The organism is Streptomyces inhibens (genome assembly GCF_003389455.1).
In the GTDB taxonomy this organism is placed as follows: domain Bacteria; phylum Actinomycetota; class Actinomycetes; order Streptomycetales; family Streptomycetaceae; genus Streptomyces; species Streptomyces inhibens.
This window is the reverse complement of record NZ_QUAC01000485.1, coordinates 1-57,671: the sequence shown is the minus strand read 5'-3', so window position 1 is coordinate 57,671 and position 57,671 is coordinate 1. Positions and strand designations below refer to the sequence as shown.

At 70.1% G+C, this 57,671-nt stretch carries 45 protein-coding genes and 4 pseudogenes (1 of these 49 running past the window's edge); 24 read left to right on the top strand and 25 right to left on the bottom strand.

Annotated elements, in window-relative coordinates; genetic code table 11:
* The 4 genes from DY245_RS43460 to DY245_RS47385 form a co-directional block, all read left to right on the top strand.
* A protein-coding gene (locus DY245_RS43460) for a S9 family peptidase (RefSeq protein ID WP_128512634.1) crosses the window boundary here: on the top strand, positions 1-211 show its 3' portion. The gene continues 1,640 nt to the left of window position 1, outside the view; 211 of the gene's 1,851 nt are visible here — the last part of the coding sequence; the start codon falls outside the window, past its left edge; the stop codon is at positions 209-211.
* A gap of 259 nt (positions 212-470) precedes the next feature.
* Complete coding sequence (locus DY245_RS43455; protein ID WP_128512633.1) at positions 471-2,405, top strand: RiPP maturation radical SAM C-methyltransferase; 1,935 nt, start codon at positions 471-473, stop codon at positions 2,403-2,405.
* A gap of 49 nt (positions 2,406-2,454) precedes the next feature.
* Entirely contained in the window at positions 2,455-3,129 is a 675-nt protein-coding gene (locus DY245_RS43450) for a DUF5825 family protein (protein ID WP_128512632.1), read from the top strand.
* A gap of 274 nt (positions 3,130-3,403) precedes the next feature.
* Entirely contained in the window at positions 3,404-4,969 is a 1,566-nt protein-coding gene (locus DY245_RS47385; protein WP_425329530.1) for a serine/threonine-protein kinase, read from the top strand.
* Between the two features lie 41 nt (positions 4,970-5,010).
* Here the strand turns inward: DY245_RS47385 and DY245_RS43440 are convergent, their stop codons facing one another.
* On the bottom strand, positions 5,011-5,565 hold the full coding sequence (locus DY245_RS43440; protein WP_128512631.1) for a GNAT family N-acetyltransferase: 555 nt from the start codon (positions 5,563-5,565) through the stop codon (positions 5,011-5,013).
* A gap of 450 nt (positions 5,566-6,015) precedes the next feature.
* Here DY245_RS43440 and DY245_RS43435 point away from each other — a divergent pair, with 450 nt between their 5' ends.
* Positions 6,016-7,344 (top strand): HEAT repeat domain-containing protein, encoded by a 1,329-nt coding sequence (locus DY245_RS43435; RefSeq protein WP_244943643.1) that lies wholly within the window; start codon positions 6,016-6,018, stop codon positions 7,342-7,344.
* Positions 7,345-7,461: 117 nt separating this feature from the next.
* On the opposite strand, the gene DY245_RS43430 is transcribed toward DY245_RS43435, so the two are convergent.
* The 5 genes and pseudogenes from DY245_RS43430 to DY245_RS43410 all read right to left on the bottom strand — a co-directional run bounded on the left by DY245_RS43430 (position 7,462) and on the right by DY245_RS43410 (position 12,661).
* Entirely contained in the window at positions 7,462-8,064 is a 603-nt protein-coding gene (locus DY245_RS43430) for an isochorismatase family protein (RefSeq protein ID WP_128512629.1), read from the bottom strand.
* A gap of 82 nt (positions 8,065-8,146) precedes the next feature.
* Positions 8,147-9,130, bottom strand: a complete 984-nt coding sequence (locus DY245_RS43425; protein WP_128512628.1) for a GlxA family transcriptional regulator — start codon at positions 9,128-9,130, stop codon at positions 8,147-8,149.
* A 165-nt stretch (positions 9,131-9,295) separates the two neighbouring features.
* Positions 9,296-10,036: a transposase gene (locus tag DY245_RS48075; protein WP_342354262.1), complete on the bottom strand. Its 741-nt coding sequence runs from the start codon at positions 10,034-10,036 to the stop codon at positions 9,296-9,298.
* Positions 10,037-10,255: 219 nt separating this feature from the next.
* Positions 10,256-12,415: pseudogene (locus DY245_RS43415) on the bottom strand (protein kinase domain-containing protein); the annotation flags it as partial.
* A gap of 21 nt (positions 12,416-12,436) precedes the next feature.
* The gene (locus tag DY245_RS43410) at positions 12,437-12,661 is read right to left on the bottom strand and encodes a hypothetical protein (protein WP_128512626.1); all 225 of its coding nucleotides are present in this window, start codon (positions 12,659-12,661) and stop codon (positions 12,437-12,439) included.
* A 658-nt stretch (positions 12,662-13,319) separates the two neighbouring features.
* Here DY245_RS43410 and DY245_RS43405 point away from each other — a divergent pair.
* From DY245_RS43405 to DY245_RS45595, 6 genes and pseudogenes are all read left to right on the top strand, one after another.
* Positions 13,320-14,033 carry an iron-containing redox enzyme family protein gene (locus DY245_RS43405; protein WP_220378015.1) on the top strand — a complete coding sequence of 238 codons (714 nt, stop codon included), beginning with the start codon at positions 13,320-13,322 and terminating at the stop codon, positions 14,031-14,033.
* A gap of 19 nt (positions 14,034-14,052) precedes the next feature.
* Entirely contained in the window at positions 14,053-15,348 is a 1,296-nt protein-coding gene (locus DY245_RS43400; protein ID WP_128512625.1) for a pyridoxal phosphate-dependent aminotransferase, read from the top strand.
* Between the two features lie 13 nt (positions 15,349-15,361).
* Positions 15,362-15,742 carry an FAD/NAD(P)-binding protein gene (locus DY245_RS48595; protein ID WP_181924117.1) on the top strand — a complete coding sequence of 127 codons (381 nt, stop codon included), beginning with the start codon at positions 15,362-15,364 and terminating at the stop codon, positions 15,740-15,742.
* A gap of 402 nt (positions 15,743-16,144) precedes the next feature.
* Positions 16,145-16,594 (top strand): annotated as a pseudogene (locus DY245_RS43385) (IS6 family transposase); the annotation flags it as partial.
* A gap of 156 nt (positions 16,595-16,750) precedes the next feature.
* Complete coding sequence (gene yczE, locus DY245_RS43380) at positions 16,751-17,533, top strand: membrane protein YczE (RefSeq protein ID WP_244943641.1); 783 nt, start codon at positions 16,751-16,753, stop codon at positions 17,531-17,533.
* A 152-nt stretch (positions 17,534-17,685) separates the two neighbouring features.
* Positions 17,686-18,468, top strand: a complete 783-nt coding sequence (locus DY245_RS45595) for a phosphotransferase (protein WP_220378014.1) — start codon at positions 17,686-17,688, stop codon at positions 18,466-18,468.
* A 263-nt stretch (positions 18,469-18,731) separates the two neighbouring features.
* On the opposite strand, the gene DY245_RS43370 is transcribed toward DY245_RS45595, so the two are convergent.
* Positions 18,732-19,034: a winged helix-turn-helix domain-containing protein gene (locus tag DY245_RS43370; protein WP_128512623.1), complete on the bottom strand. Its 303-nt coding sequence runs from the start codon at positions 19,032-19,034 to the stop codon at positions 18,732-18,734.
* Entirely contained in the window at positions 19,034-19,486 is a 453-nt protein-coding gene (locus DY245_RS43365; RefSeq protein WP_128512622.1) for a hypothetical protein, read from the bottom strand. The genes DY245_RS43370 and DY245_RS43365 overlap by 1 nt, the downstream gene beginning before the upstream one ends.
* 493 nt (positions 19,487-19,979) lie before the next feature.
* Between DY245_RS43365 and DY245_RS43360 the strand changes: the two genes are divergently transcribed.
* The gene (locus DY245_RS43360) at positions 19,980-20,420 is read left to right on the top strand and encodes an NUDIX hydrolase (protein WP_128512621.1); all 441 of its coding nucleotides are present in this window, start codon (positions 19,980-19,982) and stop codon (positions 20,418-20,420) included.
* Between the two features lie 114 nt (positions 20,421-20,534).
* Here DY245_RS43360 and DY245_RS43355 read toward each other — a convergent pair whose 3' ends face one another.
* From DY245_RS43355 to DY245_RS43340, 4 genes are all read right to left on the bottom strand, one after another.
* Positions 20,535-21,131: a hypothetical protein gene (locus tag DY245_RS43355; RefSeq protein ID WP_128512620.1), complete on the bottom strand. Its 597-nt coding sequence runs from the start codon at positions 21,129-21,131 to the stop codon at positions 20,535-20,537.
* 438 nt (positions 21,132-21,569) lie between these two features.
* Positions 21,570-21,749 (bottom strand): hypothetical protein, encoded by a 180-nt coding sequence (locus DY245_RS43350; RefSeq protein WP_128512619.1) that lies wholly within the window; start codon positions 21,747-21,749, stop codon positions 21,570-21,572.
* Positions 21,750-21,776: 27 nt separating this feature from the next.
* Positions 21,777-24,035 carry a M48 family metalloprotease gene (locus DY245_RS43345; protein ID WP_128512618.1) on the bottom strand — a complete coding sequence of 753 codons (2,259 nt, stop codon included), beginning with the start codon at positions 24,033-24,035 and terminating at the stop codon, positions 21,777-21,779.
* Positions 24,032-24,577, bottom strand: coding sequence for a hypothetical protein (locus tag DY245_RS43340; protein ID WP_128512617.1), 546 nt, complete (start codon positions 24,575-24,577; stop codon positions 24,032-24,034). Before DY245_RS43340 ends, DY245_RS43345 begins: the two co-directional genes overlap by 4 nt.
* Positions 24,578-24,905: 328 nt before the next feature.
* Here DY245_RS43340 and DY245_RS45590 point away from each other — a divergent pair, with 328 nt between their 5' ends.
* Together DY245_RS45590 and DY245_RS45585 are read left to right on the top strand one after the other, a co-directional pair.
* On the top strand, positions 24,906-25,187 hold the full coding sequence (locus DY245_RS45590) for a condensation domain-containing protein (RefSeq protein WP_425329532.1): 282 nt from the start codon (positions 24,906-24,908) through the stop codon (positions 25,185-25,187).
* Positions 25,184-25,456 carry a hypothetical protein gene (locus DY245_RS45585; protein ID WP_220378012.1) on the top strand — a complete coding sequence of 91 codons (273 nt, stop codon included), beginning with the start codon at positions 25,184-25,186 and terminating at the stop codon, positions 25,454-25,456. Before DY245_RS45590 ends, DY245_RS45585 begins: the two co-directional genes overlap by 4 nt.
* Positions 25,457-25,537: 81 nt before the next feature.
* Here the strand turns inward: DY245_RS45585 and DY245_RS43330 are convergent, their stop codons facing one another.
* Positions 25,538-26,884 (bottom strand): MATE family efflux transporter, encoded by a 1,347-nt coding sequence (locus DY245_RS43330; protein ID WP_244943640.1) that lies wholly within the window; start codon positions 26,882-26,884, stop codon positions 25,538-25,540.
* A 485-nt stretch (positions 26,885-27,369) separates the two neighbouring features.
* On the opposite strand from DY245_RS43330, the gene DY245_RS43325 reads away from it, so the two are divergent.
* The 3 genes from DY245_RS43325 (at position 27,370) to DY245_RS43315 (ending at position 30,008) form a co-directional block, all read left to right on the top strand.
* Positions 27,370-27,597, top strand: coding sequence for a phosphopantetheine-binding protein (locus tag DY245_RS43325; protein ID WP_128512616.1), 228 nt, complete (start codon positions 27,370-27,372; stop codon positions 27,595-27,597).
* Between the two features lie 300 nt (positions 27,598-27,897).
* Entirely contained in the window at positions 27,898-28,275 is a 378-nt protein-coding gene (locus DY245_RS43320) for a VOC family protein (protein ID WP_128512615.1), read from the top strand.
* 266 nt (positions 28,276-28,541) lie between these two features.
* Positions 28,542-30,008, top strand: a complete 1,467-nt coding sequence (locus DY245_RS43315; protein ID WP_244943639.1) for a hypothetical protein — start codon at positions 28,542-28,544, stop codon at positions 30,006-30,008.
* Positions 30,009-30,211: 203 nt separating this feature from the next.
* Here the strand turns inward: DY245_RS43315 and DY245_RS43310 are convergent, their stop codons facing one another.
* Positions 30,212-30,652, bottom strand: coding sequence for a hypothetical protein (locus DY245_RS43310; RefSeq protein WP_128512614.1), 441 nt, complete (start codon positions 30,650-30,652; stop codon positions 30,212-30,214).
* Positions 30,653-30,898: 246 nt separating this feature from the next.
* Between DY245_RS43310 and DY245_RS43305 the strand changes: the two genes are divergently transcribed.
* The 3 genes from DY245_RS43305 (at position 30,899) to DY245_RS43295 (ending at position 33,918) form a co-directional block, all read left to right on the top strand.
* Positions 30,899-32,152, top strand: a complete 1,254-nt coding sequence (locus tag DY245_RS43305; protein WP_128512613.1) for a sensor histidine kinase — start codon at positions 30,899-30,901, stop codon at positions 32,150-32,152.
* Complete coding sequence (locus tag DY245_RS43300; protein ID WP_128512612.1) at positions 32,137-32,784, top strand: response regulator transcription factor; 648 nt, start codon at positions 32,137-32,139, stop codon at positions 32,782-32,784. The genes DY245_RS43305 and DY245_RS43300 overlap by 16 nt, the downstream gene beginning before the upstream one ends.
* A gap of 183 nt (positions 32,785-32,967) precedes the next feature.
* Positions 32,968-33,918: an SDR family NAD(P)-dependent oxidoreductase gene (locus tag DY245_RS43295; RefSeq protein ID WP_128512611.1), complete on the top strand. Its 951-nt coding sequence runs from the start codon at positions 32,968-32,970 to the stop codon at positions 33,916-33,918.
* Between the two features lie 254 nt (positions 33,919-34,172).
* On the opposite strand, the gene DY245_RS43290 is transcribed toward DY245_RS43295, so the two are convergent.
* From DY245_RS43290 to DY245_RS43265, 6 genes are all read right to left on the bottom strand, one after another.
* On the bottom strand, positions 34,173-37,046 hold the full coding sequence (locus DY245_RS43290) for a condensation domain-containing protein (protein ID WP_128512610.1): 2,874 nt from the start codon (positions 37,044-37,046) through the stop codon (positions 34,173-34,175).
* Entirely contained in the window at positions 37,036-38,910 is a 1,875-nt protein-coding gene (locus DY245_RS43285) for a non-ribosomal peptide synthetase (protein ID WP_244943638.1), read from the bottom strand. The genes DY245_RS43290 and DY245_RS43285 overlap by 11 nt, the downstream gene beginning before the upstream one ends.
* 49 nt (positions 38,911-38,959) lie before the next feature.
* On the bottom strand, positions 38,960-40,897 hold the full coding sequence (locus DY245_RS43280) for an amino acid adenylation domain-containing protein (RefSeq protein WP_128512608.1): 1,938 nt from the start codon (positions 40,895-40,897) through the stop codon (positions 38,960-38,962).
* Complete coding sequence (locus DY245_RS43275; RefSeq protein ID WP_128512607.1) at positions 40,897-44,091, bottom strand: non-ribosomal peptide synthetase; 3,195 nt, start codon at positions 44,089-44,091, stop codon at positions 40,897-40,899. Before DY245_RS43275 ends, DY245_RS43280 begins: the two co-directional genes overlap by 1 nt.
* A 135-nt stretch (positions 44,092-44,226) precedes the next feature.
* The gene (locus DY245_RS43270) at positions 44,227-45,531 is read right to left on the bottom strand and encodes a condensation domain-containing protein (RefSeq protein WP_128512606.1); all 1,305 of its coding nucleotides are present in this window, start codon (positions 45,529-45,531) and stop codon (positions 44,227-44,229) included.
* Positions 45,532-45,656: 125 nt separating this feature from the next.
* On the bottom strand, positions 45,657-47,006 hold the full coding sequence (locus DY245_RS43265; RefSeq protein ID WP_128512605.1) for an MFS transporter: 1,350 nt from the start codon (positions 47,004-47,006) through the stop codon (positions 45,657-45,659).
* A gap of 549 nt (positions 47,007-47,555) precedes the next feature.
* Here DY245_RS43265 and DY245_RS43260 point away from each other — a divergent pair.
* The gene (locus DY245_RS43260) at positions 47,556-48,461 is read left to right on the top strand and encodes a hypothetical protein (protein ID WP_128512604.1); all 906 of its coding nucleotides are present in this window, start codon (positions 47,556-47,558) and stop codon (positions 48,459-48,461) included.
* 395 nt (positions 48,462-48,856) lie between these two features.
* Here the strand turns inward: DY245_RS43260 and DY245_RS43255 are convergent, their stop codons facing one another.
* From DY245_RS43255 to DY245_RS43245, 3 genes and pseudogenes are all read right to left on the bottom strand, one after another.
* The gene (locus DY245_RS43255) at positions 48,857-50,041 is read right to left on the bottom strand and encodes a serine hydrolase domain-containing protein (RefSeq protein ID WP_128512603.1); all 1,185 of its coding nucleotides are present in this window, start codon (positions 50,039-50,041) and stop codon (positions 48,857-48,859) included.
* A 740-nt stretch (positions 50,042-50,781) separates the two neighbouring features.
* Positions 50,782-51,063, bottom strand: coding sequence for a hypothetical protein (locus DY245_RS43250; RefSeq protein ID WP_128512602.1), 282 nt, complete (start codon positions 51,061-51,063; stop codon positions 50,782-50,784).
* Positions 51,064-51,300: 237 nt separating this feature from the next.
* Positions 51,301-52,680 (bottom strand): annotated as a pseudogene (locus DY245_RS43245) (IS1380 family transposase).
* A gap of 152 nt (positions 52,681-52,832) precedes the next feature.
* Here DY245_RS43245 and DY245_RS43240 point away from each other — a divergent pair.
* Entirely contained in the window at positions 52,833-53,612 is a 780-nt protein-coding gene (locus DY245_RS43240) for a class I SAM-dependent methyltransferase (RefSeq protein ID WP_128512601.1), read from the top strand.
* Between the two features lie 188 nt (positions 53,613-53,800).
* On the opposite strand, the pseudogene DY245_RS43235 reads toward DY245_RS43240, so the two are convergent.
* Together DY245_RS43235 and DY245_RS43230 are read right to left on the bottom strand one after the other, a co-directional pair.
* Positions 53,801-55,099 (bottom strand): annotated as a pseudogene (locus tag DY245_RS43235) (IS701 family transposase).
* Between the two features lie 154 nt (positions 55,100-55,253).
* Complete coding sequence (locus tag DY245_RS43230; protein ID WP_128512643.1) at positions 55,254-55,628, bottom strand: cupin domain-containing protein; 375 nt, start codon at positions 55,626-55,628, stop codon at positions 55,254-55,256.
* Positions 55,629-55,696: 68 nt separating this feature from the next.
* Here DY245_RS43230 and DY245_RS43225 point away from each other — a divergent pair, with 68 nt between their 5' ends.
* On the top strand, positions 55,697-56,137 hold the full coding sequence (locus DY245_RS43225) for a MarR family winged helix-turn-helix transcriptional regulator (RefSeq protein ID WP_128512600.1): 441 nt from the start codon (positions 55,697-55,699) through the stop codon (positions 56,135-56,137).
* Between the two features lie 494 nt (positions 56,138-56,631).
* Positions 56,632-57,551 (top strand): IS5 family transposase gene (locus tag DY245_RS43220; RefSeq protein WP_425329531.1). Its coding sequence is split into 2 segments (ribosomal slippage): positions 56,632-56,943 and positions 56,946-57,551, totalling 918 coding nucleotides; the frame shifts between segments, so codons are not numbered across the junction.
* Positions 57,552-57,671: the final 120 nt, after the last annotated feature.

Sequence of the window (57,671 nt, the reverse complement as noted above, 5' to 3'; positions counted from 1 at the left end):
CCTGCGGCAGGCCGGTGCGGCACATGAGTCGATGTGGCTGGAGACCGGCCACGACGGATACACCGGCGCCCACCACGTGGCCGTTCTGCACCGCGCCATGGGCTTTCTGGACCAGCATCTGCGCCGCGCCCCCGCGGCCCACCGAACCCCCCGTCCCCCGGTGGACGGGGTCTCCGGAGGCACCGGCCCGGCCGGTACCCCCGGATCGTGAGAACCGTTCCGCAACCGGCAGAAGAGGAGAAGCAGCCATGCAGAAGGACATCATCCACAACGACCCGCTCGCGGGTGACGAGGAGAACCGCAGGCCGGGCATCGGCATCACGGTGACCGTCCCGTTCCGCAACGCGGAGGACACCGAGGAGGACTGACCCTCCCCGGCCGGCCCGGTGCACACCGGGCCGGCCGGACCCGCGCACGTCACCGGCCGGCCGTCGGCCACTCCCACCCCACCCGCCGTACGAGGAGCCGCCATGCGCGTCCTGCTGGTCAATATGCCCTGGTCCCCGATCGACCTTCCGTCCCTCGCACTCGGCATCCTGAGGCGAAGCGTCGACGAGCGCACCTCCGGCCAGGCCGATGTCCTGCACGCGAACCTGGAGTTCACCGACTGGATCACCCGGCGGACCGCATTCACCGCGGACGACTACCAGTTCTACGCGCTCTCCTCGTACTTCATGGGATGCGGCGACTGGGTGTTCTCCTCCGCCCTGTACGACGATCCCGAGTGGCGCGTACCGGAGTTCAGCGCCTCGATGCGCGGCAAGCTGCGGGACGAACGGCTGCGGATGTCCAAGGAACTGCACCGCGTGGTGCCGGAGTTCGTCCAGGAGATCGCCGAGCGGATCGTCGCGGCCGGTCCCGACGTCGTCGGCTTCACCTCCACCTTTCAGCAGAACACCGCCGCGCTCGCCGCCGTCAAGTACGTCAAACGCCTCGCCCCGCACATCAGAACCGTCATGGGCGGGGCCAACTGCGACGCCGAACAGGGCGCCGCCACCCACCGCAACTTCCCGTTCCTGGACTTCGTGGTCCGGGGAGAGGGAGAGGCCGCCTTCCCTCAGCTGCTCACCGCCCTTGAGGAGGGCGGCGACCTGTCCGCCGTCCCCGGGCTCTGCCACCGGGGCCCCGACGGGACCAGCACCGCCAACCCGATGAGCACCAGCCCGCTGCCGCCGGCGACCATCCTGCCGCCCGACTACAGCGGGTACTTCGAGCGACTGGCGTCCTCCGTCGCCCGCAACTGGGTGGAGCCCAAGCTCGTCGTCGAGGGAGCCCGCGGCTGCTGGTGGGGGGAGAAGCACCACTGCACCTTCTGCGGTCTCAACGGCTCCTTCATGCAGTTCCGCAGCAAGAGCCCCGAGACCTTCTACGAAGAGATCATGGAGCTGGCTCGCCGGCACCGGGTGCTGGACATGTACCTCGTCGACAACATCCTCGACATGGGCTACCTCACCACCGTCCTGCCCCGCATCATCGACAGCGGCTATGACCTGCGGATGCACATCGAGATCAAGGCGAACATGCGCCGGGCCCAGCTGCGCACCCTCGCCGAGGCCGGAATGATCTACGTCCAGCCGGGCATCGAGAGCCTCAACAGCCGGGTGCTCGACCTGATGGACAAGGGCGTGAGCGGCTGCCAGAACGTCCGCATGCTCCGGGACGGAGCCGAGACCGGACTCTCCGTCTCCTGGAACTACCTCCACGGCTTCCCCGGCGAGAGCACCGCCGACTACGAGCCCGTCATCGCCCAGATACCGGCCCTGGAACACCTCGACCCGCCGGTCGACCTGTCCGCCCGTATCGCCATCGAACGCTTCAGCCCGTACTTCAACCGGCCCGAGCTCGGCTTCACCGGTCTGCGCCCCGAGGAGCACTACCGCTTCACCTACGACCTGCCCGAGTCCGAACTCCTCGACATGGCCTACGTCTTCGAGGCACCCGAACGCGGCATCACCGAGCCCACCGTCACCTCGCTCAACGACGCCCTCGGCGCCTGGAAGAAGCACCACGCGGACAGCAGGCTCACCCATGCGGACCTCGGCGACCGCATTGTGCTCGTCAGCCGCCGGCACGCCTTCGACTGGGGCGCCATGGAACTCACCGCGCCCACCGAGATCGCGGCCTTCCGGCTTCTCGACCAGCCGCACGCCCCCGCCGCGCTGACCCGCAAGCTCGCCGCCCGTCTTCCCGAGCACACCGTCGACGAGGCCGCCGTCCACGCGCTCCTCCAGCACTGGGTGACGCTCGGGCTGGTCTTCACCGACGGCGGCCAGTACGTCCATCTGGCACCGGCCGCCGTCAACGAGGACCTGCTGCGGCTCGACTTCATGCGCCACACCCACGCCGCGGCAGCCCCGCAGGAGCAGCCGGACAACGCCGCCCGAGCACTCGTCGCCCACGCCTGAACCACCGCCCGGCCCACAGCAGGACATCCATGCCCCGCAGGAGAGAGCCATGACCAGCACCGCCGCCCCCGCTCCCCGAGCACTGACCCTCAACGCCTGGCGGGACTACGACGAGGACGCCTGCGCCCTGCCGGGCATGGGCCTGGGCGCGGTCGACCTGACCGCCCCGCCGGACGATCAGGCCTCCCAGCTGTGGGAACTCGGGGCACGCCGGGTGGAGTTCACCGGGGAGATCGACCTGACCGCGGTCGACGACCCCGCCGGCGCCGCCCATGCCGTCCGGCGGCTGTGCCTGATCCGCGATCTGACGGCCCGTGCCGTGCTGGTGCAGTGGCATCTGCGGCTGCCCCCGGAGCCCGACGACGGCTGGCGCGACCTCAGCCACCTCCAGCCGCCCCGGACCCTCACCGGCCCCGCCGACCCCGTGGCCGCGCTCACCCAGTGGCGCAACGAGCACTATCTCTGCAAGTGCCTGTGGCGCCAGGGCCCCGGCTTCGTCCAGATCCGCGACCGCCGCTGGGGCGAACTGCGCCGCTTCACCGCAGAGGAGCCCGAATACCAGGAGGCGATCACCCAACTCTCCTACGGGGCACCGCTCCGGGCCGTGCCCAAGGCCATCGCCGCCGACTTCCTGGAGGAGCGCCTGGTCTCCCGCACCGGACCGCTGTTGTGGTGGCTCCCGTACCGGGTGAACCGGTGGATCCAAGAGGCGATGGCCATCTGAGGTCCGCGGGGGAGCGGTCTGAGCGGCGGGCACAGGAGGCGAGGCTGCCACCGAGAAGCCGGCCCGTGCCTGCGGCACGGTCTCGGTCGCCGGTCGGGCCTTCACTCCTTCCGCTGACGGCCGTCATATTGCAGGCTTGGTGCGGCAGGAATTGAGCAAGTCCTTCCGTCGTGGGCGCGCTGCGCGCCCACGTGTATCTGGCATGTATCCGTCGGACGGATCGTGGGATGCTGCCGGTGTCCGATGTCGGCCCTGAGGCAGCACGGGGGTACGGATGGCTGTCCGGTTCGCTCCGCTCGACGACGACGATCCGACCAGCGTGGCCGGATACGACTTACGCGCGCGGCTCGGCGCGGGCGGCATGGGGCGCGTGTATCTCGCCTTCAGCCCCGGCGGTCGCGCCCTTGCGGTGAAGGTCGTACGGCCCGACTACGCCCAGGACGAGGAGTTCCGGCGCCGCTTCCGCAAGGAGATCGAGGCCGCCCAGCTAGTCCAGGGCCTCTACACCGCACCGGTCGTGGACGCCGACAGCGAGGCGAAGCTGCCCTGGCTGGCCACCGCTTATGTGCCGGGCCCCTCCTTGCACCAGGCCGTCACCGAGTACGGCCCGCTTCCGCTGCTCACGGTGTTCCGGCTGCTGGCGGGTGTCGCCGAGGGCCTCACCGCGATCCACTCCTGCGATCTGATCCACCGCGACCTCAAGCCGGCCAACATCCTCCTCGCCGAGGACGGCCCCCGCGTCATCGACTTCGGCATCGCCCACGCCGCCGACGCCACCACGATCACCAGTACCCATGTCCGCGTCGGGACGCCCGCGTTCATGGCCCCCGAGCAGATCCGCGGGCGCTCCGCCACCCCGGCCACGGACGTCTTCGCGCTCGGCAACCTCGCCGTGTTCGCCGCCACCGGACGCACCGCCTTCGGCGAGGGCAACCCGGACGCCCTGTTCTACCGGATCCTCAACGAAGCCCCGGAGCTGGACGATTGTCCGCCCACGCTGCGCGCCGTCGTCAAGCGGTGCCTCGCCAGGGACCCCGAGAAGCGACCCGCCGTCAGCAAGATCATGGAGTACGCCAGGAAGCAGACAGCCGGTGAGACGCTGGCCCTCGCCGGTTCCTGGCTCCCCGAGGCCGTGGCGAGGTCCCTGGCCGGGTACGACACCAAACCGTATGTGCCCCCCAAGACCAAGAAGGCCCCCAAGGGCGACACGGCCACCACCACCGCCAAGACCGAGAAGAGCGGCAAGTCTGGGAACACGGCCGGCGCCAAGCCCCCTGCCGGTGGCGGGGGGAGTTCGTCCAGCGGCGCGCTCGCCGTGATCGCGTTCCTCGCCCTGGTGGCGTTCCTCGTCATCGGCCCGGACAAAGTGGTCGACACGATCGGCGATCAGCTCAAGGGCTCGCCGTCACCGTCACCGACCTACTCGCTGCCGTCCTACTCGTCTTCGCCGGGCTCGGCTGCGACGGGAACCGGCCTGACCGGCGGCAGCGATACCTCGGCCCCGGAACCGACGGAGAAGGAGACCCCCGACGGCTGTGCGCGGGGCAATCAGGCCTTACGGAGCAACCTCGACACGTACGACAAGGCGAACGCCGCCTCCTTGAGCTCGCTGGCCTCCAACCTCGACGCAGCGGCGAACGACGCGGGCGACTCGGAAGTGGCCTCCGCGATCCGTGACCTCGCCAACGACGCGCGGGCGCTGAGTGACGCCGCGTCACAGTTCCAGGCCGCGCTCGACTGCAACGACACAGCACAGGCCGAGGTCTACAAGAATGCGTTCAGCTCCGCGCGACAGGAGTGGCAGGACGACGCCGAGACGTTCAAGTCCGTGTGCTCCTAGGCAGCCGCCTCGCCGGCACCCGAGCCCGGGCCGAAGAACCGTCAGGGGCTTGGTGAGGGGCGGGTCTGCAGGCGCCAGATCACGTCAATGCCCGTCTCACTCGGGGCCACAGGCCCTTCCGGCACCTGTACGCGCTCAATTTCGGTGAAACCCAAGCGCCGGGCGACGGCTCCGCTGGCGGGGTTGGCCTCGTCGTGATGGATCTCGATGCGATCGATGCCAGGCATCCGGCGTCCCGCATCTACCAGGGCAGCGGCAGCCATGGTGGCCAACCCCTTCCCCGTCCACGCGTGGTGGAGCCAATAGCCGATGTCCAGCCCGCCCGGACCGATGCGGCGCATCAGACTGCAGCTGCCGATCACCACACCGCCCGAGGTGATCGCGTAGGAGTACGCCTGCCCCGAGCCCCACTCCTCCTCGCATCGCGTCAGAAACTCTGCGCCCTGCTTCCAGTCATGGCTGGCCGCAAAGGGCATCCAGGGGAGCAAGTGATCACGTGAGTCGGTGATCAACCGGTCCAGGATCTCGATGTCTTGCACACGCCAACGGCGCAGCTCGACCTGGTCCGAGCGAAGGATTTCAGCGGGCCGTTCCATGGCCAAGATCCTGACGGAGCCACGTCAGATCGACAACGCAATTACCAGTGCTCCAAGATCCGGCCCCTCTGCCTCCGCCATCGCGTGGCCACCGATGCCGGCCGAGCTTACGGTCGTCGGTTGTCGCAGCCCGATCACCGCGCGAACGAAGGCGCGCACGGCTCATCGCCGAGGTCGGCAACCACGGCGTGGGCGGGGTCTCCGAGCAGGCTGCGGCGGAGGAGACGTTGATAATGGAGCCGCCGCCTGCCGCGACGAGGACGGGCAGGCTTTCGCGGATCACGGCTGGTGCGGTTCTCAGGTGAGTTGACCTTCGTGGAAGCGGGGGCTCTCGCTGCTGGCGGAAGTGCCGGGAGCTCGCGGGGCGGGATCTGCTCGACGGGCCGGCGATGTCATTCATAAAAAAGGGGGCACGGGAACATGGGCGAAGGCGCACTCAAGAGTCAGCTCGTGTCGGCGGTTCGGACGGGGGACGCCGAGGCGGTACGGACCCTGCTGGAACGGGGCGCGGATCCGGACGCGGTGGACGCGAACGGGCTGCCGGTGTTGTGCGTGGCCGTGGCGGCGTACGACGAGCCGGTCGCCGAAGCGTTGATGGAGGGCGGCGCGGACCCCGACCGGGTGCTGCCGGACGGGACCACACCGCTGTGGCGCGCCGTCGAGGGCGGCTCCCCGGCGGTCTTCTCCAGGGTGCTGGGCAACGAGCCCCGGCTGCGGCTTCCGGAACCCGCCCGCGAACGGCTTCTCGCCCTGGCCCGGAGCTGGTACGAGACGGGCGTGGTCGAGGAGTTGCGGCGCAGGACCGGCGCGTCGGGTCCCGCCGTGACGGCCCGGGTCCTGGACGACGAGTACGACTACGTCGATCAGGTCTCGCTGGGTGGACTCGTCGTACGGGCCGGGCACGGCGCCATCCTGACCTCGCTGGAGTGGGCCTTCCGCATCCTGACACCCGTCGACGAACTGATCGCCCGCGCTGTCGGTCAGCCGGACGAGGACCATGTGAACTGGTCGACGGTCTGCTGGATTCTCACCCGGCGTCGCAGCTTTGAGACCTGGTCGGCCGTGGTGGCCCATCGCCACCACCCTGACCCGGCGCACCGCCGGTTCGTGACGGATTACGTGCGGACCAGGGGGCTCCTTCGTACCGGCCCCGACTCCTACGAGAAGAAGGAGAGCGCATACCTGGCCGCCTGGGCGGCCGAAGAAACGGACAGCGAGGTGCTCGCGAAGGTGCTCGACGCCTTCACCGAGTACGAGCATCCCGGCCAGGAAGCCATCGGGCTCCGCTACGCCACCCATCCCGACCCCCGCGTACGCCGCGAAGTGCCCTACGCCCTCTCGACGGATGCCGCCCCCTTCACCCCCGCGGCCAGGAACGCGTTGCTCACCCTCACACGCGATCCGGACGCCGAGGTGCGGATCAGAGCGTGCACGGTGGGTATGCGGGACGACGATCTCCTCCCGGAGATCACCCGGGCGCTGCTCCTCCTGGTCCGGGACCCGGATGCCGCCGGTGTGCGAGGTGCGACCACGGCGGCACTGACCGGCTCCCGGGACCGTACGCCCGCGGTCGCCGACGCCTTGGCGGCGTTGCTCGACGACGACGATCAACTCGTACGCCTGGAGGCCGCCTACGGTCTCGCCCTGCACGACGATCCGCGCACCGACGAGGCGATCGAGCGGGTGGGGCCTCTCGGTGCTGCTTTCGAACACGACCACCGGGCCAGCGCGCTCTGGCAGTGGAGGTGGCGGAAGAAGGGCTCGACAGCGGGACAATGACAGCCCACCTGGGGGCCGGCCTCACAACCGAAGCAAGATCCCCTGAGATGGGCGTCCTGATCGGTGACTATGAGCCTCACCGGCCGCCTTCTTTGGGGCTCGGCCAGTTCGGCCGGGTCAGATGGTGAGGTGTTCGACGGTGGGGGCCACGGTGCCGAAGAGGTCGGCGATGGTGGTCAGGCTTGCTGTCTGGAGGGTGGTGGCGGGCACGGTGCTGCCGTCGGGTGCTGCCAGGGAGCGGGTGGCGGTCGCTTCGGCGACGACGGTGGGCCGGTAGCCGAGGTTGAAGGCGCCCTGGGCGGTGAAGGTGACGCACATGTGGGTCATGAAACCGGCCAGGACCAGGTCCGGGCCGGCGTCGAGGTCGCGCAGGGTCTTTTCCAGGTCGGTTCCGTGGAAGGCGTTGGGGAACTGCTTGACCACGACCGGCTCGCCGTCAGCAGGGGCCACTTCGGCACTGATGGCACCGATCTCGGCACGGATGTCGTAGGGGGTGCCTTCGCCACCGCCGTTGACGATGTGGATGACCGGCGTGCCGGACGAGCGGGCGGCGGCGAGCAGACGGGCCGCGGCGGCCAGGGCGGGCTCGGGGCCGTCGAGGGCCATGACACCGGTGCGGTAGGTGTTCTGGAAATCGATCATGATCAGAGTGGTCTCGCTGAGCCGGGGCAGCGTGTTGTCGAGGCCGATGACGTCACGCAGCGGCATGGAGGCAGTCATGGAAACAGGCACCTTTCGGGCGTTGGAAAATGGGCACGGGAAAGCCACCGCGGGCGCGGGGACTCGTACGCCGGGGGAGCTCTCAGACAGTGGTGCGGAAGCGGCGGCGGTAGGCGGCCGGGGTGGTACTGATCTGTTTGCGGAAGGCGCGGTGCAGCGTTTCCACCGAGCCCATCCCGACGGTTGCGGCGATCTGCTCCAGTGGCCGGTCGGTGGCCTCCAGCAGGCGGCGGGCCGCTTCGACCCGGGCTGCTTCCACATAGGCGGCCGGGCCGGTGCCCGTCTCCTGGCGGAAGACCCGGGCGAAATGGCGCTCGCTCAGGCACATGCGACCGGCCAGCGCTGTCGCCGACAGATCGTCGTCGAGGTGCTCGGTGATGAACACACGCAGCTCGTCGATGTCCCTGCGGGCCGCCGGGGGCCGGCTCAGCGGCACGCTGAACTGACTCTGGCCGCCCTGCCGCTTGAGGTACACCACAAGCTGCCGGGCCACGGCCAGGGCCAGTTCCTCGCCGTGGTCCTCGGCCACCAGGGCGAGCGTCAGGTCCATGCAGGTACTGATGCCCGCGCCGGTCCACACCCGGCCGGAGCGGATGAAGATCGGGTCGGCATCGACCCTCACCTGAGGGTGCTCGGCCGCGAGCTGTGCCGCGGTCGACCAGTGTGTGGTCGCCCGCCGCCCGTCGAGCAGCCCGGCCGCTGCGAGCAGGTGCGCGCCCACGCATACCGACGCGATCCGCCGGGCGTGCGGCGCCGTGGCCTTCACCCACTCCACCACGGTGTTGTCGACCCGAGCCACCGGGCCGTCCGGCTTCAGGTCCACCGCGCCGGGCACCAGCAGGGTGTCCACAGCGGCTCCCACCTCGGCGAAGGCCAGGTCCGCCAGCAGGCGCACTCCGGCCGACGTGACGACCGGGCCGGCCTCGGGTCCGGCCAGGCGGACCTCGTAGCCGGCCCGGCCCCCGGTCACCCGGTTGGCCAGGGCGAAAACCTCGGCCGGGCCGGTGACGTCGAGCAGGTCGACATCCGGGAAGACCGCGATGACGACACGGTGAGGGATGGGCATGCATCCATCGTTACTGCCCCACCCCGTGACGGCAATGACGGCTATCTGTCACATCCGGCCACCGGGCGGGACGGCGGTGGTTCATGAACCGGCCGAACGTCCGCTCGGCGATCCATCGTCGTGGGGAGGTCGCTCGTCGTGGGAAGTTCGCCGCCGGTGCCGGCTTCAGCGGTCGCCAGCGCTGCGGCGTGACAAGCGGCGGTTCGCGAGGACGGGCTTCGTGGCGGGAACGTTCGTGGTGGCGGTGGTCGTCGCGGCCCGGGGGATGTAACTCAGGCTGAGACGGCGACCGGCGCGGGCCGGATGTCGTGCGAACAGGTCCGCAGGCGCGGGTCTATGAGTCAGCTCGGCCACAGGGTGAACAGCGCGACCATGAGCCCGATCAGCAGCGCCCAGCCGAGCACCCCGATTTTCCGGCGCTGCGGGTTGCGTCCCTGGCGCCATTCGCTGACCTCGTGCGGAGTGCCTCCCATAGCCGACCAGCATACGACCTGGATCACGGCCGCCTGGTACGTCGGCCAGTACGTCGTCGAGACCAAGGACGCCCAGTGGCAATACCGCCGGGTCAACCCCGATGCCCCGCCCGGCACTTGGCACGCCAGGAACTGCTACTGGACCGGCAGCGTGTTCGTCAGCCAGCGGCTTCGCCACGACGGTCACGCCGAACATCCCGTCGAGATGCTGCGTGACGTCATCGCCCGCGAGAGTCTGCGCGAGGTGGTGGACCGCTTCCCTGATCCCGTCCCGCCAGGTGCGGTCATTGACGGGACGACCTGGCCTGAGCTTCCACAAGATCCCGTTGACGACCTGTCGCCGGTCACGGACAGGACGACCCATCCGCGACCGCGGCAACAGCGGCTCGATCACAGCCCATGCCTGGTCAGTCAGTTGATGACGACGCACCACGGACAGGCAACGGGACCAACGACTTTGCGAACACGCCCTGGGGTGTGCCTGCGTCCGGGGCCAACGGGCCTGCTCGGAAACGGCGTTGTGCGCGATACAGGGACCTGTCGAGACGGGGGGCCACCCCCGGGACGGTGCTCTGCTCGGGTGTGTGTCGTTCCAGGCCTGGCCACGCCAACGCCCCGCGAAGCCCGGCCCGCCGAGCTGAGCACGGCCGCCCTACCGGCCCCCGTTGACGACCGCCCGCGTCACCGCGCCGTCCTCGACGTACCACTTCTTGAGGATCTTCGCGTACTCGCCGTTCATGATGAGGCGGTCGAGGGCTTCCCGCACGGCGTCGCGCAGGGCCGTGTGGGTCTTGGCGACGGCTATGCCATAGAGAAGGGGGTCGAACTGTTCGCCGCCGAGTTCGAGGACGCCGCCGCCTGAGTGGGCGGCGGCGGTGTGGGCCGCGACCGGGAAGTCGTCGAGGCAGGCCGTGGACCGGCCCTTGGCGACGTCGTCGTAGACCTCGGCCGGTGAGTCGAACTCCCTGATCTTCAACTTCTTGGGGGCCTTCCGGCTCAGCTCGTCCAGGTAGTCACGGGCGAGCGTGCCGCGCTGGACGGCGACCGTCTTGCCGGACAGGTCCCCGGGGGTCTTGATGCCCTCCGGGTTGCCCTTGCGGACGACGAGCGCGAGCCCGGCCCTGAAATAGTCGATCAGGTCGACGCCGCTGCCGGTCTTCGTGCCGTTCACGCGTCCCTCCTGACGGTCCTTGGTGTCGGCCATCGCCGACATGACCAGGTCGAAGCGGCCCGCGTTCAGGCCGGCGAGGAGGGCGTCGAAGGTGGCGTTCTTGAACTCGAAGCGCACGCCGAGCTCACGGCCGAGGGCGTTCGCGAGGTCGACGTCGACACCGGCGGGCTCGCCGTCCCTGACGAACTCCATGGGCGTGTAGGCGATGTCCGAGCCGACGGTGACGGTGCCCTTGTCGCGTATCTCCTTCGGCAACCGGCCGGACGGTGTCCCGGCGGCCGTAGGGTTCCTGCTGGGCTGGGAGCTGCCGGACGAGTTCTTGGCGCCGCCGGGGTTGTCCCCGGCGCTCGTTCCGCCACTGCCGCCGTCCCTGCCGTCCGGCCACAGCGTCCAGGCCAGCGCCCCGCCGCCGGCTGCGACCCCGACGGCGGACAGCGCGGCGAGCACACGGCGTCGGCTCGGCCCCGGGGACGCGGTCTGCCTGGGGGTGTGCGGCGAGTGGGCCGGGGGGATGTCGTGCGGTCCCACTGGCGGGGTGGGGCCGTACTGGCCCTGGGGCGGAGTAGCGGGCAGCGGGGGCGTGGGGGTGTGCGCGGGCCACGGCAGTGGGGGCGGCGGTGCGCCGTCCGCCGTCGTGCTGGTCGGCAGCTGGTCGAAGGCGACGTCGGCGGGCCTCTCGGCCGGGGGCCGCAGCGTGAACGTGCCCGGGGACCTGGGGTCGCCGAGCTGCGCGGACAGATGGCGCAGCTGTACGGCGACGGGCTCCGGCAGCCAGTCGCCGTACGGGCCTGGTGCGCCCACCCGCGCCATGAGGGCGGGCAGAGCGGGCCGCCGCTCCGGCTCCTTTGCCAGACAGGCCGCCGCCAACTTCTGGAGGCTGTCCGGGAGTTCGTCGAGCTGCGGCTCCTCGTGCACGGTGCGGTACATGAGGACCTGCGGCTCGGCGTTCCCGTACGGACCGCCGCCCGTCGCCGCGAACACGATCACCCCGCCGAGCGCGAACACGTCCGCCGCGCCCGTGACCTTGGGGCCCGTCATGACGAGTTGCTCGGGCGCCATGAACCCCGGGGTGCCGAGGGCGGTACCAGTCATCGTCAGGGCGGTGTCCGCGGCGGAGTGCGCAATGCCGAAGTCGATGACGCGTGGGCCCTCGGCGGTGAGCAGGATGTTCGACGGCTTGAGGTCGCGGTGCACCAGGCCGTGCGCGTGCACCGCCGTCAGGGCGTGCAGCAGGCCGGCCGTCAGCAGCCGCACCGTGTGCTCGGGCAGCGGCCCGCAGTCGTGCACCGCATCGGTCAGCGAGACACCCGGCACGTAGTCGGTCGCCATCCAGGGCATGTCGTCGTGCGGCGCGGCGTCGACCACCGGCGCCACGAACGGCCCGCCCACCCGCTGGGCGGCGGCCACCTCACGGGCGAAACGCGTCCGGAAGCCCCGGTCGTCGGCGAGTTCGGCGCGCGCGGTCTTCACCGCTACCGTCCGCCCGTCCGTCGCGCGGCCGAGATAGACCCGCCCCATGCCGCCGCCACCGAGCAACCCGATGATCCGGAACGGGCCGACCTGCTGCGGATCGCCCTTCGCCAGCGGTCGCACCAATACCCCCACCTGTGCCAGCAGTTGTGTACGACAGTATTCCGCACGCGCCCGAGCGCTCCGACCAGGTTATAAGGCTGCGTCGCCGCGCGGTGCGGTGAGCGCCACGTCCGCGGCGCACGCGACGATCTCGCCCGGGAGGTCGTACATGGTGCGCGCGTCGTGCGGCAGGACATCCCGGTACTGGTCCCGGTCCGCATCGTCCAGGAAGCAGAATCGCTCCAGCTCGGGCCGCGTCGGCTCCTCGGCGAATCTTCCGTACGCCTCGGCCTGCTCATCAGTTGGAAATTCCACTGGGGCATGCAGCGGACGTAACCATCCGCCGCGAGTCATCGCGGCTCTTTCCCTCGATGCCCGCACGAAACATTCCGCCTGTGCTGTGGCGGATCACCCTTGGGCATCCATGATCGATCTCACCGATACCGGCTGCTCCGATGGTCCCCATGGCCGATATGGCCGGTTGCGACCTGTTCCTGGTAACGGTCCCTACGCCACCGTGGATTGCGACCGAGCTGGAGTGGTCATCGTGGCTTGCCTGGAGGGTGGATCTTCCTGCAGGGCTCCGTCCGCCTTCATCGGGAGAGATGCCTTTGCATGTCTATGGTCCTGTCCGAGCTGCGTCTCGACTCTTCGTGACGTGGTGTAGCAAATGGGAGGGAGTGATGTTTTCTTCATCCGCAGGGTATGGACAGCTTCCCTCGGATCCGAACGGTTCTCATGTCAGAGGGTGCATCTGCGGGGGACATCTCGCACTTCGCCGGCATAGCCGCCGCCACGACGGCTTCTGGCGGTGATCACTCCGACCGACGGCGTCGGTAAGGCATTCATCCAGTGGATCGTGCGTCAATCCGAAGATTTCATTGGCCACGATTCAAAACCTGCATGCAATGGGGGTAGAAGCAAGATGGCGACAAGCACGGGAATCGCACTTCACGATCAAGTCACCTCACTCATGGACGAGTTGGAGCGACACGACGTCTACAACAATGATTACTTCAAGTTCCTCGAGAACTCGCCATGGAATAGCCGGACCTACGACTTTCACCGGGCAAATTTCTTCCATCGAACCGAGGGTACGGTCAAAGGCATCGCCCACGTGTGCGCGCAGGCGGCAGCCAGCGACGATCGTGACACGCTGGTCCTGTTTTCCTACATCCTCAACGAGGAGACCGGGAACGGCGAGGCTGCTCATTGCCACGAGGTGCTGATGGAGAACGCCCACAACCTGTACGGCCAGGTCGAGTTCGGCCTGCCGCCGCTGCTCGTGAGGGAGGCACGGAACAGCAATCTGGTCATCCCCGAGACGTTCGCGTACCGCGAGCGCACCCTGGAGCTGCTGGGCGCCGGCTACCACCGCATGCTGGGCGTCGCGATGGCCCTGGAGTCCCACGCCGACAAGATGTTGCAGGTCTGCCGTACGGCGTTCCGCAACAGCAGCAACGAGCTGCCCGAATCTGAGTTCGTTGACAATGTCGAGGTCTACTTCAACGTCCACGTCGGCCAGGAGGGCGTCGAGGAACGCCACGCCGCCGATGCAAGAAAGTGCGTCCTGAACAACTGCCATACCGATGCGGACGTTGCCGAGATCGCCTATGGCGCCACAGAGACCCTGAACATTCAACTGGAGATGTGGAACGCGATGTACAAGGCCACGTCCACGAGTTGAATTCCGCAGCGGGAGAGAGGTGGCTCGTACCACCGTGCAGAATAATCGTGGCATTTCCAATGCCGTCCTGAGCATTCCGGAATCGGCGACTCACGGAACCGCGGCGAAGCTCGCCGCACTCAATCACGGACTCGCCGAGGACGATCAGATCATTGACCTCAGCATCGGTGCACTGGATACACCAACCGATTCCCGGATCGACCGAGGCGTGGTCGAGTTCGTTCAGACGCAATCCGGCACGATCCATGCGTTCGCTCCCGTCAAAGGATTTCCGTTCCTGCTGGAGTCCGTTGCGGCGCGTGTGGCTCGCCTACACGGAATTAAGTACGATCCGAACAGTGAAATCTTGGTCACGCCGGGCGGTGTGAAGGGTTCGATTTCGGTAACCTTCCATGCGTTGCTGAATCCAGGCGACGAGGTCGTGATTCCCGTGCCCAACTGGCCGCACTACTCGGACATGGTGCGGCTGCACGAAGCGACTCCGAAGACCGTCCTGGTCACGGCGCGCGATGGCTTGACGGCGCCGGCCCTAGAGGGAGCGATCTCGGAGCGAACCAAGATCATCGTCCTTGGCGACTGCATCAACCCGACCGGCAAGGTCTACTCGACCGAGGAGCTGTCGGCGCTGGCCGAGATTGTCGCCCGATGCAACGTGCGGCGCGAGGCCCGCGGAGAGAGCCCGATCTACGTCTTGTTCGATTCTCCCTACGAGGCCCATATCTTGGGGGCCCGCGCCAAGACGTTTGCCGCCATCGAAGTTCCGCTCACCGACGGCAGCCACTGCTCCATGCGGCCGTGGACGGTGGCAGTGACCGGACCAGGCAAGACCTACGGCATGCACGGCGATCGGATCGGCTATCTCTGCGGTCCGCCGGACATCGTGGACGCGTCCGCGCGGGCGCAGGTCAACCTCACATCGTTCGCGTCCACCTATGGCCAGATCGCCACGCACATCGCGCTGCAGCCGGAGATGGACGAGGTGGCGACCTCCAGGGCGAAGGCCGCGCGCATCAACCTCGAAGCCATGCTGCGAGAGCTCGATGCAGTCCCCTCGTTGCGGATCAGCCCTCCCCAGGGAGGCTACTTCCTGTTCGTCGACTTATCGGGCTACGCCGACGCCTACCAGAGGCAGGGCTACGGCACCGCCGATCAGTTCCTGCTGGCCGAAGCAAAGGTCGCCACGATCTGCGGTAGCCGCTTCGCGGAGGGCGAGCCCCTGAACCATTTCGTGCGGATCAACTGCGGCCGGACGGGATCGCTCTTGAGCAAAGCCGGCACACGCATCAGGCGCGCCCTCACTCGTTTGGGGCCCTGACTTGAATGCCATCGTGATCGGAACCGTCAAATACTCCATCATCGGTACCGGCTTCGCAGGCACATGCGCGCTGTGGCATCTGGTTCAGCGACTCACCGATGCACGCCGACTGCCCTCGCTCTCGCTCTCGACCTCGACCTCGGCCATCACGATCACCACGGTGGAGCAGGGGCCGGTGAACGGGCCGGGATATCCGTACGCAAAAGACAACGCCCAGCTCGCACATCGGTGCAACAACGAGGCGAGCACCAGGGGAATCAACGAGGCGAGCACCATGAGAATCCATGGCAATGATTTCATCGATTGGATGGTTGAGAGTAAACCGTGGCCCCCTGATGGACCCGCAAATCCGCCAACACCACGGCCGCGCACTACCGCGTCCCTGCGAAGATGAAACGCGCCGGGATCGAGACCGTCCGCGGCCTCGCCACCGGCCGGCATGCGACCGCCGCGCCGATCACTCCGCCGCCTCCTACGAGGTTCGATCGGTGGCGGCGCCGTTCGGGATCTGCGTCGAACCTTCCGACGTGAAAACAGGCGGCAAAGCCTGCCACATCCGCTTCCAGTGCGCCGGATGCGGCCACTACCGCTGGGACCCCTCCTACCGCCCCGACCCCTCCTCCCTCCCCGCGATCGAGGACCACATCCGCGCGCTCAAAGCCGACCGCGGGAAGGCCAACGCGCCGGCGCCGCCGAGTCGGCGTTGTCAACTTGGCTGATGGGTTGTCCGTGGGATGAATCACCGGGTTGGTCGTGGGGCGTCAGGAGGGCTGTCGGGGAGGCCGGAGCGCCGTAGTACAAGGGGTTCCGCTACCCGGCGGAGGTCATCTCCCAGTGCGTGTGGCTGTATCACCGTTTCCCGCTCAGCCACCGCGAGATCGAGGAGCTCTTGCTCGCCCGCGGCGTGGTCGTCTCCCACGAGGCCATCCGGCAGTGGTGTGCGAAGTTCGGGCCGGAGTACGCGCGTGGCCTGCGGCAACGCCAACCCCGGGCCGGCGACAAGTGGCCTCTGGACGAGGTCTACGTCAAGATCAGCGGCGAGTGGCGGTACCTGTGTCGGGCAGTCAACCAGGACGGCAGCGTCCTCGACTTCCTCGTCCAGTCCCGGCGCGACGCGAAGGCCGCCAAGCGGTTCCTGGCCAAGCTGCTGAAGAAGCAGCGTCGGGTACCCAGGGTGCTGGTCACCGACAAGCTCGCCAGCTACGGCGTCGCCCACCGGGAGCTGATGCGGTCGGTGGAGCACCGGCAGTCGAACACCGGTGGCACTGGAACGCCCGCCGCAGCCTGAACACAGCACCACCACCCGACCCGACTAGAGCCCGGCACACCCTCACCCAGGCAAGCGCCCAGACGAGTTGACAACGCCACTTTGATGTATGCAAACACACCGGAGGCGACTGGCATGGAGCAGGAGATCACGGACCGCCACAAGCGCAAACTCCGGCGCCGTCACGAGGAACGCGCCGCGGCTCCGCTGACGCCCAGTACACGCCCGTCCCTGCCGCCTCTCACCTACATCCCCCTCGGTGAGCATCCGCTGAGACGCTTTCCCCAACTGCTCATCGGCCTCGCCCTGTACGGATTCAGCCTCTCAGCCATGGTCCGGGCCTCTCTGGGCGTCAACCCATGGAGCGTCCTGTACGAGGGTCTGGAGCGCCACACCTCCCTGAGCTTCGGCACGATCAGTGCCCTTCTCGGTGTTCTCGTGCTCCTGCTCTGGATCCCCCTCAAGCAGAGGCCGACGTTGGGCACCGTCGCCAACATCATCGTCGTGGCGTACTCATCCGACCTGGGCCTCTTCCTCATCCCCCAGCACCTCGGCTTCTCGGCCCGGGTCGGCCTGCTCGTCGGGTGTGTCTTTCTGAATGGATTGTCCGTTGCCGTCTACGTCGGCGCGCGCTTCGGACCTGGCCCCCGGGACGGGTTGATGACCGGCGCGTCCGCTGCAACCGGGCGTTCCATCCGGCTCATCCGCACCCTGATCGAGATCACTGTGCTCGGCGTGGGCTGGCTACTTGGTGGGAGCGTGGGCGTCGGCACGGTGCTGTACGCACTTACGGTCGGCCCGATCACCCAGTTCTTCTTGCCCTGGTTCGCCTACAGGAGAACCGCCGAACACGCCGTGGAAGCAGCAGGGCCATCCGAGGAGGCGAATCCGACTGCACCGTGCGGTGGCTTGCCGTAGTTGTTCGAGTACGACGTGATAGCCGGCATCGAGGACGTATCGGGCGGGCCGTGCCGATGAGGTCGATATGCGCGCCCGTGAGGGCGCTGGTGACGAACCCGACAGGATTCCTTCTCATGAGCTCTGGCCGATGGGGCACCCACGCAATCGAGATGACCGCTGACCGTGTGATCAAGCGGTTCCCGAGGAAGGACGGCGGTCGCGCCGAGCGGGAGTGGCGGGCTTTGTCCTTGCCGGCCACGTATGCTCCGGGGCTGGCTCCGGAGCCCCGGGAAGCCGACCTCGCAGCTGTTGAGCCGGTTGTGGTGATGTCTCGGCTTGCCGGAGCCACCTTGCGTGGTGCTGCTGTTGAGGGCAAGAAGATCGAAGCCTTGGCCGAGGCGGTGACCACTCTGTATGAGGCCGTGCCGTCCGATGTCGTATGCAAGATCCCGCTCAGGCCCGGGCATCAAGGCGAGCTCATCGGCCACCTCGATGAGTGGGCCGTGACGGTTCGCCCCCAAGCCGGCGGCCCGGTGAGGCAGGCCATGGACGCCGGGTTGGACTGGCTGGCCCGGTCGGGGCTGGGAGCCGACGCTCGGGGGGAGGTTTCACCCGTCTTCGGTCCGGGTGACGGCAATCTCGCGAACTACCTGTGGGACGGCTTGCGGGTCCAGGTCGTCGACTTCGAGGACTCGGGCCGCAGCGATCGTGCCTTCGAGCTCGCGGAAATCACCGAGCACGTGGGCAGTTGGGTGGAACACCCCTTTGACGTCTCAGCCTTCCTGGAGCAATTCGAGCTTTCCCCCACGGAGACCGCGCGCCTGCGGGAGAGCCGCCGGCTGCTTGCTCTGGTCTGGCTGTTCCTGCTGGCGAGCGAGGCAACGGAGCATCCCAGGAACCCTCCCGGCACGGCGGAACGGCAAGCTGACCGGGTGCTGGAGCTATTGGCGTGATGATGAGACTCGCGGCCAGCGGGCGGCTCCGTCGGATCAGCAACCAGCCTTCGCGGACGGGCCTGTTCCAGCTGTCGGCGTGGGCATCGCGAGTGAGCCGACGCGTCACCGTCACTCCCGTGCACGGTCTCGTACGAACGGCAGGTGCAGCTGCAGACGTCGTAGAGGAAGGGGCAGGCACCCGAGCAGCCTGACTCTTGTCTCGATCGGCTGCGGCTCACGGCATACGGGCACGAGCGCACGAGCAGTCGGTCAGGTTCGGTTCACTTCAGTGGCGCGCGTGCGGCCGCGACGATCTTCTCCAGTGCCGCGGCGTGCCGCTGGAATGCCTGCCGTCCATGCGAGGTGAGGCGGACGTGGGTGTGCCGTCCCTTGCGGTCCCGTGTTTTGCGTACGGAGACGTATCCGGCTTCTGCCAGTGCGGAGACCTGCTTGGACAGGGCCGAGTCGCTGGTATTGACCGTGTCCCGTACGAAGCCGAACTCCACCCAGTCGGCCGGGGCCAGCAGCGCGACGACCGAAAGCCGGGCCGGAACGTGCAAGAACTCATCGAAGTCGGGGTCCATCAGCGGTGGCCATCCCTGCGCGCGATCGCTTTGACGACTGGGCGGATCATGTTCCCGGCCACCAGACTCGCCAGGGCCACGACAGCGGCCGCGAGGGTGGACGGGGCCGGCAGGCCGAGCAAGCGGGCGGCAATCAGTACGGCTGAGAAGACCACCCAGAAGGCGACCCCCAACCACACGTAGAACACCGCTTCCACGCCGGCGACTTTCCTGCGGACGGGCGCACGGCGCTGCTGTATGACCAGCCCTACCGCCCCCAGGCCGCTCCCCAACAGAGCGGCGGCGATATTCCAAGGCCTGGGCAGGTCGAAGGAAGCAAACATGGCGAACAGCGCCAGCGCCGCAAGGAGCGAGTGGGAGCGGGATGAGACGTGACGGATGTACTCGTCGCAGGCCTGGTTCTGACGGTGACGTATGTCGTCGAGTGCGGCCTGGGCATCGTAGTCGGCCATGAATTCCCCCTGATCGTCCGAGTACTTGCGCGTGGGGAAAGTACCACCCTTCTTTCCTCATGGGAAAGCAGGTAAGCAGGTGGGGAAGAGGGATCATCGGCGGTGACTACAGGACCCGCATCCGAACAGGCCGCCGACCTGTGCCGCATCCCGTGATTGAGTGCGGGCTCGACCTACCGGCTCACCCCGGCCGCGCACCACAGCCATCGGTCTGGACGTTTCGAGGTTTGCGCAGTCCGGGCCGGGCCTATCTCGGGTGCCCGAAGTGCGGCGCCGTTCGTCGAGGAGAGGTTCAGAAGATCAACGTGCCCCTTGTCTCGATCAGCTGCGGCTCACGATGCTCACCGGGGTGCCGCGGCGGGCGTCGGGGTCGTCGATATCCGCGGCGGCCAGACCAGCTCCTGCATGGCGCCGTGAGCGAGGAACTCTTCGAACTCCGGCGCCGGTTGGCAAAGGTGACACTGTCTGTGTTGGTGGCTTTGGAGGGGACCTCATGACCGATCAGACCGTCGATCAGACCGCCGATCAGACCGCCGATCAGCCGGGCATCAGCGCGGGGATCATCGTGGAGGGTGACCGTGTGCTGATGGTGCGCCGCCGGGCGCGAGAAGGCGAGTTGATGTGGCAGTTCCCCGCGGGTGCCATCGAAGCCGGGGAGACTGCCGAACAGGCCGCGGTCCGGGAGGCTCGGGAAGAGGCCGGGCTGACTGTGGAGGTGCTGAAGCTCCTTGGCGGGCGCGTGCATCCGAAGACCGGCCGACTGATGTCGTACACAGCCTGCAGCGTGGTCTCGGGTGAGGCGCGCGTCGCCGACGAGGAGGAGATCGCCGAGGTCGCGTGGGTGGCACTGACGGAGATCCCCGCCTATGTGCCCTACGGCTTGTTCGAGCCGGTGCAGGAGTACCTCGACAGCGAACTGACAGCGGCTGAGTAGCAGCAGCGAGAGCCCCGACCCGACTTGGAGCGGGGCCCTTTCGCTTCTGAGCGACCGGTGTTGGCGCCTGCCCCAGACCGGCCTGCTGCTGTCGGTCGAGGCTTGCGGTGTTTGTCAGTGACCGAAGGGCGGTTCGAAGCAGCCCGACTCCATGTATGGCCCGTTGACCTGCACCTGGTAGTTGGTCTTCTGTACGAATGCGGTGACACAGGCGTCGCTGTGGACGTGAAGTCCGATCCGGGCGCCTTCGGGTGTGACGTAGTGGTCGCCTTCGTAGCGGGGTTCCATGCTCCGCACGTCGAGTTTCCCGCCGGGCTGCTCGCCCTTGGGGCCGGTCCGCTGTTCCTTGTACCCGAGTGCGAGCATCGCCGAGCGGACGCTCTTGGGATCCCACTTTCCCTGTTTCCAGAGGCGTTTGAGTACGGGTTCGATGCGGTCGGCTTCCCTTTGGGCGTCCTTCGCGTTGGCGGGGGACATTTCGCGGGGGCGACGGTTGGCGTTGTTCTCGTTGTAGTGCGGGGCTCCGTCATGGGCTCCGGGTTCCACGTAAGGGGAGGCACCGGATCCGGAGGGGCTGGGGCTGGAGCTGGGGGATGCGCTCGGCGCGCTGGCCGCGACGCGCTGCTGGCCGCAGGCAGTCAGGGGTATCGCGGCGCTCAGGAGGAGTGCGGCGGCGAAGTGTCTTCGCCGCCGAAGCGTTGAGATGAGCATGCAGATCACTCTGCCATGACGGCACCATCTGCGCGCCGAGCGTCATTCACCGTGATCAGATGCCTGCTCGCTCGTGGCGCGGATTCGTCACACCCAGAGGTGGGGCCTATTCGCTTCGGGTGCCTTCCCAGCGTCGGCTGCTTCGTGCCCTGTCCGCGTTGCAAGGAGTCCAGCCAAGTTCTGCACCTGCCGGAGTTTGTGGCGTTTCTGCCGCGAGGGTCGTCCTTGCGGGGTAAGTACGCGCGCGCAGCCGGCCGAGTACACCGTTCAGTGGCTGTTGCCGGTGGGCACGGCCGCGGCGGGCTGGTGGCTCTGGTGAGCGGAGCGGTAGTCGCGGGGATGCTGCTGTTGGCCGGCGGGATCGCCGGCCCGGTTCCTGCGGGAGGTAGCGCTGGCGGTCCGACCGCGGTCACGGGACAAGGGACAAGCCTCCTCGGATCAGGCGGGCCTGCCGTCGGATATTGCCTTCCTGGGCTTGGGCCTGACCGGCAGGCCGTCGTCCGCTGCTGCGTTCTCGGCTTCGGCGAGGGCCCGGTGGAGCGAGGCGACCGACGGGGACTTGCCCGCGTAGGACCTGCCCAGCGACGAGCTCCCAGCAGCCCGCCATACCAGCCCCATGACCAGCAACTTCAATGAGAAACGGGCTCAGTGGCGTCTGCCGTCGCGCAGGGCGGCCCAGGCCGGGATGAGAAGCAAGGCCAGGGCGGCGGTCCAGGCCGCGATGTACAGTTCCGGGCTCAGCGTGGGCGCCAGATCGGGCGCCACTCGGCAGGCCACGTGATCGGTGCCCCACCGCAGGCAGGCGAAGTGATTGCGTGCGGTGAAGGCGGCCGTCGGCAGCAGCAGCCCCGCGCCGAGCGTGCCGAGAATTCCGTGCAGAGCGCGCAGTTCGCCGTCAGCGTGGCGCCACGCGACGACGAAGCCGACGGCGAGCTGCAGCAACGCCGCGAGCGCCACCGGATAGAAGGTGAAGACCCCACCGACCCATTCGATCGGCCAGGGGAAGGCTATGGCACAGAACAGATGCCACAGCCACAGGCCGAGCCCGGCGGCGGCGCTGAACACCACGCCCTGTGCCAGCGCCCGCAATGGGCGCAGCTGTGGCGGAGCGAGGAGCGCCGCCGAGCTCTCGGCCGACACGGGCTGGAGCAGGAACCGGTCGGGTCCTGCGGTGGGCGCCTCGGCGCGGGCGCGCCCGGAGAGCCGTACGCCGAACCGTGCGGCGAGTGGGAGCCCGACGGTGACCACCACCAGAGCGATGACCCACAGGGGCGGCGTGATCACGACGGTCGTCGAGAACACGAACCCCAGGTAGTCCAGCGGCGTCGGCAGCAGGTTCAGCGGGCGCGGCAGCTGTAGTAGATCGAAACCGGGGGTACCGGCGGCGTAGGCGTGCCCCAGCCAGATGCTCAGCAGCGCGACGCCGCCCGCGCACCCGCCGACGACCAGCAGCAGCGGACGCCGGCCGGCCAGCACCACTGGTGCCCACACCCGGGCCGTCGCCGCGTTCCATCGCACGAATCCGTAGCCGACGACCCCGAGGATCAGCCACCACGACAGGTGGACCGGCAGCGAGTTGGAGATGCCGAGGGACAGGGCCGTGTTGTGCGCCCTGTCCCCGAAGGTACCCACGATGAGCCCGGCCGACATGGCGAGCCCTGTGCGATGTGCGTCTGCCCACCGACCGTGATTGAGCCGTGCGGCCAGCGTCGCGCGCCAGATGCCCATCGCCACGCCACCGCCCAGCAGGACGGCGGGGACGACGGCGGACAGCGGGCTGCCGCGGTCGCCGAGATGGGTTGCCGCCTCGGTCCACTGCGCCACGTGCTGGTAGACGAGTGAGCAGGTCAGGGCCAGCCCGAACGCCTCCCAGGGACCGAAGCCGAACAGCAGCCGCGTGTCGCTCAGTGCCGCCAGCCGCTTTCCGGCGGTGGGATGCGAGCGCAGGTAGCCAGGCCGGCGGCGGCCGGTTTGCTCAAGGCCGTGCTGAGCGGCGAGCACGCGGCGTAGCGAGTGGGCTCCGCGGGTCCACACGGCTACCCGGGCGTCCGCGTACAGCTCGCGGCTGCGCAGCACCGCGGTGCTGGTGAGGGTGACGGTGGCCGCGAGTGCGCACTGGGCGAGGACGAGCAGCAGCTGGTAGAGCAGACTCTGGGGCATCAACAGCCACCCGACCAGCAACGCAAAGGGCGCGGTGACGGCGAGGGGAACCGCAAGTGCGGTGACGAACAGCCGGTGGCAGATGAGCGTGAGGAAGGCGACGTCCACATCCCGGTTGCGCAGATGCGCCAGTTCGTGCAGGACGATCGCGCGGAAGGCCTCAGGATCCTGCGCGTGCAGATGCAGCAGTCCGCGGCTGAGCATCACATGGCGCCGACCGGCCCGGCCGAAGGCGAGCCCGGTGGGGCCCAGGTCACGCCAGTTGACGACGAAACGCACCCGGCACCGCAGCTCGGCGAGCGCCACCAGCTCGTCGAGCGTTCGCCGGATGTCGGCGAAACCGGCGGCCGGCAAGGGCCGCAGTCGGCGCCGGCGGATCCGGTGGACCGGCAGCAGCCAGTAAACGACGCCGACGGCCAGCCACAGCGCCCCCAGGGCCGCCAGTTCGATGGCGGTCTCATTGCCGAAGTCCGGCAGCAGGCATCTGCGGGTCAACTCCTCGGGATCGGCAGCCATGTCCTGGAAGTTGTCGGCTGTGCATTCGAGGGCTGCGGTGATGCTGCCCACATCGCCGCCGAGCCCGAAGTAAGCCGCCGTGCTGACCGCCCCGCCGAAGGCCACCGCCATGGCTGCCGATGTGCTCAAGATGAGCAGCGCGAACCGTAGCGATGTCCCCGACGGCATCCGAAACGGATGCGGCATGCCCACCGGAGCGCCGACGGCGGGAGCCGGCGCGGCGCTCATGAGGTGATCTCCTCCTCGCCCGGGGCCGGCGGCGCCTGCACCCCGCCAACGATGGCGTCCGCCAGCAGCCCCGCTTGCGCGGGCGGGAGTCCTAGGGCGGCGGCCCGGTCGTAGGCGATCTGCCGCAGCCGCTCCAGCTCCTCGGCCCGGGAGGCCTCCCGACCGTTCGGCTCCACAGCGCGTGGTGCGTCGGGCGCGGCGAACGGATTGACCGCACCGCCGTCCCCGCCACCGTCCCGCCGCGCCCGCCGCCGTCCCCACCAGCCCCGTCGGCGCTCCTGGCGCATGACATCGGTGACGATGTTCCCGGCAACGGCCGCTGCGACCGGCAGCGCGAACTGCGTCAGCGTCCCGATGACGATGGCATCGATGCCGATCCCCAGCGGCTCCTGCCGGGCCTTCCGGTTCTCCCGGCCCGGATCGTCGAAGTAGGCCTCGGCCGTCTCCTCGAAGAGCGCCAACTCCTCCGGCGCCAACCGCCGCACGGCCTCCCGAGCCAACTCCCAGGCCCGTTGCGTCTCGCAGTCCCCTAACGCACTCACCGGCAGCCCCCGTCTTCTGTTCGCCAGTCCCTCCGTTCGAGTATCGGTCCCCAACTCCCGCCACGGTCAAGCCTTTTCCCGGCTGTGCCGCACCCACGGCACCGTCGTACCGTTCACCCGGAGCGGCGCGCTACGAGCTGCTTACGCGGACCATGTGCTCTGGCAGCGCGAACTGCTGCCGGTCCGGGCCGGGGAACGGGCCGAGTTCCTGCCGACCTGTGCGCGGGACTGGCAGCGGTGGCCCGCCGACGGAACTGCACCGTCTTCATGACCGTGCACGCCGCTCTGGCCGCACTGCTGACCCGAGCGGGAGGCCGGCACCGACGTACTGAGCGGCACGGTGGTCGTCGGCCGCCCTGACAGCGCGCTGGAGGAGCTGGTCGGCTTCTTCGCCAACACCCTGGTGCTGCGCTCCGACACCTCCGGCAACCCGTCGATGGCCGAGCTGCTGGCGCGGGTCCGGGAGGCGGATCTGGAGTTCCTCGCCCACCAGGAAACGCCGTTCGACCAGGTGGTGGAGGCCGTGGCGCCGCCCCGGTCCAGGGCCCGCCACCCCTCTTTCAGGTCCTGCTCGCGTTCCAGGTCGAGCCGCCGCGGCTTCCCGACGTGACGGGCCTGACCGTGCTGCATCGCGAACTGGCAACGGACACCGCCAGGTTCGACCGGACGTTCATCCTGACCGAACGTCCGGAGAGCGGCAGTGGCGGACCGGGCGGGATCGAGTACGCGGCCGACCTCTTCGAAGAGACGACGGCCCGTTGGCCGGCGGACAGCCTGCTCGCTCTGCTGCGGGCCGCGGTAGAGCAGCCGGATACGCCCATCGGGGCGGTGGAGCTCGCCGACCGGCCCGCCCCGGACCGGTCGGCGCCCGCGCACTGAACGGGTGTGCACCTCACCGCGCGCAAGGTCGTCCGCCCCGCGACCTTCTGCTACACGCTTCAGGGCGGACGAGACGATGGGTCAGACCGGCACCGGGGCCGCGACCGCGAGCGCGCTGTAGCGACGGAAGCACCATCCCTGGGCCACGATCAGGACCAGGTTGACCACGGCCAGCGCGCCCCAGAGCGCGCTGAGGCCGCCGCCGGCTGCCACCGGTCCGGCCAGGACGGCCAGCGCGCCGTAGCAGGCCGCGAAGCAGAGCATGCTCGGCAGGGTCCGCCGGACACCGATCAGCCCGAATCCGAACAGGGCCTGGAAGGCGTCGGCCAGGGTCGCCGCCAGCACGAGCGGCAGCAGGTCCACCAAGCCGTCCTGCACCCGGGGGTCGGCGCTGAACACCGCCAGTACGGGCCCACGTAGCACGGTGAGCAGCCCGCCGAGCAACAGCACCGCCCCGGCGGAGACGACCAGCCCGGACACCGCCCCGGCCCGCACACCCGCCAGGTCCTGCTCCTTGAGCCGCTCCGTCACCACCGGCACGACCGCCTGCCCGACCGCCACGGCCGCGGTGAACATCAGGTTCACCAGTGACACCGCGACGCTGTGCACGGCAGCCGCCTCCGTGCTGATCCGGGCGGCCGAGAAAGCCAGCACTCCCAGGACCGCGAACTTGATCAGCACAGTGGCGGCCAGCGGAAGACCGACCCGGGCCAGCCCGATCACCTGCGCCGGCTGCGGGCGCCCCAACCTCAAGGAGCGACCTGCCAGTTGCGGAGACCGTCGGAGCGCGGCCTGCGCGACGACCGCGCTGAGGGTACTGGAGGCCAGCATTGCGATCCCGGCACCTGTTAGACCGAGGGAGGGCAGCGGACCGGCGCCTCCGACCAGCAGCAGCGAAAGCACGACGGCCGTCCCCGTGCCGGCCAGTCCGGCGCGCATCACCAGGTGCCCCCGGCCGAGCCCGATCAGGGCGGAGCCCGCCGTGGTCGACACCGCGGTCAACAAGGTGGCCGCCGCCAGCAGGACCGGGAACAGGCCGAGCTGATCGAGTGTTGCCTCCGGCACGCCCCCGATCCGGCCGATCCATGGCACCGCCGCCACCGCGAGGGCGCCGAGCCCTCCGGTGGCAACTGCCAGCCACATCCCGTTGCGCAGGACCGGGACGAGCTGCGCCGGCTCGTCCTGGTGCTCCGCCACGAAGGGCATCACACCGCGCTGCGCGCCGGCGATCGCCGCGGTGGCCGGGCCGAAGACGGCCATGGTCACGGCGAGACCCGCCAGTGCCGCGGTCGCGTGGTGGCCCAGGACGGCGGTGTCCACCAAAGCGCCCGCCGAGGCCGCGATCATCGACAGGTAGAGCGGCAGCGCGGCCGCGGCGATCTGCCTGATCAGGGCCGTGGCCGTCGGCCGCCCGTTGTTCGTTGTCACTGAAACTGCTCCCGTCCGATTTTCGTGGATATCCAACCCGAGTGCGTGGGCCGGGCCTTGGACAGTGGGCCCGGCATGCGGCCGCTCAGCCCGCCGGCCGGGCCCACCGCCGCCGGACGGCGCACCTGGCTCCGGTCCGTCCGACCGGAGCCGCTCGAGCTCTGCGTCGATGCGATCGGCCACCTCCTCGACCGAGTCGAAGAGGTAGAAATGGCCGCCCGCGAAGGCGTGGACGGTCATCGGATGCCGGAACGCCCTGCACCAGCCGTCCGGCGAGGCCACCGGGTCGGCGAGGCCGCAGACGACCGCGCCGGGGGTCCGGCGCAGCTGTGCGTTGGCGGTGGCCCGGTGGCCGTCGACCACGGTGAGGTCGGCCCGCAGGACGCCGCAAGATACAATGTCACACGTGAGATGTCATGTGGCCTCGGTGGTAGTGAAGAGGACGCAGGCCACCCAACCCGGCTCCGATCCAGGGGAGAGTTCCGATGAGCCCGCAGCGTGAGCAGATCCGCAGCGTCTGGGAGTTGGCGCTCGGCCATGGGAACCTCACCGGCGACGAGAGCTTCTTCGCCGTCGGTGGCCACTCCCTGTTGGCCGCTCAGGTGACGGCCCGGATCAATCGCGTGGCCCCGGCCCGGATCGCGGTCCGTGACCTCTTCGACCACTCCACCGTCACCTCCCTGGCTGCGCCCATCGCCTCCCGAACGGTCTGACCGCGCAGGGGCGTTATGTCCAGCAGGCTCTCCCCCTCGCTCCGTTGCCGTCCGTGCCTGTCTCCCCAGCCGCCGCGTCGAATGAGTCCAAGGCGCGCCAGAAGACAACGACGACGCGGTTCTCCCGGCAGACAGCGCCACAGGATCCTGTGCGACTGCATCGCAGACCTGGACCAGGTTCTGCCGTTGCTCAACGAAGCAGAGGGCTGCTGTCACTACCAGCGTCTGCGTCAGCCGGCTCACCTCGTGTCGGATACCGCTCGACAACTCACGAAGGAAACGAGGTCCTAGGATCTGGCCATGATCGCTGACCTGCAGTGCGTGGTGCTGGACTGCCCCGATCCGGGGCAACTTGCCGAGTTCTACCGGTCGTTGCTCGGCGGGGCCGTTGATCAGCACGACCGGCGGTGGGCGCTCGACGAGGACTGGGCGACGCTGCACTCGCCCTCCGGTCTGGTGCTCGCCTTCCAGCGGGCAGCGGACTACCGGCCGCCGCAGTGGCCTGATCCGGCTCGGCCTCAGCAGTTCCATCTGGACTTCGGTGTTCCGGACCTGGACCGAGCCCACGAGCAGGTTCTGGCCTTGGGCGCGACCGTGCTGGATGCCGGCTCCGACGGGCGGGGCTGGCGCATCTACGCGGATCTGGCGGGGCACCCGTTCTGCCTGGTTCGGCACTGAGAGCAGGTCACAGGACGCGATCGGCGTCGGTCACAGGGCACGATCTCAGCCGGATCAGGAGTGCGGCGGCGGTGACGGCCGTGCGCTGTACCTGATGCCCTGGCCGACGGCGTTGACGGCGTGGCCGGGACCAAGCGCCTGTGTGGAGCGCATCGAGCTCCAAGTCGACCGTCCGTCGACGTGGCCAGGCCGGGGCGCATCGCGGTCACCTCGGAGTGCCACCCGCGCCGGATGTTCCTGCTGGAGCCTCGTTAGGGTTCGGTCGTATGACCGACCGCGTTCTGGAACTCTTGCGCACCCGCCCTGATCTGGCCGAACTGGCCGCGTTTCCGTTCGACTTCGATGTGAGCCGGGCGTACCACGTCGAGCCGGTGCACCTGGCGTCCGGTGCGTCGTTGGAGCCGATCGCCGGCGACGACACCGGCGGCACGTACTTCCTGTGCGAGGGAACAGCCGTACTCCACGCGTCCTCCGACGGGTACGCCTCGCTGCTCGCCGACAGTGTCGGCGAGGCGCTCGAAATCCTCGTGCGGCTGCCCGCGTGGTGTGTGAACGTCTCCCCCGAGCTGGACGAGGAGGGCCTGCTCGCCGCGGTACGTGAGGGGGACGACGAGGCGCGGGAGGAGTTCGCTCCCGAACTGGACGCGCAGCGAGCGGCATTGATCAGCGGTCTCGGCCTGCCGGACCGGTCACTGGTCGAACTCAACGCCCTGTCGGAGTCGGCCACCCGGCGCACCGAGCCGGACTACCTCCTGCTCAATTCGGACGAACTCTGCGCCTACCAACTGGAGGAATCCTTCCGCCAGTCCCTGCGCGACGTCGTCCTCGGCCCGGGACGGGAGGCGCTGGAGCGGATGCGCTCCGGCGACCTCGGCGCGTGGGAGGAGGCGGCTGCGGATCCGGTGCTGCGGGCGGGGGTGCTGCGAGCCGCGCAGTACGACCGCCATGACGGCGACCTGCCGCTGCTCCGTTTCCTGCTGGAGCATGAGAATGCCGCGCGGACCGAGTGGTTCGAGGAGCGGCGGCTGGCCGCGGTGCTGGTGGCGTTGCACGGGCAGGACGGGGACGTTGCGCTACTGCGGTCGGCCACTGCCGGGCAGGTCACCGACAGCGCCGGAGCCGTGGAGTGGGCCCGCGCCGAGGAGGCGAAGCGGCACGGGCGGGATGTGATTGCCGAGAGCGAGTTCACCTGGATCGAGCTGGCCCACCGGCAGGGTCGTATCGAGCACGCCCGGGTCGCGCTCATCCGCCTGCTGGACGACACGGGCCCGGACGCGGACCGGCTCCGGGAGCTGAGCCGCGCGCTGGAGCGCATCGGCGACCACGCACAGGCGGCCCGCGCCCAGTTCAACCTCCTCTCGCTTCAGGACACGGCATGGGACCGGGCCTCGGAGGCGTACGTCCTCGCCCGCCTGGAGCGCCGCAAGGGCGATCTCGCGGCAGCGGGGCGGGCGCTGGAGCGGGCACGGGCGGCGGTCGGTGCCGATGGGACCACGCCGGACGGAGCGGTTCCGCAGTGGCACCGCCGGGGGCTCGGCCGGCTGATCACGGAGCAGCATTTGGAGCTGACGCTCGCCGCGGTCGAGGCGGGTGACGCGGAACTCGCGCGTACGACGATGGCGCACGGCAGGCTCCTGCTGGACACGATCGGCAAGGAGTCGGCGAAGGCGCTCAGCCGGCTGTCCACGCGGGCGAAATGGGCGGTGGTCGGTCTTCGCCCGCCCGGCGCCTGACCCCTGCGAACCGCCACGGCGGAGGGCGGGCGCGGCCGTATCCGGGGTCGCCGGGTACGGCCGCCGCGGGCGGCCTGCTCGGCCTGGGTGGTGGCACGAGCGGCTCCTTCGTGATCAGGCACCACGGAGCGCCCACCGCCGCCCTCACCGCATCACCGCAAGCGAGCGCAGCCTTCGCACCCAGGCTCTGCGGCTTGAGGGGGTCAGCGTGACTTGGAGAAGGCGGCGCGCAGTCCGGATCCGTTGATGGGGAAAGCGGTTGCGCCGATGGTGAGGGCGCAGGCGACCTGCATCGCGATGAACCACGGCGGGAGGGCGCCGGGAATCATGTCGATGGCGACGATCGCGATCGGCACGATGATCGAGATGAGGCGCACACGGAGATAGGCCCATCGTGCTCCCCGTGAGGCGCGCACGGTCAGCCAGTAGGTCACCGCGGCGCTCGCGAGCACTCCGGCTGATCGGCCCCACATGAACGAGGTCACCTCGTGTCCGGTGATCGCGAGGACGACGACCGTGATGAGGACCGCGGCGCTCAGCGCGCCGTAGGCCGCGACGAGCAACTTCATCTTGCCGAAGGCCCGTTGGGTGTGCGGATGGTTGAGGTGGGCGGCCTCGGACGTGGTGTGGCTGATGGTTTCCATGTCTCTCTTCGTCTCTCTTCCCTCGCGTTGTCTGGTGTGGTGTCGACGCTAGGGAGCGCATGGGAGCTGCGGTATGGGCCTGGACGTACAGGGCGGTGGGGCCAGACCCACTTCGGAGCCGATCCGGCGGGCATCGGGCTCCGTGCCGTGCACAGTGAAAACACCGAGCCGTACCAGCCTGATCGGCGGAGCATCGCAGGAACCGCGGGTGCCACGGTCAGGTTGATGAAGTGAGAAGGAAGAGTCATGAGACAGGTGATGTCGTGGGTGGCCAGTGCCTGCGTAGGGTTCGTGCGGGCGTGCGTGGTGGTGATCGTCAGCATGCTGGTCCCGGCCGTGTGGGCCGCTGCCGTGGCACTGGGGATCTGGTGGGCGGGCCCGTGGTCGTGGGTGCCGGTGTTCGTGTGGGCGTGTATCGGGACTCTCGCCCTGTCCCGCCCCGTCTGTCGGATGTTCCGCTCCCTCGTCGCGAGGTGGACGGCCACCGTCATTCCCGCCGGATACCGGCAGGCCGAGCCGGTGGTGCGCATGTCCACCGGGTACTGGTGGAACGGTTTCACCTACGCGCGCAGCAGCCAGCAGGCCCGCCAGGAGCAGCGGTGGCGGGTCCGGCGGAGCGACCCGGCTACCTGGCGTGACCTGCGATTCACGGCGATCGCACCGGTCACCGTGGGCGTGATCGCGGCCATCCCGCCGGCCGGACTCGCGGCAGCGGCCGTCGGGCTGTCCCAGCCGTCGCTCCCCGCACGCACCCTCGGGGTGCTCGGCCTGGCCGTGGCCTTCGCCGGCGCCCCGTATGCCTGGCGTTCCGTCGAGCCGGTAGCCGTCCGCTTCCTGAGCGCGTCGTCTGCGATGGCGCTGGCGGACCGGGTGGACGAGCTGACGGCCCAGCGCGCGGACACGACGGTGGCGCAGGCCGCCGAGATCCGCCGGATCGAGCGCGACCTGCACGATGGAGCGCAGGCCCGCCTGGTCGCGCTCGGGCTCTCTTTGGCGACGGCGGAGAAGCTGATGGAAACCGACCCCGACCAGGCCAAGGCCCTGATGCGGGAAGCGCGAGTCGGCGCCGCCACCTCACTGACCGAGCTCCGCGAACTGGTCAAGGGAATCAACCCGCCGGTGCTGAACGACCGAGGGCTCATCGATGCCGTTCGCGCTCTTGCCTTGGACAGCCCGCTAGAGACGACTGTCAGCGCCGATGTGCAGCTCCGCCTGGACCCGCCGATCGAGTCCGCCCTGTACTTCGGAACCGCCGAACTGCTGACCAACGCGGCCAAGCACGCCCATGCGACCCGGGTGCGAATCTCCATCGCCCGCGACGACACCGGCATCGTCGTTGATGTCGAAGACAACGGCCGGGGCGGGGCCGACGTGCGAGCCGACGGTGGGCTTGCGGGGCTGCGCCGCCGCCTCGCGGTCTTCGACGGCACCCTGGAGATCGACAGCCCGGCAGGCGGTCCGACCCGCGTGAGGATGATGGTGCCATGCGAATCGTCGTAGCCGAAGACCTCTACCTCCTGCGCGACGGGATGGTCCGCCTCATCGAGGCGTACGGACACCAGGTGGTGGCGACGGCAACCACCGGGCCCGAGACGCTCGATGCGCTGCTGACATGGCGGCCGGATGCTGCCGTCATCGACGTCCGCATGCCGCCGACCCAGTCGGACGAGGGCCTGCGGGCGGCTCTAGCCGCCCGCAGCGAACTGCCCGGCCTGCCCGTCTTGATTCTTTCCCAGTACGTCGAACAGCTCTATGCCCGCGAACTCTTGGCCGACGGCGCCGGTGGCATCGGCTATTTCCTCAAAGAGAGCGTGTTCGACGCCGATCAGTTCATCGATGCTCTGGAACGCGTCGCCGGTGGCGGGACCGCCATGGACCCAGCCGTCGTCGCCAAACTGCTGTCCAGCGGGTCCTCGAACCGACGACTCGGAGAGCTCACCGAACGCGAACACTCCGTGCTCAGCCTCATGGCCGAAGGATTGTCCAATCAGGCCATCGGCCAGCGGCTCTTCCTCAGTGCAAGCGCCATCAGCAAGTACACCACCTCCCTGTTCGGCAAACTCGGTATCACCGATGACGACAACAACAATCGCCGCGTCCTCGCTGTCCTCGCTTACCTGAACGAGCCCTGACGTGCCTCTCGGGCCCGGCGCGCGGCAGGCGGGGCGAGGCGGGTATCGGGCCGCTATCGGTGGCGGACAGCGATCTGTCGGTGGGGTGTCGGTGGCTGCTGAGACCGTGAGGCGTTGGCGGCACCGGTGATGAAGGTGCCGTCCCGCCCGCCGCTGGATCACTCCGAGCGCAAGGAGCCCGCCATGCCCTCCGTACTCAAGACCCAGCCGTGGAACGTTCACCGGCTGCCTGCCGCCGAGGGCAAGCGCTTCCTGGTCACCGGTGGCAACGCGGGCATCGGGTATTTCGTCGCCGAGCAGCTCGCCGGCACCGGGGCCACGGTCGTTCTCGGCAGCCGCGACGCGGCGAAGGCCGAAGCCGCGATCGCTTCGATCCGCTCACGCGTCCCCGGTGCCAAGGTGCAGCATCTGCGTCTGGACCTGGCCGATCTCGCATCGCTCAAGACGTCCGTGGACGCGCTCGGGCCGGACCGCCTCGACGCAGTCGTCTACAACGCCGGCGTGGCACTCGACCATCCACCACGCCGCGAAACCAAGGACGGCCACGAGCTGATGTTCGCAACCAACCACCTCGGGCACTTCGCACTGACCGGATGGCTGGCTCCCCTGCTCGTGGCCACGCCAGGGAGCCGGATCATCACCACCGGCAGCTTCGCGGCCAAGTCCGAACGCCTGGACTTCGACGATCTCCAGAACACACACGACTACCGGCCCAAGCGCACCTATGGGCGGTCGAAGCTGGCCCAGATGCTCTTCAGCTTCGAGCTTGACCGCCGTCTGCGCGCCGCCGGCAGCACAACGCTCAGCGTGGTCGTACATCCCGGCGGCGCGCTCGACTCCCTCACCCCCTCGCGCCCGCAGGTTCGAGTCCGGACCACTGGCGAGCGGCTGCGCGGGTTGCCGCTCGGCCTTCTCGTCCAGGGCAAGGAAGCCGGCGCGTGGCCCGCCGTTCGGGCCGTGCTCGACCCGGACGTGCGCGGCGGCCACCTGTGGGGACCCCGGGTGTTCGGGCTGCGCGGTAGGCCCGGGCTCGCACCCATCTGGGACCACCTGGCCGACACCACGACCGCGGCGCGCCTGTGGGCCGCCAGCTGCGACCTGACCGGCGTGGCCCCGACCTTCACCCCCGTGTAACGGAGTTCGTCTCCAGGCGCCCACCCGAGAGACGCTCGGGGGAGAGGGCAAGCGGCAGCTCAAACTTGGATGAGATCGCTCAGCCGGCCCCGTCGCCGGCTGTGTTCCGGCTCGGCGCTCGCCATCACCGGCATGACCGCGGATGCCGTGGCCGTGCCGTCCGGCCGCTGTGCCGTTGGGCCGTCCCCCCCGCAACGCCCCGCCGATCGCGTCGAGTTCCGGCACGCGGCCCGCGGCCTCGCTGACAACCGGCTTCAGCTCCTTACGCCGCCGGGTCCGCACCTCACCATGGCCGCCAGTACGGAACGCCGGTCCTCGCCCGGCTGTGCGCCCAGCGGCCGGGCCAGCCGGCCGGCCTGGTAGTGCCAGCGGTGGTCGAGGTCCGGATGGACCTCGACCGTCTCACGGATCTCGCTGGCGCTGCCGAGCAGTTCGACCAGGTCCGCGGCGAGGTCCCGCCAGGTGACATGTCCGCTGACGGCGTTGGCCACGCCGTGCACCGGCGCGTCCAGGCACGAGACCACCGCCCGTGCCAGCGCCGCGGCGTGCACCCAGGGTGCGCCGTACCAGGCGTGGCCGCGGGTGCCCGGCCGCGGAAGGGTGAGCGGCCGGCCGTCCTGCGCGGCTTGGTAGAGCAGGCCGGTGGCGCCCCAGCGCAGCTGGTCGCGCAGCCGGTCGTGCGGGCCCCACACCAGCGGGGAGCGGACCGCACTGGCCCCGCCCCGGCCGCCGGTACCGGCCGCCCGCAGCAGCATCCGCTCGCAGTCGAGCTTCGCCCGGCCGTACGGACTGAGCGGCTCCCGCGAGACGGACTCCTCCGCCACCGGCTCGTCGTCGGGGTGTCCATAGGCGTCCACGCTGCTGACGAAGACGAACGGGCCGTGCGACCAGGCGTCGACCATCGCCTCCATCGCCGCCACATCGACCTCGGGCCGGGTGAAGGTGCAGGCAGCATGGACGACCGCGTCCGCGCCGGCCACCGCCTTGCGCAGCCCGTCCGGGTCGGCGAGGTCGCCCTCGATGACGTCCACGCCCTCCGCCGCGACCAGATGCGCTGATTCGGGGCGGGCCAGGGCCAGTACGGGGCGCCCCTGGGCGGCGAGTTCACGCAGGACGAAGGCGCCGACGCCACCGGTGGCGCCGGTGACCAGGACCGTGCCGGCTCGTGCCCGCCGTGGCCGGGCGGACGAGGGTACGGGCGCGGCGGCGCGTTCCGCCTCCCGCGCGTCCAGCAGGGCGGTGACCGCGCGGGGGGTGCGGGCCTGCATGATGTCCAGGCCGGTCAGCGGCAGGGTCAGCGCCCGGCGCAGCCGCTCGGCGAGCTGGACGGCGGTGAGTGAGTGGCCGCCGAGGGCGAAGAAGTCGTCGTCCGGGGCGGGTGTGCGACCCAGTAGCGCCGCGAAGCCCTTGCGCACCGCCTCGGCACGGGGCCCGTCCGGCGCGGGGGCGGCCGGTATTCCGGGCAGACGCGCCGGGTCGGCCGCGCCGTCGGCGGTCTTGGGGAGGGCGTCCAGCAGGGTGACCGCGACCGGGACCAGGTCCGGCGCCAGGCCGGCCCGCAGGTGGGCGCGCAGGTCGGCAGGCGCCGGGCCGCCGGTCTCCCGCAGGACCGCGAAGGCGAGCAGCGGACCACCGGGCGCTGCGACCACCGCGGCCTCGCCGACCTGGGGGTGGGCGCGCAGCATCACCTCGGCCGGATGCCCGCCGGGCTCGTCCGGGGATACCGGTGCCGTACCGGGCAGTTGCGAGAGCCGGAGGCCTGGGTCGTCCGCGACCGCGGCGAGCAGCGCGGCGTAGCCCGCGCCGAGGCCGGCCGCTGCCTCGTCGTCCAGCGCGGCCCGGCGGTACTGCACGAGACCGGCGGGCCGGTCGCTGTCCACCAGGCCGAAGGAGAGGTCGAACTTGGCCTCTCCGACGCCCACGTCGAGGTGTTCGCCCACGGTCCCCGGCAGCTCCAGCACCGTGGGAGCGCCGAGCACGTCCGCGGTCACCCGCACCAGAGCGGTCCCGTCCGCACCGCGGGCGGCGGCGCCGAGCCGTTCCAGGATCAGGTCGAACGGCACTTCGCGGTAGCGCTGCGCGTCCAGCAGCGCGTCCCGTACCCGCTCCAGGAGCGTGCTGAAGGACGGGTCACCGGAGGCGTCGACGCGCAGCGGGAGGGTGTTGACGCACAGTCCGACCAGACCGCGCATGGCCGCGCCCTGCCGGTGCGTGCCGGCGACGCCGATCACGAGGTCATCCTGCCCGGTGAAACGGTGCAGGGCGGCGAAGGCCGCGGCGAGTGCCACGGTGAACACCGTGGCCCGGTGCCGTTGGCCCAGCTCGCGCAGGGCGGCCGGCACCTTGGGGTCGAGCGGCGCGGTGTGGGTCCCAGCGGGCCGGGAGCCGGCGTCGGCGGGCGGCGGGACGGGGCCGGGCAGCCGCGCCGGAGCGGCGCCTTCGAGAAGGCCGGCCCAGTGCCGCAACCCCTCATCGAGGCGATCGGCGGCTTGGTGCTCACGCCGTGCGAAGTCCGCGTACTGCGGCGGCTGTGTGCGCTGAGGGCCGGGCGTCGCCCCCAGGGTGGCGGCGGCCGCGTAGAGCTCGCCGAGCTCCTGGGCCACGGTCTCCAACGACGGTCCGTCGATGGCTATGTGATGGAACGTCAGCAGAACGGTGTGGTCCTGTTCCCCGTGCCGCAGGACCAGGGCGCGGGGCAGGGACCCGGCGGACAGATCGAACCGGCGGCGCGCCTCCGCCACCAGCAGGGCCGAAGCCTCCTCGGCGCCCGTTTCCACGACGGGCACCGCGAACGCCTCGGGCGCCGCGAGCACCTCCTGGTACGGCTCGCCGTCCCGCTGCCCGTAGCGGGTCCGCAGGATCTCGTGCCGGCGCACGAGTGAGGTCAGGGCGGCGGCCAGCGCGTCCACATCGAGCGGACCGCGCAGCCGGGTGGCGAACGGCACGCTGTACGACGCGCCGCCGTGGCCGAGCCGGTCCATCAGCCACATACGGCGCTGGGCGTGGGAGAGCGGCGCCGGTCCCTGGTGCGATGCCTCGGGAAGGCGGACGGGGCGGGCGGCGCGGGCGCGCGCCCGGCGCAGCAGCTCCTCCTGGAGGGCCGGGGCTGCGGGGTGGTCAGTGGCCATCGGTATCCTCCGGGGCGTGCGGGTGCAGATCGCGGTGCTCGGCGAGCAGCGCCCGCTCGACCAGGGCGGCCTGACCCGCCACGGTGGGGGCGGCGAAGAAGTCGGCGAGCGTCAGCTCGACGCCCAGCTCCTCGCGCAGGTCGTCGGTGACGGCGAGGGCCAGCAGGGAGTGCCCGCCCAGGGCGATGAAGTCGGCGTCCGGACGTGTCACATCGCGGCCCAGGGAACGGCTCCACAGGTCGGCGACGGCCTGCTCCAGCGGCGCCAGCGGCGCGGCCGGGGTGTCGCAGCCGCCCGCGGCGACCAGGTCCGTCAGCGCGCGGCGGTCGACCTTGCCGGAGGGCGTGAGCGGCAGCTCCCCGACGACGGTCAGCTCGTCGGGCACCAGATGAGCGGGCAGGACCGCGGCCAGCCGGTCGCGCAGACTGCCCGGCCGGGGCACGGGGCCGGGCGCCGCGACGACGAAGGCGATCAGGCGGGCGTCGTCGGGGGAGGGGCGGTACACGGCCACGGCCGCGTCGTCCACCTCGGGTTGGTCCCGCAGTGCGTGTTCGACCTCTCCCGGTTCGATCCGGAAGCCGCGCACCTTCATCTGATCGTCCGTGCGCCCGTGGAAGTCGAGGACTCCGTCAGGGCGTACGGAGACCACATCGCCGGTGCGGTAGAGGCGGCCCAGATCGGTATGAGAAGTGAAGCGCTCGGCGGTCAGCTCCGGCTGTCCGGTGTAGCCCAGCGCCAGCCGGCTGCCGCCGACCCAGAGTTCGCCGCGCTCGCCGTGCGGCACGGTCCGGCCGGCGTCGTCCAGGACGTACGCCGTCGCGCCCGCGATGGGCCGGCCGATCGGCACCTGCCCGTCGCAGTCCGCGTCGGTGACCCGGTGGGCCGTGGCGAACGTCGTTGTCTCCGTCGGCCCGTAGCCGTTGACCAACTCCAGCCAGGGGAAAGCCCGCAGGACCTCACGGGCGTGATGGGCGGCCATCGCCTCCCCGCCGACCACCACCGTGCGCAGCAGCGCGAACACCCGGGAGCGGCGCACCGCCAGCTGGTGGAAGAGCGCGGTGGTGAAGAACGCCACGGTGACACCGTGGCGCTCCGCCTGCTGGGCCAGATCCTCGAACGACGGCCGCTGCACGGCGCACACCACCACCGCGGCGCCGTTGGCGAGCGCGCTCCACACCTCGAACGTCGAGGCGTCGAACGTCATCGGCGAATGGAACAGCACCCGGTCACGGGGTGTCAGGGTGAGGTACGCCGGATCGGTGACCAGCTCGGCGATCGCATGGTGCGCGATCGCCACCCCCTTGGGCCGGCCGGTGGAGCCGGAGGTGAACAAGATGAACGCCGCCGCGTCCGGGCCGAGTTCGGGCGCGTGGGTGAGGTCCGGGGCGACGTCCGGCAGCGGTTCATCGGGCAGTGCGAGCGTGGCGCCGGCCGGTGCGGCGGATTCCAGCAGCTTGCCGTCCCCGACGGTCAGTGTCACACCCGCGTCCGCGGCCAGCGCCTCGCTACGGGGGCGAGGGTGTGCCGGATCGAGCGGTACGCACACCGCGCCGGCCCACCACAGCGCGAGCTGGGCTGTGACCGTGCGGGCGGAGCGCGGCATCAGCAGCGCCACCGGGTCCCCCCGGCGGACGCCGTGCCGCTGCAGATACGCGGCGAGGGCGCGGGCGGCCAAGACCAGCTGCGCGTAGGTGAGCGTGGTGTCGCCGTCGGCCACCGCCAAGGCGTGCGGCGCCCGTTCGGCGTGCCACGCCACGAGGGCCGGCAGACCGGCCCCGGTCCCCGGGCGCCCGCCCGGGGCGGCGTACAGGGCGAAGCCACCGGAAGGGGTGCGCTCGCTCAACAGGGTGCTTTCGGTGGGCACGGGCCCTTCCTTCCGGGTGTCGTGAGGGTACGGAGTGTGCATGGCCATCTCAGGCTCCCGCCGGGCTCAGGGCCGCGCGGCGCGCGTCGACGAGCGCCGCCACGGCACGGAGGTCGGGCTGGCGCAGCAGTTCCGGGGCGCGCAGTCGCACCCCGCTCTCCCGCTGGATGACGGCCAGCAGCAAGGCGGCGAGGAGCGAAGTGCCGCCCGCCGCGAGGAAGTTCTCCGCCAGAGTGGTCTCCGGACGGGCGAGCAGATCGCGCACCGCGTCGAGTACCAGCCGCTCGCCGGAGGTGGCTTCGTCGGGACGGCCGTCGCCCGGGGCGGAGCCGGTGGACGTGCCCATGTCGTCCGCGGCCGCCTGGCGCGTCAATTCGGCCCGGTCCACCTTGCCGTTGGCATCCAGGGGGAACGTGCCGACGATCCGTACGGCCGACGGCACGGCCTGCTCGGGCAGCCAGGCCCGGACCGCCGACAGCAGACCGTCGGCGGTGGGGGCGGCGTCGGCGGCCGGCCGTACGTACGCCACCAGGCGGGCGCGGCCGTCGGGTGTACGGGGCGCGATGACGACGGCGCTGCGTACCGCCGGGTCCTGCTCGAACGCGGCTGCTACCTCCGCCGGTTCGATCCGCACCCCGCTGATCTTCACCTGCTCATCGAGGCGGCCGAGGAACTCCAGCCGCCCGTCGTCCCGCATCCGCACCCGGTCCCCGGTGCGGTACAGGCGGTCCACTCCCGGCAGTTCGACGCCCTCGGGCGGAGCGGTGAAACGGCGCGCGGTCAGGCCGGGGTCCAGATAGCCGAGGGCCAGACAGTGTCCGCCGAGGTGCAGCTCGCCCTGCACACCGCGGGCGACGGGACGGCCGTCCGCATCGGCGACGACGACGGTCACGCCCGGTACCGGCCCGCCGATGGGCGGTGCGCTCTCCTCGCCCGCCTCGGGGTCCGTTCCACACATGGCATAGGTGGTGGCGAGGACGGTGGCCTCGGCCGGCCCGTACGCGTTGTGGACGGTGGTGGTCACGTCGGCACCAGGACGACGGCGCATCCGGTCGCCGCCGACGAACAGATGACGCAGCTTCAGATCGGCGGGCCAGGACCGGTCCAGCAACGGCTCGATCATCGGGGTCGCCGCGACCGCCACCGACACCGCGGCCGCCCGCCACCATTCGGTGAGCACCACCGAGTCCCAGCGGACCTCGTCCGGAGCCGGAACCAGCGCCGCCCCGGACGTCAGCCCGGCCCACAGCTCCAGCAGATGCGGATCGAACGCGACACCGATGAGCAGGGAGTGCCGGTCCCCGGGGCCCAGGCCGGTCTCGGTGCGGTACCAGTCGAGCAGCGTACCGAGCGCATGCTCGGCGACCGCGACCGCCTTGGGCCGGCCGGTGGAGCCGGAGGTCAGCACGGCGTAGAACGCCGAGGCGGGTGCGGACCTCGCGCCTTCGGCCGGCTCGGCGAATGCCGCGACGGCCTCGGCGGGGGCATTGGCGCCCGCCGTGGGCAGGGGCAACGCCACCTGGTCGGGCGTCCGGTAGCGGGACGGCAGCAGGCGCGGCTCACCGATCAGGCAGACCACGTTCAGGTCCTCGGTGACGGCGTCGACACGGCGCTCACCGGGCTGCGGGCCGAGCGGCAGATAGACGGCGCCGAGCCTGGCGACCGCGACGGCACTCACCACGAGCGCCGCGGAACGGTCAAGACAGACGCCGACCAGGTCTCCGGGCCGGACCCGGCCGCGCAGCGCCCCGGCCACCTCGTCGGCGGCGGCGTCGATCTGCCGGTACGTCCAGGTGTGGGCCCCGTCGATCACCGCGGGGGCCTCGGGCGAGCGGGCGGTCCACTCCGCGAAGCGGGCGAGCAGGCCCGCGCTGGGGCCGTCGGCGGGAGCCATGCCGCGGGCGATGCTGAGCGGGCCGTCCTGCGGGGCGGGACGTGCGGTGGTGCCGGCGGGGGCGGTCGGCCGGGCGGTGTCGGGCTGGGTCATCACGCCTCCGTCACAGTGGTCATGGTCGTAGCGGCGGGAGACTGCACGGCCGTGGCGACGGCCGCGAGGGCGCCGGCCTGGTCGGCGAGCACCGGGTTCTGGAAGAGCAGCCGCAGCGGCGGGCGTTGGCCCAGCCGTGGTTCCAGCCACGCCGCCAGCTGAGCGGCGAGCAGCGAATGACCCCCGACATGGAAGAAGTGCGAGGTCACGTCGAAGCCGCGGTGGCCCAGCACCTCGTGCCAGCCATCGGCGAGCAGCGCCGTCAGCGGGTCGCCGGGCATCGGGGCCGCATCACCGCCCTCCACCGCCGGTGCCACGGGGGCGGCCGGCTCCAGAGCGGCGGCCCGCCCGGACAGCGCCGCCCGGTCCGGCTTGCCGCCGGCCAGCCTCGGCAGTGTGTCGAGGCGCGCCCACCGCGCCGGCACCAGGGCGCTCGGCAGCCGGCGGCTCAACTCCGTGTGCAGCGCCTGCTCGTCCCAGTCCGCTTCCTGGTCCGCGTTTTCCAGGAAGCCGACGAGCCTGGGTCCGCCGGGGGCCTCGCGGTCCAGTACGACGGCGCAGGACCGGCCGCCGAGCGCGGCCGAGGCGGCGGACTCCACCTCCTCCAGCTCGATGCGGTAGCCGCGCAGCTTGATCTGGTTGTCCCGGCGCCCCAGGAAGTACAGCAGCCCGTCGCGGCCCCGGTAGCCGACGTCACCGGTGAGGTAGACCCGCTCACCGCCCAGGGCCTCGATCGTGACGAACCGTGTGGCGGTGGCCTCGGGGTTGCCGACGTACCCCTCGGCGAGCCCGGCGCCGGCGATGGCCAGTTCACCGACCGCGCCGTCCGGCAGCGGACGGTGACAGCTGTCCAGGACATGCACCCGCTCGCCGGGCAGCTCGCTGCCGAGCGGGATCTCCGCCCCGTCGGTGAGGTCGTCGCGGGTGATCTCGTGGACGGTGGAGCTGATGGCGGCCTCGGTCACGCCGTAGACGTTGAGCACGGTGGCGTCGGTGTCGGCCAGGAAGGCGCGCAGCACATCGGCCGGGAGGCGTTCACCGCCGAGGACCAGCAGCCGTGGCGTCCACCGGCCGTCGCGGAGCGCGGGACGGACGTCCTCGCGGGTGGCGAGGAAGTAACTGGTGGGCAGGTTCGCGACGGTGACGCGGCCGGCGGCCAGCAGTTCGGTCAGCTCGGTGCCGGTGGGCACCTCGTGTTCGGGGACGACCAGGCACGCGCCGGCGTACAGCGACGGAAGCACCTCTTCGAGGGCCACGTCGAAGGACGGCTGGGCGAACAGCAGCACCCGGTCACCCGGGCCCAGGCCGAACCGCTCGGCCGCGCCGGTCAGATGGTTCTCCAGCGCCGCATGCCCGACGGCGACCGGCTTGGGTATGCCCGTCGAGCCCGAGGTGTGAATGATGTACGAGGCGCCGGGTATCACCTCGGCGTTCCGGGCCGGCGGGAGGGCCGGGGCGTCGACCGGGGCCGTCGGAAGACCGGCGGGGACGGTGACGCAGGTGTCGGCGGAGGTCAGGACGAGGGCCGGGCCCAGGCGGTTCAGCAGCAGTTCCAGCCGGGCCGGCGGGTCGGACGGCGAGAGCGGGCAGTACACCGCTCCGGTCCGCAGACACGCCAGCAGCGTCACGACGGAATCGGCGCCACGGGGCAGTACGGCGGCCACCGGCTGACCGGCCGTCACCCCCGCCTGACGCATCCGCCGTGCCAGCGAGTCCACTTGTGTGTCGAGGTCGCCGTAGGTGATCCGGCGGGCACCGATGAGGAGTGCCGGCAGCGCGGGGTGGTGGGCGGCTGCGGGGTCGAGCGGGTCGCGGTCCGTCGCCCGGGGCGCGGTGGCCGCGACGGCCTCGGCGGGCGGCAGGGCCAGGTCGGCGAGGACCGTGCCGGGGGCGTCGAGATAGGCCCGCAGCAGGTCCACGAACCGCCCGGCGAGCAGCTTCGCCACATCCTCGCCGAACAGGTCGGCGTCGTAGTCCCAGACCAGCGTCATGCCCGGCGCCCCGTGCCGGGGGCCGACACCGCGACGGTCGTCCGGCAGCAGCACCACGTCCAGGTCGAAGCGGGTGGTGCCGGTGTTGAACCCCTCGAAGAGGGTGATGTCCAGTCCGGGCACATCGATCTCGGGCAGCTCGGCGTCGTGTGCGCTGAACATGACGCTGAACAAGGGGTTGTCCGCGCCGGAGGTGTGCAGACCGAGCGCGCGGGTCAGCTCCTGGACCGGCACCTCCTGGTGCGGCAGGGCGCGGATCAGGGTGTCGGTCACCTCGTCCATGGACTCCTCGGCCGGCGCGGCCGGGTCGAGCCGGAGCGGGAGCGGGATGGTGTTCACGAACATGCCCACCGTGTCCTCGAACCCGCGGGGCCGGTTGCCGACCGCGGTGCCGATGACCATCTGGGAGCGGCCGCTGTGCCGGCGCAGCAGCTCGGCAAAGAGCCCAAGAAGGGTGGCGAAGGGAGTCAGGCCGCGCGAACGGGCGTGGTCCCGCAGGCGTTCGGCCAGGTCCGCGCCGATCGACTGGCGCAGCTGGCCGCCGTGATGCCGGCGCCGGGAGCCGGGCCGGGCCAGCCCGGGCAGCGGCATGTCGTAGGAGAAATCGCGCAGTTCACCGGCCCAGAAGTCCAGGCCGGCGCGCCGGTCCTCGTCGGTGGCGCGGCGCTCGGCCCCGGCTCGGACGTAATCGGCGTACGTGGGCGCCGCGGGCAGCTCGACCGACTCGCCCAGGACGTGGCCCCGGTAGACGGTGAAGACGTCCCGCAGCAGGATCGCGAACGAGTGGCCGTCGTGGATCAGATGGTGTTCGACGTGAATGAGCCGGTGCTGGTGCTGCGCCAGCCGGACCAGTGTCCAGCGCAGCAGCGGCGCCTCGTAGGTGTCGAGCGTGGTCTCCGCCTCGGTGCGCAGCAGCTCCTCGAAGGCGCTCTGGGGGTCGGGCTCCCCGCTCAGGTCCACCGTCCGCAGCCGCGGCCGGCAGTCTTCGGCGACCCGCTGGCCGGGCATCGCCCCGGGGACGGCGACGAGTTCCAGCCGCAGACCGGGGTGCCGGTCGAGGACGGTGGCGAGTCCGAGGCGCAGGGCCTCGGTGTCGAGGGTGCCCCACAGGTCGAGTGCGGCGGTGAAGTTGTAGGCGCGGCTGCCCGGTTGCACCTGTTCGTGCAGCCAGACGATCTCCTGCGAGGAGGAGAGCGGAAGCATGGGCGATCCCTGAGGTTGTCGGGTCGGGGGAGTGGCGGCCGGGCCTGGTCGGGCCGGCCGCGCGGTGGGCAGACCGGGCCGCGGATCGCGCGGCCGGCCTGGAGGTATGGGTTGAGGTGAGGGTGGGCCGGACGATCAGCCGGCCGTCGGCACCGGCGCGCGCAGCGCGTCGGTGAGCGCGGCGAGGGCGCCCTTCGCGGTGTCATCGGAGTGCACGGCGCGATCCCACGCCATGCGCACGTGCAGTTCGGATCCTTGGGTGACGGACACCGCGAAGGGACCGCGGACCGCTCTGCCGTCGATGTGGATCTCGCGGCCGGTCACGCCGCCCAGGCGCAGAGGCGGGCGCTGCCGGGCGTCGTCGACGGTCAGCAGCCCGTCGAGATGGCCGGCCCAGCCGGAGCCGGCGGCCCGGGCGGCGTGCACCACCTCGTCGAAGGGGGTACCGGCATGGTCCAGGTCGTCCCACCATGCCCCCGCCGTCTCCTCCGGTGACGCGGGAGCCGCCCCCGTCGCCGTGGGAAAGACCACGGTGTTGAGGAAGCACCCGAGCACCGGGGCCGCGCCGGGCGGACGGCCACCCCATGGATAGCCGAGCGGCACCACATGGCCGCTGCCGTACAGCACCGTCGCGGCCGCGCGGCAGGCGTCGAGCAGCCGGGGGAACGACGCCCCGGCGTCGGGCGCGGGCATCCGCAGCTCGGCCGACCCGCTCGGCAGCGTGCCAGGGCCCGAGATCTCCGGCCGTGGCGCGGGCGCCTGTTTACGCACCGCGCGGAGCCGGTCGCCCCAGTACTCCATCGCCGCGGGCGAGCCCGCCCGCTCCTCCGCGTCCAGCTGGAGCAGAACGGCCTCGCGGTAGGCGTCCAATTCGGCGTCGACATCGGCGGATGACGGCCCGCCGCCCCCGACGCCGTCGGTGTAGGCGGCGCCCAGTTCCTCGACGATCCGGGCCAGCGACCGACCGTCGCACGCAGTGTGCTCCAGCACGACAGCGAGCACTTCCCGCTCGCCGGCGGGCCCGTCCTGCACCAGGAACAGCCGCAGCGGCGACCCCTGCGGAGCCCAGTCGCGCAGGGCCCGTCGCAGGGCGGCGGCCGCGTCCTCGCCCGATGCGGCGGGCACCTGCACCACCGGCACATCCGGCTGCGCCAGCCGGAGCACGGGGGTGCCGCGCAACACGGCCGGCCGGGCGCGCAGAACGGGGTGCAGCGCCGCAAGGTGCTCCGCGGCCGCGGCGAGGCGCCGGGGGTCCACCGTGCCGCGCGGGAAGGAGAAGAACATCGGCACGAGATCCGGCCGACCGGCCGGGTCCATGGACCGCACCAGCACGAAGCGACGCTGGGCGCCGGTGACAGGCAGCAGGCCCGAGGCCGGAGCCCCGTCGCCGTCGTCGAGCCGGTGGTAGCGGGCCAGGTACTGGCGCGTGATGCTGAGCACAGGAACCTCTCTGTCATGGCAGACCGCGCCACCGGGACGACCGGGGCGACAGGCAGCGAGTGGGGGGCACGCGGGCGGGGCCCGGTGCGGTGTGCGGCCAGGCGCGAGCGGGGGCGCGGGCCGCTTCAGCCGCGGGACGCGGGTTCGGCCGGCTCGCCGGCGGCGCACGCCGGGCTGTCGTCGTCCTCACCCGTGGCGGTGACCGGCAGCTCCGTGTCCGTGTCCCCGGTGGCGTCCGGCAGTTCACGCATCCGGCGCAGCGGGGAGAGCAGCAACGGCAGCGGTACGACGAGGAACCCGGCCGCGCACCACACCAGTGCCACACGAGCCCCGAACGCGTCGGCCAGCGCGCCGCCGGCCAGGGCGCCGAGCGGCAGGGTGCCCCACATCACGAACCGCAGGGTGGCGTTCATCCGCCCGAGCAGCCGCGGCGGGCACAGGACCTGACGGAAACTCACCTGAGCGACGTTGTAGACGACCGCTCCGAAGAAGACCACACCGGAGCCGACGGCGAACAGAGCCGCCCCTGCGCCCTGCCCGGACAGTGGCCACAGCAGTGCGAAGGGTCCGGTGACCAGCGTGGACAGCCAGATGATCCGGGCCTGGCCGAGCAGGGCGGCGAGCGGGCCCGCGCACAGGGCGCCGGCCAGCCCGCCCACCGCGGCGGCGGACAGCACCAGGCCGATCGCTCCGGGCTCCAGGCCGAGCACCCGGACCAGGAAGACGGCCTGAGTGGCCATCAGCATCGCCGAGAAGAGGTTGGCCAGCCCGGTTGCCGCGGCGATCAACCGAAGCAGGCGGTGGCCGAACACGAAGCGCAGCCCCTCGGCGACGTCGGTACGCAGCGAGCTCCCCGGCACGCGCTGCGGGCGGCTCTCCGGCCGCTTGATACGCCACAGGAACAGGGCGGAGACGGCGTAGCCGGCCGCGTCCGCCACGATGGCCAGCGGTGCCCCGAGCAGCTGCACGAGACCACCGCCGATCCCCGGGCCCGCGACCTGCGCCGAAGAACGGACCGTCTCCAGCGCCCCGTTGCCCGCGACCAGCTGCTCTTTCGGCAGCAGCTGGGGCAGAAGGCTCTGGTGCGCCACGTCGAAGAAGACTGTCGCCACGCCGGTGACCAGGGCGACGACGTACAACTGTGCCATCGTCAGCACCTCGGCGACGGCGGCCAGCGGGACACTGGCCATGGCGATGGCCCGTACGAGGTCGGCCCGGATCAGCAGCGGCAGCTTGCGCATCCGGTCGACCCAGGCCCCCGCGGGCAGCCCGACCAGCAAGAACGCGGCGGTCTCGGCGGCGGTGAGCAAACCCACCTGAAAGGCGGGTGCGTTGAGCTGGAGTACGGCTACGAGCGGCAGCGCGGCCAAGGTCACCTGGGCGCCGAGCTGTCCGGCCGCGGCTCCGGCGAGCAGAAGACGGAAGTCGCGCATGCGCAGCGGGCCGCGGTTCGCGGCTCGGGGTCTGACGGGCATGCCTGTGACATTCCAGGACCAGCCGGTCAACAGTCAAAACACAGAGCACAGATTCAGTCGGTTTTCTTCACGCTTTGCGCACTCAGACAGGAAATTTTCCGTCAGATCATGGCAACTACCGGATGTTCGGCATGCGCTGTGCCCCGGCGCGCCATGTGCCTCCCGCCAGTCGTCGCCCAAGACCGATCCGCCGCGCACCCAGCGTCACAGGCCGCACTCTGACCGAAAACAGCTATCGATGTCCCCTTATTCACCGAACCGTTCACTTCACCCGCTATGCGCTGCACTGCGCACCGCTGTCGCGCCTGGTCGGGCAACGCTCGGCTGGGCGCCCGGGGCGAGCCTTCCGCGCAGCGCAACTCCCTGATCCCCGCGCTCGGCAAGCGCACCAGCCGAACCGCCGTCGCACTTCCCGCGGATCTTGCTGGCCTTCACCCCATGGGCTGACAACCCATGGCTGCGTGGTTACCGGCGGCCGCGCCCGGGCGGCTAGGCTCGACAGCTCCCATGGAGGTAACTGGGCGGGAATGAAAGGGAGTTGGTGGTGGGATGCAGGACCACACAGGGGGCGTCGACAACACGATGTCAGGCGGGACGGCCGGCGCGGTCTTCCAGGCCCACACGCTGAACGTCAACGTCCACCTCGGCGCTGCGCCGCCTGCTCCGCCGCGCCAGGACGAGGACGTGGCCGAGTTCCCGCTGCCCGATCTCAAGTGTTGCCTCGCGAAGCTCGGCATCCCCGCGGACGCGCTGGGCATCGCGACCGAGTGGCTCATCGAGCAGACGTTGGGCACCGGTCGGTGGAAGCCGGCTCCGGAGGCCGCCCGACCGACTCGGTCCGGGGCACTGCACGCGTTCGCGTCCGACCTGAGGGGTTTCACGCGGCCGGACGAGTGGTTCCTCGGGTCCCTCAGCTACTTCAGCCTCAGCAAGATCGCCGCGATCTACGCCGCCCACCGCCACCGTCTCGGTGACGAGGACGCAGCCGTGGACCAGTTCCGTCGGCTGCACCGGTACCTGGCCACGCAGCACAGACTTGCCTTCGGCCCGGCCCTGTTGCTGCTCGGTGAGGAGCTGCCGTACGGCGACGGCGTCTGGCTCTACTTCACCGGCACGTTCCGACTGAGACTTGAGCCGGCGGCGCTCCAGGACATCCCGCGGGCCCAGGAGGCGATCAAGGCTGGCGGCATGTCCAACTCCCTCAGGCTGGCCCACTTGGTCTTCAAGCAACCGGACCCGTTCTTCCTACCGCTGCTGGAGTTCGAGGGCTCGGCCGGACCGCACCAGGTCACCATGCTGCTTTCCCGTCAGCATCTTGTCTGGGGGTCGGCGACCGCCTGGGTCCTGGCGAAGGCGCTGTCCGGGCATCCGGTGCCGTTCTCCGGGTTCGGCACGCTCCATCCCGACCAGGGCGAGCTGCGACCGTTTGCCCTCCGTACCGTTAACCGCCGGTGAGGTAGCGACCCACGCGTGCCGCGGCAGAACCTGGTCGGCGCGGCGGTCGAGGCCACCGGGGCGAGCTGCCCTTCCCCCCTTCCGCCCCCTTCGCGCAGCAGGAACGCCTGCGGCACTCTCTCCATCCAGTCCTGGCACGGCACGGCACTGACACGGCACCGGCACGGCGGGCAACGCTTCCCCGAAATCGGAGCTTCGGCGCCGAGGCAGCAGCACTGTCCGCCATGAGCGCTGTCCGCCATGAGCGCTACTCCCGGCGTTGCGTGGATTGCTTACGTGAAGGGAGGTCCACGTCGAGTGGCGGCACGGCATGCGTATCCGCAGCTCCCATCCGTTGGGCAGGGCGGATTCCTGCGACCTGGGGCAGTGTCCCTGCCCCACTCGCCAACTACGCCTCAGTCATTGAAGGCGGCGAGGGCGAGGCGCTTGCCGATGCTGGAGGCGGCGTTGGTGTCGGAAGAGGCTGTGCCCACCGCGTAGACGCCGCGCCGGTTCAGATCGGGGGAGGCGAAGACCCCACTTGTGTAACCGAGGTCGCTTCCCGTCTTGCCCCACATCACCGAGCCATCGGGCAGCGGGAAGGACATCAGCCCGATGCTGTAGCAGGCCGAACCCTTGTCCGGCCCGATGTTGCAGTTGGAGCCGTCTGCGTAAGGGAGCAGCCTGCCGTCGGCGCCACGGGGCAGAGCACGCAGCTCGGCGGCCTGGGCGGGGCGCAGTAGGCGGCCGTTGAACAGGCCGGTGATGAAGCGATCGAGGTCGACGGTCGTGGAGATCATGCTGGAGGGGTTGCCGCCCTGCTCGTTGACGTCGACCAGCTCGCCCTTGCTGTCGGGCACGTATCCGGGCAGATAGGGACGGGGTATTTGCACGTTATGGGCCGGCGCGGAGGTGTCGTGCATCTTCAGCGGGACCAGGACGCGGGCGGTGATCTCGCGCTTGAGGGAGTGGCCGGTGAGTTCTTCGATCAGCTTCCCGGCGATGCGGTAGCCGAACGAGTTGTACTCCTGCTTGGTCCCGGGCGTGAAGCGCGGGCCGGGCCAGGGCCTGCCCTTGGGCCGGAGCGTCTGCTGGATCACCTGGTCGAAGGTGTAGTAGTCGAAGCGGTTGTCGATCACCTCGTCCTGGGGCGGCGCGGGTGCGCCTTCGAAGTCCTGGGGCAGGCCGCTGGTGTGGTTGAGCAACTGCCGTACGGTGACGGGCTCGAACGTCTCCGGCAGCAGCCCCGGCATGTAGTGCTGCACCGTCTCGTCGAGATCCACCCGGCCCTCTGCGGAGAGCTGCAACAGCACCACCGCCTCAAATGTCTTGGCGATGCTGCCGATACGGAAGTGGGCCTCGTCCTTGACCGGCTTGCCGGTGACAAGATCCCCGGACGCCCCATGCCACGTCTGCCCCGCCTTGCTCACCCGGGCCACAGCACCTGCCACGCCGTCGCCCGGGTGTACCGCGATCGCCTCGTGCAACGCCGTGGGGTCCAGGTCCGCAGGCCCCTGCGCCGCCTGCACAGGGGCAACCGCGCCGAATGCCATGGTGGCGGCCGTCAGAGCGGCCACGGCGAGGGTCGAGGAACGGCGCATGCGGGTCTCCAGTCAGGGACGAACAGGGGGCACAGATACTTCAGGAACTACGTCGATTCTCGCCAGCCCAGATCGTCGGATCATCCGGGGTGCCCCTGAGCCAACCCTGAGAAGCCCCTGGCGGGTACCAGGGTCAGTTGACCGACTGTGCGTGGGCCGTTTGCCTGGGGCACCGGGCGGGGCCGGCGAGGGTATGCCGCGCGAGTGCCACGATGCCTGGAACTGGTCCATGCCCTTCGACGAGACGGGATACGTCCACCCGTACGCAGCGAACGAGCCCGTTGAACCGGAGAACGCAGCACAGGCGTCCGGCCGTTCACCGGAGCGGCCTGGCATGCGAGCTGGAAATGATCTGGACAACCAACAAGCCCCAGGCCACTGACCTGGGTCTCATGCATGGAGCGGGCGACGGGAATCGAACCCGCGCTCTGACCTTGGGGATCACCGGTCGATCAGGGGGTGATCGCCGCCCTGACCTCTGAGATGGCACCCCGAGCGTCGTATGCCGTGACCCCGTCGCGCACCCGAATTCCCCGTGGTTTACCGGTCCTTCGGGCACACAGCGGGCACGGCAGCCCCTCGTTGCGAACTACCGGCGGAGCGGTTTGTCGAGGTCTGTTCGGCTGGTCATCGGTGGCCCTGCGGCCTGCAGCGATCGGCCGAGGCCATCACGGTTGCTGTACTTCGCTGCTGTACAGCTTGTCTCTCGCACTGCCGAGAGAGAGATCGGTTCGTACCAGCTACAGTCCGCGCAGCGCTTCGTACAGATCGTCATAGGCACTCCAGCAGTCGATCGATCCGTCATCGTTCAGGCTGCCCATGTACCAGTCGTTGTCATGGACGGGCTTCACCAGACACAAGCTGTGAAACCGCAGCACGATCTCGGGATGCACAACCTCTTCGGCGTCCGGCACGCACCACATCACGGTCCGGCTGGTGTTCAGGGCAGTGGCCTGCTGATCCCCGGACACGTCGCGGATCTGTTGGAGAGTCCACCCTGCGGGTAGATACGCGCCTGTCATTCCCCGATGATCTCAGTTTCCGAAGAAGTGACCCCCGCCGGGGTGCGACCTGGGTGCATGTAACCAATCAAGTCTGTGACCTGTGGCTAACCTCGATCATTCATGAGTCCCCGTCAGTTCGTTGATGGGGGCTGTGTGTTTGTGTGGTGCGGTCGTTTCGGGGCCAGGGCAGGTTGACGGCCCGGCTCTCGTGTCGGGTGGGCGCCGGGTTCCACTGCCCGGTGTGGTGGTGCGGGTTCAGCCGGGGTTCGGCAGAGCTTGGAGCCGTGTGATTGCGTGGGCGATGACGTCGGTCCACGGCCATCTGGTGGACAGCCGGAGCCAGCGGCGGCGGCCAGTGCTCACGAGTTGCGCGGCGGCGGAGAACAGTCGCTGGCGGAGCTTCTTGGGCTCCCAGCGGCGGGTGTCGCCGGTCAGGGCGGAGCATCGGCATCCAGGCGAGGAGGTCGAGTGCGAGGGAGACGATCTCCAACCAGATCTGGTTTTGTGCGCTGTCGTGCAGGGGCAGTTTGCGCAGGCCGGTGTCGCGGGCGTTTCGGATGCGGTCCTCGCAGCGGGCCCGTCTGCGGTGACGCAGTTCCAGGTCGGCGAGCTGACCACCTTTCGTCTTGGGCGCGAAGCAGTTGAGACGGTTTCCGTCGATGTCGGTGAAGCGCGACTGGGCTCCGGGGGCGGCCGTTCCTTGCGGACGATCAGCCGCATGCCCTTGGGCCAGGTGCTCAGGTCGGGCATGTCCGTGATCTCTGCGACCCAGGCGCCGGACCGCTCGGCGCCGCCCGCATCGTAGGCCGGCGTCCACGCCCGCTTCGGGATCTTCAGCACGGCCTGATGAATGGCGTCGGTGATGGTCATACCGACGGAATACGACAGCCACCGGCCCCGTCGCGACAGCCAGCCAAGGAAGGCATGGGTGCCACCGCCGGAGTCGGTGCGGATCAGTGTCTGGCGTCCCCGCCGCAACGATGCGGGCAGCTGGGCCAGAGCGAGCCGGGTGGTTTCGATGTGGTCGGCGGCGGTGTTAGAGCCCGCGTTGCCGGGCCGCAGCACGGCGGCCACCGGCTCGCCGGACCCGTCCTGGCCGTGGTCGACGAACGCGACAAGCGGACGATGACCGAAGGTCTTCTTCCAGGTCGCGGTGGCGTCCTGCTTCTCGGAGTGGGCGAGGACCAGCACTCCGTCGATGTCCACGATCAGCTGCTCGTCGGCATCCGGAGCGTCGGCCCCAGCCAACTCCCAGATGGGTGCCCGTACTTCGGCACGGGCTGAGCGGATCGCCGTGAGCGCCTTCGGGCCGGTCGCGGCCAGAGCGCCGATGACGCGGGAGATGGTCGGATCGGAGGCAACTGGGCCGAACACCTCGGGCTCGGCCCGCAGCATCGCCGTGTCTGCCAGGCAATCCCCGCCCAGAGCGATCGCGAGCGCGACATCCAGCAGGACCTTGCTCGGGTCGTGCACCGCCCGCGGCTTGCGCCACGGCGCGAGTGCCGCCGATATCGCGCCGTCCAGACCGGACTTGCGTACCGTCTCGACCAACAGCACCGCCCCGGCCTGCGGGGCCACCGAGCGGCCGCCGCCCACGACACGGACAGGCGGGTAGGACCCACTACGCTTCTTCACCCGAGGAGTGCAGCTTTCTTGACGACGACCAGGACCCTGGACAAGTCTCATCGTCCCAGGTCAGAGGCGCTTCTCAGAGCGGTATCGGGTGGCCGCCGCCGCAGTGGTGGCGCGGGGTAGCCGACCGTCAGCAGCATCGATACGGTAGCCGGATGGATCAGGATGAACGGCTGCTTCATTCCTCGTCGTTCGGCGTGGCGGCGGTCGCATACGCCGAGCACCGTCCGGACTACGCGCAGGCCGCGGTGCGGTGGGCGCTTGAGCCCGCGTCCGGGCCGCGCGTGCTCGACCTCGGCGCCGGAACCGGCAAGCTGACCGGCACGTTGGTCGCGCTGGGTGCCGAAGTCATTGCAGTCGAGCCCGATTCGGCGATGCTGACCGAGCTGCGCCGCTCGCTGCCGGCTGTCCATGCCCTGCCGGGTAGTGCCGAGGCGATACCGTTGCCGGACGCGTCTGTCGATGCCGTGCTGGCCGGCAACGCCATGCACTGGTTCGACATGGCCGTCGCGGGACCCGAGATCGCCAGGGTCCTCGCGCCCGGCGGCATCCTGGCAGGTCTGTGGAACGTCATGGACGACGGGGTCGAGTGGGTTTCCGGGCTCGCGCGGGTCAGCGGGAGCGCGGCCATCGGCCCGCGTGACACGCCCGCCAGCTGGCGCGCCGAGACGGCAGACATGCACCTTCCAAAGAATGGCGTACCCGCCCGGTTCGGCTCACCGGAGCAGGCCGAGTTCCCCTACGGGCAGCGCCGCACCGCCGACTCTCTCGTCGCGACTCTCGCGACGCGCGCTGGGGTGCTGGTCATGCCAGAACAGGAACAAGAGGCCACGCTGGACCGGATCCGCGCCTTCCTCGCGAGTCGACTGGAGACCGCCCGCGGCGAGTTCACTCTCCCGATGCAGACAGGGGTGCTGCGCGTCCGGCGGCTGTGAAGCATCACGTCCACACCCGAGCCTGACGGCTTGCTCACCTGAGAAGTGACTCCGGCTGGTGCGGGAACGACGGCCTCGACAATCCTCATGCCCGCTGGTCAGAGGCACTGTTCGCTGGGCTGACCGCCTGCCGGACAGCCCGTTTCATGAAGGCGCGAGGCTAATACTCCAGTCGTAGATCGTGATCTTTATGTCTGATCTGCGGCTTGCCGCCGGTAGTGACCGGTTTGCGCTCGGGCTTGGTAGCGGCGTCGCCAGTCGGACCGGCCAAGCCGGTGGGCCACGTCCTGGACGGGCTGAGCGATGAGGGTCATGAATAGCCTCTGGATTTCGTTGCAGTACAGCGGGATCGGGTTGGCGGGGCCGGGGGTGCGGATGTGTTCGTCGGCCCGGACGAGGGCGAGGAAGGCGTGGGCGAGCATCGCCAGGGTGACCCAGCGGGTCCAGGAGGCGAATCGGCGGGCCTGGTGTTCGTCGAGTCCGGCCAGGCTCTTCTCGGACTGGAACGTCTCCTCCACCCGCCATCTTGACCGGCGACCTTGACCAGCATGGTCAGCGGTACGGCCCGGGGCGAGTAGCAGCGGTAGTAGGCGAGTTCGCCGGTGTGGCGGTTGCGGCGGATCAGCAGCCGGCGCTGTCGGGGGCCAGGGTCGGCGGTGTCGATGACGGCCCAGTCATGGAACCGGTGGCCCTTCGCGCCTGCCCCGGCGGACAGCTTCTGCCAGGCCCGCCTGGGTAGCTTGCGGGTCAGGGTGTCGGCCCTGAACTTTCCTGCGCCGGTGGCGACTTCGTCCGAGCAGGCGACGGCGAGGACGTATCCCATGCCGCGTGATTCCGGTGCGGCCCGCAGTTTCGGGTTGCCGCCGTAGTCCTCGTCCCCGGCCGCCCAGGAGGCGTGATGCCGGCGTCGAGGAGCCGTTCGATCATCGCGGTGGCCAGCTCCGGCTTGGGCGCGAAGGCCCGGTCCTCGGGGATGCCCGCCGCCTGGCAGCGGTCGGGATCGATGGTCCACGACCGCGGAACGTAGAGTTCCCGGTCCACCGCGGCGTGCCCGCGCGAAGCGGCGTAGACGAGGTGGACGGCGACCTGTGAGTTCTCGATCCGCCCTGCGGTTCCGGTGTACTGCTGCTGCACGCCGACTGTGTGCTTGCCCTTCTTGACGTCGCCGGTCTCATCGACTCGACCACCAGCACGGCCGCAGCGTCGTGGAGGTGCTCGACCACGTAGTCGCGGAGATCGTCACGGACCGCGTCCGCGTCCCAGGAGGCCCGGCACAGCAAGTGCTGCATCCCGTGCGGCGCGGCATCCCCGACCCGCTCCGCGATCGTCCAGCAGATCTTGCGCGGCAGATCCGCCAACAGGCCGAGCGCCAGCCGCCCGGCCCGGCGCCGGGGCTCGACCCGCGCGAAGCGGCCCGCGATACGACCCGTCAGGGCCTCGAACGCGTCCCGCCAACGGGCGGGATCTATGCTGTGACCTGCGGCCACCGACTCTTCGCATGTCTTCACAAGCATCGATGATCAGCGGGGCCGTACCCGTTCCGGGAGCGGCCCCCGCTGTCCCGCCTTGTTCGATCTTGCCGTGTCCATCGCTCTGGCATGGCGCTGATCCATGAAACGTGAGCACCGATCCTCTGCGGGCCTAATTGGTCCAGGGTGGCGTGATGGTGCTGCCGTCGGCCAGCTTGGCGCTGAGCCCGACACGTGTAGTGACCCACATGTGGGCGGGCTGGTCGGTGGTATTGGCAACCGTCAGCTCGGAGCCTGCCTGAGCCATCGCCGCGTCACCGACGCCGAGTTCGGCGGTCTCGCCTCCGATGGTGAGCCGGAGGCGACCGGAGAGGACGTAGAACGTCTCCTCGTGGCTGATCGTGTGGGCCGGACCCACCATTCCGGCCGGGATCTCGCAGCGCCAGGCGGCGAGGTCCCGGCTGCCCGTGCCCGGACGGATGTAGGAAACGAAGCGGCCACCGTGGATCTCGTGCACGACGGCCTCGTCACTGCGGATGAACGGCATGTCAGCCTCCATATGGACAAGCAACTTGTCCATGAAGACAAGCAGCTTGACGAGTTATAGTCAAGCCCATGGATGACGCTCTGGCCTTCTCCGCACTCGTGCTGGCACTCTCCGGACAGTTGGTGCAGGAGATCCACGCTCGCGTGTCCCAGCAGGGATTCGAGGACCTGCGGCCTGCGCACGGCTTCGCCTTTGCCCGCATCTCCCTGGGCGGCGCCACTACGGCCGACCTGGCCGAGCACCTGGGGGTGACCAAGCAGGCCGCCGCCCAACTGGTCGAGGAGCTGGTCCGCAAGGGGTACGTGGTGCGGCATCCGCACCCCCACGATGCCCGCGCCCGCCTCTTGGGGCTGACCGAGGCCGGCTGGGCCGCCACTCGCGCCGCCGACCAGGCGGCCCGGGCCGCCGTCGTACCATGGCGAGAGGCGCTGGGCGAGGCGCGCTTCAGTGAACTTGTCGCCGATCTGACCCGGCTTACGCCACCGGGGCCGATCCGCCCCGTCTGGTGAGCCAGTGAGCCACTGGCCTGGACTATCGCAGGTCACCACGGAGGAGGCAGCAAAGCGCGACGGAAGCCAGCGCCCCGCCGGGGGCTATCTGTCGCGCGCCTATCCGAGAACCTGAGACACCGGCAACAACCTTTGCCAGCCTTGGTCATTGTTGAGCGCCCTTCCACGGCCATGAGACGGCCCGGGGAGGGCGCTCGTCGTGGGTTGAGATCCGCGCCATTGGACCAAGTACGGCGGCGGATTCTTGGGCTCATTCGCGCGGCCTCGTCGGCGGGCGAGCCTGGGCAGGCTTCTCGTGCACCTTGATGGACGCTGAGGATGCGCGGACGAGGGCTTGATGGGCACCGCGAGAGCCACCCGACGCCAGCGTCGCCGGCGGCGCTGTTTGGGTGAATTCGCCCTTGAAAGCGCCAGTTGGCGGCGTCACCGCACGCGCTAGGCCGTGTCTCTTCGATCAAGTAGTTCGTTGTTCTGGGCATGCTCAGCAGGGGGATCTGACTGACGAGGAGTGGGCCGTGCTGGAGCCGCTGCTGCCGGTGAGCAACAATCGGTGCGGCCGGTGGCGGGATCACCGGCAGGTGATGAACGGAATCATTCACCGACTCAGCACCGGGGTGCAGTGGCGTGAACTGCCCGAACGCTTCGGTCCGTGGAAGACAGTCCACAAGCGGCATTTGCTGTGGTCGGCCGACGGCACCTGGGAGAGATTCCTCCAGCACGTCCAGGCCGCTGCCGACGCCGAGGGCGACCTCGACTGGAACGTCAACGTTGACTCCACCTCTGTGCGGGCCCACCAGCACGCCGCTGGCGCACCCACGAACCCGCCTCCCGCCCCACCTGGCTCCTCAAAGGGGGCGCCACAAAGATCAGTTCGCCTGCACGCGCACATGACCGTGCGGCTCCTGCTGGCGGAGGCGGTGCACCAGGCGAGGCCCTCGGCTGCTCCCGTGGCGGACTGACAACCAAAATCCACATCGTCACGGAGGGCCGCTGCCGGCCGTTATCCCTGCTTGTTACCCCGGGGCAGCGGGCGGACTGCACCCAGTTCGAGCTGGTCATGGACAAGATCCGCGTTCCCCGCACGGGGCTTGGGCGTCCCCGCCGCACCCCGGACAGCGTGGGCGCCGACAAGGCGTACAGCAACCGCAAGATCCGCGCCTACCTCCGCAAGCGCGGCATCCGGCACGTGATCCCGGAGAAGAAAGACCACAAGGCCGCCCGCCTGCGCCAGGGGTCGCACGGCGGACGGCCCCCGGGCTTCAACAAGGACCGCTACAAAGATCGCAACACGGTGGAGCGGGCCATCGGAAAGCTCAAGCAGTTCAGGGCCGTCGCCACCCGCTACGACAAGCGCGGGTATGTCTATCTCGGCACCGTCACCGCTGCCGCCCTCCTCATTTGGCTCCGGTCGTGATCGGAGCCAGAACGCGGGCAAGGCGGTTGGTCGCCCTTGCGGGATGGTCCGCCGGCTCAGGAATCGAGCACGGCGGCGATGGCTTCGATCTCTACGAGCTGGCCGTCGTAGCCGAGTACG

What these genes read in the sequence shown, in the direction of transcription:
- DY245_RS43455 (WP_128512633.1), top strand. Translation starts at nt 471, where the DNA reads ATGCGCGTCCTGCTGGTCAATATGCCCTGGTCCCCGATCGACCTTCCG.
- DY245_RS43450 (WP_128512632.1), top strand. Translation starts at nt 2,455, where the DNA reads ATGACCAGCACCGCCGCCCCCGCTCCCCGAGCACTGACCCTCAACGCC.
- DY245_RS47385 (WP_425329530.1), top strand. Translation starts at nt 3,404, where the DNA reads ATGGCTGTCCGGTTCGCTCCGCTCGACGACGACGATCCGACCAGCGTG.
- DY245_RS43440 (WP_128512631.1), bottom strand. Translation starts at nt 5,565, where the DNA reads ATGGAACGGCCCGCTGAAATCCTTCGCTCGGACCAGGTCGAGCTGCGC.
- DY245_RS43430 (WP_128512629.1), bottom strand. Translation starts at nt 8,064, where the DNA reads ATGACTGCCTCCATGCCGCTGCGTGACGTCATCGGCCTCGACAACACG.
- DY245_RS43425 (WP_128512628.1), bottom strand. Translation starts at nt 9,130, where the DNA reads ATGCCCATCCCTCACCGTGTCGTCATCGCGGTCTTCCCGGATGTCGAC.
- DY245_RS43405 (WP_220378015.1), top strand. Translation starts at nt 13,320, where the DNA reads ATGGACGAGTTGGAGCGACACGACGTCTACAACAATGATTACTTCAAG.
- yczE (WP_244943641.1), top strand. Translation starts at nt 16,751, where the DNA reads ATGGAGCAGGAGATCACGGACCGCCACAAGCGCAAACTCCGGCGCCGT.
- DY245_RS45595 (WP_220378014.1), top strand. Translation starts at nt 17,686, where the DNA reads ATGACCGCTGACCGTGTGATCAAGCGGTTCCCGAGGAAGGACGGCGGT.
- DY245_RS43370 (WP_128512623.1), bottom strand. Translation starts at nt 19,034, where the DNA reads ATGGACCCCGACTTCGATGAGTTCTTGCACGTTCCGGCCCGGCTTTCG.
- DY245_RS43365 (WP_128512622.1), bottom strand. Translation starts at nt 19,486, where the DNA reads ATGGCCGACTACGATGCCCAGGCCGCACTCGACGACATACGTCACCGT.
- DY245_RS43360 (WP_128512621.1), top strand. Translation starts at nt 19,980, where the DNA reads ATGACCGATCAGACCGTCGATCAGACCGCCGATCAGACCGCCGATCAG.
- DY245_RS43355 (WP_128512620.1), bottom strand. Translation starts at nt 21,131, where the DNA reads ATGCTCATCTCAACGCTTCGGCGGCGAAGACACTTCGCCGCCGCACTC.
- DY245_RS43350 (WP_128512619.1), bottom strand. Translation starts at nt 21,749, where the DNA reads ATGGGGCTGGTATGGCGGGCTGCTGGGAGCTCGTCGCTGGGCAGGTCC.
- DY245_RS43345 (WP_128512618.1), bottom strand. Translation starts at nt 24,035, where the DNA reads ATGAGCGCCGCGCCGGCTCCCGCCGTCGGCGCTCCGGTGGGCATGCCG.
- DY245_RS43325 (WP_128512616.1), top strand. Translation starts at nt 27,370, where the DNA reads ATGAGCCCGCAGCGTGAGCAGATCCGCAGCGTCTGGGAGTTGGCGCTC.
- DY245_RS43320 (WP_128512615.1), top strand. Translation starts at nt 27,898, where the DNA reads ATGATCGCTGACCTGCAGTGCGTGGTGCTGGACTGCCCCGATCCGGGG.
- DY245_RS43315 (WP_244943639.1), top strand. Translation starts at nt 28,542, where the DNA reads ATGACCGACCGCGTTCTGGAACTCTTGCGCACCCGCCCTGATCTGGCC.
- DY245_RS43310 (WP_128512614.1), bottom strand. Translation starts at nt 30,652, where the DNA reads ATGGAAACCATCAGCCACACCACGTCCGAGGCCGCCCACCTCAACCAT.
- DY245_RS43305 (WP_128512613.1), top strand. Translation starts at nt 30,899, where the DNA reads ATGAGACAGGTGATGTCGTGGGTGGCCAGTGCCTGCGTAGGGTTCGTG.
- DY245_RS43300 (WP_128512612.1), top strand. Translation starts at nt 32,137, where the DNA reads ATGCGAATCGTCGTAGCCGAAGACCTCTACCTCCTGCGCGACGGGATG.
- DY245_RS43295 (WP_128512611.1), top strand. Translation starts at nt 32,968, where the DNA reads ATGCCCTCCGTACTCAAGACCCAGCCGTGGAACGTTCACCGGCTGCCT.
- DY245_RS43290 (WP_128512610.1), bottom strand. Translation starts at nt 37,046, where the DNA reads ATGGCCACTGACCACCCCGCAGCCCCGGCCCTCCAGGAGGAGCTGCTG.
- DY245_RS43280 (WP_128512608.1), bottom strand. Translation starts at nt 40,897, where the DNA reads ATGACCCAGCCCGACACCGCCCGGCCGACCGCCCCCGCCGGCACCACC.
- DY245_RS43275 (WP_128512607.1), bottom strand. Translation starts at nt 44,091, where the DNA reads ATGCTTCCGCTCTCCTCCTCGCAGGAGATCGTCTGGCTGCACGAACAG.
- DY245_RS43265 (WP_128512605.1), bottom strand. Translation starts at nt 47,006, where the DNA reads ATGCCCGTCAGACCCCGAGCCGCGAACCGCGGCCCGCTGCGCATGCGC.
- DY245_RS43260 (WP_128512604.1), top strand. Translation starts at nt 47,556, where the DNA reads ATGCAGGACCACACAGGGGGCGTCGACAACACGATGTCAGGCGGGACG.
- DY245_RS43255 (WP_128512603.1), bottom strand. Translation starts at nt 50,041, where the DNA reads ATGCGCCGTTCCTCGACCCTCGCCGTGGCCGCTCTGACGGCCGCCACC.
- DY245_RS43250 (WP_128512602.1), bottom strand. Translation starts at nt 51,063, where the DNA reads ATGACAGGCGCGTATCTACCCGCAGGGTGGACTCTCCAACAGATCCGC.
- DY245_RS43240 (WP_128512601.1), top strand. Translation starts at nt 52,833, where the DNA reads ATGGATCAGGATGAACGGCTGCTTCATTCCTCGTCGTTCGGCGTGGCG.
- DY245_RS43230 (WP_128512643.1), bottom strand. Translation starts at nt 55,628, where the DNA reads ATGCCGTTCATCCGCAGTGACGAGGCCGTCGTGCACGAGATCCACGGT.
- DY245_RS43225 (WP_128512600.1), top strand. Translation starts at nt 55,697, where the DNA reads ATGGATGACGCTCTGGCCTTCTCCGCACTCGTGCTGGCACTCTCCGGA.